This window comes from Variovorax sp. EL159 (genome assembly GCF_900100965.1).
In the GTDB taxonomy this organism is placed as follows: Bacteria; Pseudomonadota; Gammaproteobacteria; order Burkholderiales; family Burkholderiaceae_C; genus Variovorax.
On the sequence record NZ_FMUJ01000007.1, the window covers coordinates 301,300 to 357,965 of the forward strand.

The window sequence follows — 56,666 nt, forward strand, 5'->3', positions numbered from 1 at the left end:
ACGACTCGTTGAACACCGTGTCGCCCGCCACGTAGAGCACCTGATGCGCCAACTCGTGGAACACGATGCGCGCGAGCTCGCCCTCGGGGTAGCCGATGAAGGTGGACAGCAGCGGATCGCCGCCGGCCCAGTTCATCCAGCCCAGCGTGGAGTACGCGGGCACGGGGTACACCGCCACTTCCATGTCGAGCTTTTTCTGCGCCTCGGCTTCGGCCTTGGCCGCGGCCTCGTCGTAGTAGCCGCGATAGCCCACGCAACCTGCAACCGGGAAGCACCAGCTCTTGAGCGTGAGCGAATACGGCGGCGCGGCCACCACGTTCCACACGGCGGCGGCGCGGTGCAGGTCGGCGTACGACTTGTAGCTGGGGTTGTCGGGCAAGCCCAGCTCGGTCACCGCAAAACTGCGGATGCGCTGCGTGAGTTCGAGCTTGGCCTTGAGCTGCGCCGACACGGCCGGGTCGGCCAACCACTCGGGCACGGGCTTGGCGGCCCGCATGATGCCGATGTGGCCGCTGGCCGATTGCCAGTAGTAGCCGAGGTCGGCGCAGCCGGAGAGCGACAGCAGCGCCGCACCGGCCAGCGTCAAGGCGAACAGGGGCCTCATGCTTTTTCGACTTGCACCAGACAGTCGTAGAAGGTGGGTCCGCGGCCGATGTCGGTCAGGCGCTGGCTGGTGAGTTCGTTGACGTTGGTGCCGTCCACGCCGAGCTTGCGCCACCAGATGCCCATGCCATGCACCACGCCCTGCCGCGCACGGCGCGAGACCTCGGCGCGGCAACGGTGCTCGCCGCGCTTGTTGAACACGCGCACCATGGCGCCGTCCTCGATGCCGCGCGCGGCGGCGTCGGCCTCGTGGATTTCGAGCAGCGGCTCGACCTCGATGGCGCGCAGGCTCGTCACGTTGACGAAAGTCGAGTTGAGGAAGTTGCGCGCGGGCGGCGAGATCATCGCGAGCGGGAACTCGGTCGAGCTGCCGGCCGGCTCCCAGTTGGGCACGTGGTCGGGCAGGCCGTCCATGCCCATGGCCTGCAGGCGCCCGCTGAAGAATTCGCAGCGGCCCGAAGGCGTGGGGAACTTGCCTTCGGCAAAGGGCGCTTCGGGCAGCTTGACGCTGGTGAAGCCCTGCGCGAGCAACTGCGAAAAGTCGATGCTGTCTTCGGCAAAGGCGGTGCGGCACAGCGACTCGTCGCTTTCCGAGAAGCAGGGCTCGTCGAAACCCATGCGGCGCGCCAGCTCGCGGAACACCCAGGCGTTGCTGCGGGCCTCGCCGCGCGGCGCCACGGCCGGGCGGTTGAGCAACACGTCGGTATGGCCGTAGCTGCAGTGAATGTCCCAGTGCTCCAGCTGCGTGGTAGCGGGCAGCAGGTAGTCGGCGTAGTCGGCGGTGTCGGTGCGGAACTGCTCCAGCACCACGGTGAAGAGGTCTTCGCGCGCGAAGCCCGCTGCCACCTTGGCCGACTCGGGCGCCACGGCCACGGGGTTGCTGTTGTAGACCACGATGGCCTTCACCGGCTTGGCGGTGTCGAGCAGCGCGTCGCCGATGGTGCTCATGTTGATGGTGCGCGGCCGGCGGCCGGCCATCAGGTCGGGCCGCTGCAGCGCGGCACGATCGACCGGGTAGTGGCCCGAACTGCTCAGCAGCAGGCCGCCCGCGCGGTCGCGCCAGGCACCGACCAGCGCGGGCAGGCAGGCGATGGCGCGGGCTGCGTTGCCGCCGCCGCGCACGCGCTGCATGCCGTAGTTCAGGCGAATGGCCGCGGGCTTGGTGGTGCCGTAGGCCTTTGCCAGCGCCACGATCTGCTCTTCGGGTACGCCGCAGACTTGCGCCGCGCGCGAAGGCGGCCATTGAAGGGCGCGCTCGCGCAGTTGCTCCCAGCCCAGCGTGTGGCTGGCGATGTAGTCGTGGTCGAGCCAGTCGTGCACGATCAGCTCGTGCATCAGCGCCAGCGCGAGCGCGGCGTCGGTGCCGGGCAGCAGCGCGATGTGCTCGTCGCACTTGTCGGCGGTTTCGGTCTTGCGTGGGTCGATGCACACCAGCCGCGCGCCAGCGCGCTTGGCGGCCTGTGCATGGCGCCAGAAATGCAGGTTGCTGGCGATGGAGTTGCTGCCCCAGATGAGGATGAGCTTCGCCTCGGCGAAGAACTCGATCCGCATGCCGACCTTGGCACCCAGCGTGTAGACCATGGCCTCGCCACCGGCCATCGAGCAGATCGTGCGGTCCAGCAGCGTGGCGCCCAGCTTGTGGAAGAAGCGCCGGTCCATCGATTCGCCCTGCACCAGGCCCATGGTGCCCGCATAGCTGTAGGGGACAATTGCTTCAGGATCGCCCTGCAATGACCGAAGATGCGCGGCGATGTCGTCCAGAGCGGCATCCCACGACACCGGCTCGAACTGGCCACTGCCCTTGGGGCCGACGCGCTTGAGGGGCTGCACCAGCCGCTCGGCATGGTCGTTGCGTTCGATGTAGCGCGACACCTTGGTGCACAGCACGCCGCCCGTGTGCGAGTGGGCGGCATTGCCCTGCAACTTCACGGCGACGCCGTCCTTGACGGTGGTCACCAGCGCGCAGGTGTCCGGGCAGTCATGAGGGCAGGCCCCCAGCACGGTGGAGGTGACGGGCTGGGGTGCTTCTTCGAGCAAGGTATCCGGTGCGTGGGCCATCGGCCGAGTCTAATTTGTGCGCAAGCCAGAGCGCGGAGGGAGGTTTTCACGATGTTGAATCGCAGGCGTTTTTCCTTGACCGTCGGGGCAGCCGCCACGCTGGGCGGCTTCGGCATGGCACAGGCGCAGAGCGAGGCACCGCTGGTGCTGGGCCAGTCGGCGCCGTTCACCGGGCCGGCGGCGCAACTGGGCATCCAGTTCCACCAGGGCGCCAAGCTGTTCCTCGACCAGTACAACGCGCAGCCGGGCCAGCGCGATGTGGTCATCAAGAACCTGGACGACGGCTACGAGCCCGACCGCTGCGCCGCCAACACCCGCAAGCTGATCGAGGAAGACGTGTTCGCCCTGTTCGGCTACATCGGCACGCCGACCAGCCTGGCCGCGCTGCCCTTGGCGGTGAAGGACAAGGTGCCGTTCATCGCACCGTTCACCGGCGCGATGTCGCTGCGCGAGCCTTTTCACAAGAACGTGTTTCACCTGCGCGCGTCGTACAACGACGAAACGGCGCTGATGGTGAAGCACCTCACGCACCTGGGCCTGAAGAAGATCGCGGTCTTCTATCAGAACGACGCCTATGGCAAGGCCGGGCTCGACGGCGTGACGCTGGCGTTGTCGCAGCAGGAGCTGAAGCCGGTGGCGCTGGCCACGGTGGAGCGCAACTCGTCCGACGTGGCGCAGGCGGTGAAGACGCTGGTGGCGGCGCGGCCCGACGCAGTGGTCCAGGTTGGCGCCTACAAGGCGTGCGCGGCCTTCATCCGCGAGGCGCGCAAGGCGGGCTACGGCGGCAGCTTCATCAACCTGTCTTTTGTCGGCACGCAGGCGCTGGCCGATGAACTGGGCAAGGAGGCAGCGGGCGTGATGGTGACGCAGGTGGTGCCCTCGCCCTACAACCCGGCCAACGCGATCACGCGCGAATTCGCCGAGGCGGTGCGCAAGGCGGGCGGCGGTGCCAGCGCGAACTTCTCGAGCATGGAAGGCTATCTGGCCGCGAAGGTGCTGACGGAGGGGCTGCGCAAGGCACCGGGCAAGGCCACGCGAGATGGGCTGGTCGCGGGGCTGGAGAGCATCGACCGCCAGCAGTTCGGCGGCTTCGAGGTGTCGTTCTCGCCGAAGAACCATGTGGGCTCGAAGTTTGTCGAGCTGTCGATGCTGACGGGGGATGGGCGGGTCAGGACTTAGCGGTCAGCGTTGTTCGGGGCGTGTGCGCTGCGCTCGTACTGACGCAGGCCGGTCGGTCAGTTGTTCAACCAGCGAGCCCATCCACGGCCTGGAACATCGCCTGCCGCGCCTGGCTGACGATCTGCCCACGCCACGCGTCGGTGTCGGTGTAGAAGGCCTCGACCATCCGCGCACGAATGCCATCGGCCAGATCGGCCGGCGCTTCCGGGTGCTTGTGCAGCCAGTGGTCGGCGCGCAGCGCGCCCGTGACTTCGAGCATCGGCAACGTGCCGTATTCGAGCGCGATGCCGGTGTACTCGGCCTGCGGGCACTCTTCGTACATGGCGTCCCACATCAGCCCGCGCAGCAGCGCCGAGGTCGATGAGCCGTCGTAGATCGACGTGACCGGCGCCGCGGGCGTGCCCCACCAGGCGTTGGCACGCGCATAGGCCACGTTGTCGTCGCGGCAGGCAAAGATGCGTTCGCCCAGGCCGTTGGGGCCGAGCCCCGTGTGCAGGTCGATCCAGGCCACGCGGCGTGCGCGGCCCGCATGGCGACGCAGCACTTCGCGGATGGTCTTGTTGCTCCAGGTCGGCGCCTTGCCGCCGAAGAACAGGCCATCGTCGAACTGGTACTGGCCGCTGGTCACGGCCGCCTGGAAGGCGGTGGCGCCGTGCTTGTCGATCCACTTCGCAATCGCGGCCTGGTTGTCGGGCGTGGGCGGCCAGGTGTCGGGCAACAAGAGCGGGTGCAGCTTGGCGTAGGGCTCGTTCACCGGCACCGGCTTGGAGAAGTCGAGGAAATTGCGATTCAGGTCGACGTTCTCGTGCGTGACGCGCCGGCCGTACGAAAAACCATGCGGATTCAGCGCATGCACATACAGCACCGCCACGCCCTGCGCCTTGGCCTTCTCGCGCCATTCGGCATCGTGCAGCGCGAACACCTGCACGCCGCTGCCGCAATGGCCTTCGACGCCATGGCAGGCGCTGGTGACGATCAGCAGGTGCTCGGCATCTGCATTGCCGTCGAGCGCCACGTCCATCGACAGCTCTTCGCCGTCGCGGCCCTTCAGTGGGTGCGCATGCGGTTCGACCGTGAGGCCGGCGCTCACGCAGCCCTGCAGGAATTTCTGGCGTGCCTGCGCGTAGCGCGGCGAAAAGGCTTCGGCTATTCCGATCATGTGACGCTCGACCTCCGGTTGAATCAGGCGATCAGGCAGCAGCGCCGCCGGGCTTGAGAAACTGCTCGGCGATCTGCACCCAGCAGGTGGCGCCGAGCGGGATCAGGTCGTCGTTGAAGTCGTAGCTCGCGTTGTGCAGCGTGCACGGGCCTTCGCCGTGGTGCACGTCGCGATGCGCGCCGTCGCCGTTGCCGATGAAGGCATAGGCACCGGGCTTGGCCTGCAGCATGAAGGCGAAGTCTTCCGAGGTCATGGCGGCCTCTTGCTTCAACACGTTCTCGGGGCCGACGATGCCGCCCATCACGCGGCGCGCAAAGTCGGCTTCGGCCTCGGTGTTGATGGTCGGCGGGTAGTAGCGCTCGAAGCGGAACTCGCAGGTGGCGTCGTGCGCCGCGCAGATGTGTTCGCTGATCTGTTTCATGCGCGCCTCGATCATGTCGAGCACTTCGATCGAGAAGGTGCGCACGGTGCCCGACAGCTCGCAGTTGTCGGGAATCACGTTGTTGGTTTCGCCCGCGTGGATGGTGGTGACCGAGATCACGGCCGAGTCGGTCGGCTTCATCTTGCGCGTAAGGATGGTCTGGAAGGCCTGCACGATCTCGCAGGCGATCGGCACCGGGTCGACGCCCGTCTGCGGCAGCGCGGCATGGCCGCCCTTGCCGATCACATTGAGATAGAACTTGTTGCCCGACGCCATCACCGGCCCGGGGCTCACGGCGAACTGGCCGGCGGCCATGCCGGGCCAGTTGTGCATGCCGAACACGGCGTCCATGGGGAACTGCTCGAACAGCCCTTCCTTGATCATCTCGCGGGCACCGCCGCCGCCCTCTTCAGCCGGCTGGAAGATCAGGTAGACGGTGCCGTCGAAGTTGCGGTTCTTCGCGAGGTGCTGCGCGGCCGCCAGCAGCATCGCCGTGTGGCCGTCGTGGCCGCAGGCGTGCATCTTGCCGTGGTGCTTGCTGGCATGCGCGAAGGTGTTGAGCTCGGTGACGGGCAGCGCGTCCATGTCGGCGCGCAGGCCGACGGCGCGGTTGCTGGTGCCGTTCTTGACGATGCCGACCACGCCCGTGGTGCCAAGCCCCCGGTGGATGGGAATGCCCCATTCGGTGAGCTTGCCTGCCACCACGTCGGCGGTGCGGACTTCTTCGAAGCAGAGTTCGGGATGAGCGTGGAGGTCACGTCGGACGGCGGCAATGCCGGCCGCCTGCGTGACGAGGGAATCAATGAGTTTCATGGCGTGGTCTCAAAACGCCAGTCTATCCACTCCGGCATTTCAGGACACGGCGGAAAACACGCAGTCGGCGTGTCAGTGGCCCGCGGTCCAGAAGCCGCGATGCGGCGCTGCGGCCTCGTCTTCGAGCAGCGGACCCACCACTTCGACGCGCCGCTGGCCGCGCACGAACACCTCGCGGCACGGCAACGAGAAGGTCGGGTTTTCCGGATGGTCGCCGGTCAGGCCGAGCAGCGCGTGTTCCGAAAGCGCATAGACCACGCGGCCGATGTTGGTCCAGTAGATGGCGCCGGCGCACATGCAGCAGGGCTCGGCGCTGGTGAACAGCGTGCAGCGTGCCAGCTGCTCCGGCGTGAGCCGGCGCGCCGCCTGCGCGGCCGCCACCAGTTCGGCGTGCTGCGTGGGGTCGCCTTCGGGCGGCATCGAGTTGTTGCCGGCCGTCACGACGACTTCGCCGTGCTCGTCGGCCACCAGCGCGGCAAAGGGATGCCGGCCGCGGGCCTTCGATTCTTCGGACAGCGCGATGGTCATGCGCAGCAGTTCGAGGTCGCGCGCGGACAGGTTGGCGGGCGTGGCGTTGTGCGGGCTGTGGTTCATGTCGGTAGAGCTTCGTCAGGAGAAAAAAGTTTGTTTGGATCAACGCGCCACGGCAACGGGCGCTTCTTCGGTCACCGTCGCGGCGCCCCGGTTCAGCAGCAGATTGAGCAGCACCGCCGTGATCGCCCCCAGGAAGATGCCGCTTTCAAGCACCAGCTTGAGCGGCCCGCTGGCATGCGCGAACAGTGCGGGGAACGACATCGGCAGCACGCCCACGCTCACCGACACCGCCACGATGATCGCGTTGCGCGTGCCCTCGAACCTGACGCGCGAAAGCTCCTGGATGCCCGCCACCGTCGTCATGCCGAACATCACGATCGCACAGCCGCCGAGCACCGGCCGCGGCACCGACGCGATCAACGCGCCGAGCTTGGGAAACAGCCCCATCAACACCATGATCGCGCCCGCCGAGGCCACCACGTAGCGGCTCTTGATGCCCGACAGCGCGATGAGCCCGGTGTTCTGCGTGAAGGCGTTGTACGGAAAGCTGTTGAAGACGCCGCCGATCATGGTCGAGAGGCCGTCCGCGCGAAAGGCGTTGCCCAGCGTCGACTGGGTCGACGGGCGGCCGACGATCTGGCCGATGGCCAGGCAGTTGCCGGTGGTCTCGGCCATGATGACCAGCATTGCGAGCGTCATGATCAGGATCGGGGCCAGCCCGAACGCGGGCAGGCCGAATGCGAAAGGCGCGCTCACCTCGAACCACGCCGCATGGCCCACCTGCACGAAGTCGGTGAGCCCGAACGCCGCTGCAATCGCCGTGCCCGCCACCAGCCCCAGCAGCACCGCCAGGTTGCCGACGAAACCGCTGAAGCGGGCATACACGAACAGCGTGATGGCGATGGTGACGAGGCCGAGCAGCAGGTTCGGCACGCTGCCGAAATCGGCCGCATCGGGGTTGCCGCCGCCCAGCCAGATGGCGGCGGCCGGCATCAGCGAGATGCCGATCACGGTGATGAGGCTGCCGATCACCACCGGCGGAAAAAAGCGCAGCAGCCGGCTGATGGCCGGTGCCAGCAACACCGTGATCGCGCCACCGGCGATGACGGCGCCGAACACGTAGGGCAGCCCGTATTCCTTGCCGATCATGATCATCGGTGCCAGCGCGATGAACGAGCAGGCCTGCACCAGCGGCAGCCGCGCGCCGAACTTCCAGAAGCCCAGGGTCTGGATCAGCGTGGCGATGCCCGAGGTCAGCAGGTTGGCGTTGATCAGCGTCACGACCTGCGCCTGCGTGAGCCCGAGCGCGCTGCCCAGGATCAGCGGCACCGCCACCGCGCCCGCATAGAGCACCAGCACGTGCTGCAGGCCATAGGTCGCCATCTGCCGCGAGGGCAGCACTTCGTCCACGGGGTGGACACCGGAAGAAAGCGTCATCGAAAGTCTCCGCGTTGTGGGTTCTCGTCTTTTTGCCGGTCCGGCTTCTGTGGCCAGACGGGCGGATGATCGATGGCCTCCATCGGGAGTCAAAGTTAGTATTCATCGTTTTTTTCGATGGAAGAAGGACGCCGTGCGCTATTCGCTGGAGCAGCTCGAAACCTTTGCCGCCGTGGCGCGGGCCGGTTCTTTTTCAGCGGCGGCGCGCCAGCTGGGCAAGACCCAGTCGACGGTGAGCGCGGCCATCGGCAACCTCGAAGTCGACCTGGGCGTGGCCCTGTTCGACCGCGCGACCAAGATCCCCACGCTCACCGAGGCGGGCCACCGCATGCTGCGCGAGGCGCATGGCGTGCTCGATCGCTGCCTGGCGCTGGAAGGCCATGCGCAGAGCCTGTCGGAGTCGGTCGAGTCGGGCCTCACGTTGGCCATCGAGATTCCCTACAACGTGCTGATGCCGGCGTTCGCGGCCTTTGCCGAGCAGTTCCCGTATGTCGATCTGGAAGTGCGGCACCCGCTGCACGGCGATGTCAGCGCGCTGGTGAAGCAAGGCGAGGCGCAGATCGGCATCGGGTTCGCGCAGCCGGGCTACGCGCACGAACTCGACTTCGTGCAGATGGGCAAGCTGGTGATGGCGCATGTGGCAGCGCGCGGGCATCCGCTGGCGGCCATGCCCACGGTGAACTTCACCGACCTGCACCGGCATCGCCGGCTCGCCTTCAGCGCGCACAGCGAGCGGCTGCCCACCACCGAGTACCTGGGCGCCACGCGATGCTGGCGCGCCGAGAGCTACCTGGCGCTGCTGGAGATGACGCGCGCCGGCCTGGGCTGGGCCACCTTGCCCAGGCGGCTGGTGCAGCGCGAGCTGGCCGACGGCGAGCTGGTCGAGCTACAGCTGGGCGCTTACCCGCACACCGACTGGCTGCTGGGCGTCGACCTGCTCTGGAACAAGGCGCGCCCGCTGGGCAAGGCGGGCACCTGGCTGCGCGCCGAGCTGGCGCGCTTCAAGGTATCGGAGACCGACAGCGCCGGCCATCCGACCACCTTCTGAAAGCCGCCGGACCTTAACGGCCGATGCTCTTCAGGTAGTCCGCACGCGCGGCGAGCGCGGTGTCGGTGAAGTCGGTGAACACGCCATCCACGCCGAGCTTGTAGTACGCCCCGTACTCGTTCTTGCCGTCCTTGTTGTAGTCGGACGCGAGGCGGCGCGACTCGTTGCGGAAGGTGAAGGGGTGCACGAACAGGCCCGCCTTGTGCGCGTCGGCGATCAGCGTGGTCGGGGCCATCGAGGTGGCGTCGGCGTCGTCGATCTTGCCGTCCTTGTTCACGTCGACCGGCTTGCCGTCGGCGCCGATGGTGCCCTTGACGCTGACGATGTAGCGCTTCCACGGGCCGATGCCGTCGGCATAGGTCTTGATCTCGGCCAGGCCCGCGGGCGTGACCATGGCGTCGAAGTTGCGCTTGTCGCCGGCCTTGGTCCAGTCGTAGGGGCGGTCGCTGGGCACGGCAAAGGTCACGGCGCCGGTCTTCAGGTCGACGCTGTCGCCGTCGATCAGCTGGATGATCCTGGTGTTCAGGCCTTTGCTCTTCATGTACTTCAGGCTGCCGGGCTCGAAGGACTGCACGTAGATCGGCGCGGTCTTGTTGTTCCAGCCGGCAGCGACGATGGCGGCGACCATTTTGTCTTCCAGCGGCAGGCCGAGTTCGCGGAAGTAGGTCGGGTTCTTGGACTCGGGGTAGATCGCGATGGTGCGGCCGGTCGCCTTCGTCTTGGCCTTGGCGAAATCGATGATCTCCTGGAAGGTCACGACCTTGTACTTGCCGTTGAATTCCTGCGGCCGCTCGGCGTCGGTGGAAATGGCGCCCAACGTCTTGATCTCGGCCAGCGTGAAGTCGTTGCTGAACCAGCCGGTCTGGGTTTCGCCGTCGACCTTGATGGTCTTCCTGCGCGAGGCGAAGCGGGGGTGCTTGGCCACGTCGGTGCTGATGGCGAGGTTGGGGTCGTGGCGGGCAATGAGCACGCCGTCCTTGGTGGAGACGAGGTCCATCTCGATCACGTCGGCGCCCAGTTCGATGGCGCGCGAATAGGCTTCGAGCGTTTCTTCCGGCAGGTAGCCCGATGCACCCCGGTGGGCAATGACCAGCGGCGGATTGCCGTCGAGCGTCAGCAGCTTGTTGGTGGGGCCGGTGGTGCTGCAGGCCGCGATGCACAGGGCGGCGGTCGCGGTCAGGGCGATCTGAAGGGTACGCATGGTCTTTGCTTCTCCGTCCAAAAAAAGCAGGGTACCCGCTTCGCGTGACGGCTTCGATGACGGCCGGCGCAGGGCGCCGACTTCCGGGAGAATGTGTTGCATGCTCCACACGCTTTCCCCCCAAAGCCTCCTGCTGGCCCAGACCCTGGTGCGCATGAACACCATCAGCGCCAACAGCAACCTCGAACTGATCGACTTTGCGCAGAGCCACCTCGCGGCCCTGGGCGTCAAGAGCCGCATCACCTACAACGCCGAACGCACCAAGGCGAACCTGTTCGCCACGCTGGGCGAAGGCAAGCCGGCCGGCGTGATCGTCTCGGGCCACACCGACACGGTGCCCTGGGACGGGCAGGACTGGAGCGTCGATCCGCTCTCGGCCATCGTGCAGAACGAGCGCCTGTACGGCCGCGGCTCGGCCGACATGAAGAGCTTCATTGCCATCGCGTTGGCCAATGCCCATCGCTTCCTTGAAAGCGACTCGCCCTTTGCGGTGCACTTCGCCTTCAGCTACGAAGAAGAGATCGGCTGCTTCGGCGTGAAGGAACTCATCGCCGACATGCGCGACGCCGGCATCAAGCCACTGGCCTGCATCGTGGGCGAACCCACCAGCATGGTGCCCGCCATCGCGCACAAGGGCGTGTACCGCTACAAGTGCTGCGTGCGCGGCAAGGAAGCGCATTCGTCGCTCACGCCCAAGTCGGTCAACGCCATCGAGATGGCGGCCCGCGTGATCGGCAAGGTGCGCGACATGGCGGAAGACTTCGAGCGCAACGAGCCGCGCTACGAGGGCTTCGACGTGCCCTTCAGCACCGCGAGCGTGGGCCAGTTCCACGGTGGCATCGCCGACAACGTGGTGCCGCGCGACGCCGAGTTCCGCTATGAATTCCGCGACCTGCCCACGGCCGACGCCCGACGCATGCAGGCCGACGTGGTGGCCTACGCGGGCAGCATCGAGCCGGCGATGAAGAAGGTGGCGCCCGATGCGGGCTTCAAGTTCGAGACCATCTGCGAGATCCCGAGCTTTCTGGGCGCAGCCAACGACCCGATCACGCTGCTCGCGCAACGCCTGGCGGGCGAAGACCGCACCACGCTGGTGGCCTTCGGCACCGAAGCGGGCCTGTTCAAGAACGCCGGCATCCCCACGGTGGTGTGCGGCCCCGGCAGCATCGAGCAGGCGCACCAGCCCGACGAGTTCGTGAGCCTGGAACAACTCGCGCGCTGCGAGCTGTTCATGGAGCGCCTCGCGACCTCCCCTGCCATTGGCTGAAGCCGAGGGCAGCGACGCGCTGCGTCGCATGAAGCGCGTCGCGCTCGGCCTGCTGTGCGCGGCGGCGTTGTTGTATGCGGCGGCGAGCGCGCTGCATGCGCAACATCCGGCCTGGGGCTATGTGGCGGCCTTCGCGGAGGCCGCCATGGTCGGCGCCATTGCCGACTGGTTCGCGGTGGTGGCGCTGTTCCGCCGGCCGCTGGGCCTGCCGATTCCGCACACCGCGATCATTCCGAGCAACAAGGACCGCATCGGCGCCAAGCTCGCAGGCTTCATCTGCAACAACTTCCTGAGCACCGCACAGGTGCTCGCCAAGCTGCGCCAGTTCGATGCGGCCGGCCGCATTGCCGACTGGCTGGCACGCCCCGCGAGCGGCCAGAAGCTCGGCGAATGGGGCGTGGCCGCCACGCGCTACGGGCTCTCGGCCTTCGACGACGAACGCGTGCGCGACTTCATGGGCCGCGCCGCCGCGGCAGGCCTCGCAAAAATCGACCTGTCGCGGCTGACCGGCCAAGCACTCGACGCGCTCACGGCGGGCGGGCGTCACCAGGCGCTGCTCGACGACGTGCTGCAGCAGGTGGCCGGGCTGCTCGACGGCGAGGAGGTGCAGGCGCACATCACCGAGGCGATTGCGCGCGAGATCAAGACGCTGCGCTACGTGGGCCTCGACCAGGTGGCGGCCAAGCTGGCCACGCGCAAGATCGTGGCGGCGGTGGCGCGCACCATCGGCGAACTCGCGGCCGAGCCCGACCATCCGATGCGCAGGCGTTTCGACCACTTCGTCGACGACTTCGTGGTGCGCCTGAAGCTCGACCCCGAATTCCAGCAGCGCGGCGAGCAGATCCGCGCCGAGCTGATCGCGCACCCGGCCCTGGGCGACTACCTGCACGGGCTCTGGGGCGAGCTGCTGGCGTGGCTGCACGACGACCTGGGCCGTGGCGATTCGACGATCCGCCAGCGCATCGCGTCGATGGCCGGCGCGCTCGGCACGCGGCTGCAGGCCGACGAGCCGATCCGCCGCTGGATCAACGAGCAGATCGAGGCCGCCGCGCCGCTGGCCATCGAGCGCTACCGCGAGGACATCCGCCACTACATCGAGGAGCGCGTGGGCGAGTGGAACGCCGAGGAGATGACGCTCGAACTCGAACGCAACATCGGGCGCGACCTGCAGTTCATCCGTATCAACGGCACGCTGGTGGGCGGGCTGGTGGGGCTGCTGATCCACACCGTGACGCAACTGCTGCGCGGCTGAGCCAATAAGAGAAAGCTCAAGAGCATCTGAAGGCTGCGGGTAATCCACAGCGAACGAAAGTGCGCATCCTGTCCCGGGAGCGACCCCGCGGACACATCCGCCTCCTAGACTGCTCCGCGCAATCAAAAGAGGAGAAGAACGCATGCCCCGTCCAAGCCTTCGCGGCGCTTCGCTGGCCGCCATCGCCGCCCTGCTGGGCGCCTGCAGCACGGTGACGCCACCAGTGTCCGCGCCGCCGTCATCGGTGCCGGCGGCCGTGTCGCCGGCACCTGCATCGCCGACGACGCCACCCACGCGGCCCGCATCGTGGGCGGCGCCCGAGGCGCTGGTCGCGCCCTCCTCGTTCGCCGGCGTGCACGGGCTGGCCATCGACGCCAAGGGCCGCCTGCTCGCGGGCTCGGTGCTGGGCAACACCCTGTGGGAGGTCGACCGTACCACCGGCGCGGCGCGCGTGCTCATCGACGCGCCCGAGGGCCAGGCCGACGACATCGCGGTCGGCCCCAAGGGCGAGCTGGCATGGACCAACTACCTCATGGGCATGCTGCGCTACCGCGAGAGCGACAGCGCGCCGCTGCGCGTGCTGGCCAAGGACCTGCCCGGCCTGAACTCGCTCGACTTCGACCGCCGCAACGGCAAGCTCTACGCCTCGCAGGTGTTCCTGGGCGACGCGCTCTGGGAAATCGACCGCGACGGCAAGAAGCCGCCCCGGCTCATCAAGAAGGACATGGGCGGCTTCAACGGCTTCGAGGTCGGGCCCGACGGCATGCTCTACGGGCCGCTGTGGTTCAAGGGCCAGGTCGTGAAGATCGACCCGGCGAACGGCGCCATGGCCGTGATCGCCGATGGCTTCAAGATCCCGGCCGCGGCCAACCTCGACGGCAAGGGCAACCTCTGGGTGGTCGATGCGCGCAGCGGGGAGCTGGTGCGCGTGGACCTCGCCACGGGCCACAAGACGATGGCGAAGCAGCTGCGCCCGTCGCTCGACAACCTCGCGATCGCACCGGACGGAATGATCTATGTGTCGAACATGGCGAACAACGAGGTGCAGTCCTTCAACCCGGCCACGGGCGAGCTGCGCACGCTCACCAGCGGCAAGGTGGCGGTGCCGGCGGGCATGAAGATCGACGGCAACGACCTCTGGGTGGCCGATGTCTTCGGCTTTCGCCAGGTCGATGTCCGCACCGGCGAAGTGCGCGACGTGTTCCGCATGCAGCGCGATCCGGACCTGGACTACCCCTTCGCGGTCGGCCTGTCGGCGAGGCTCTTCGCGCTCAGTTCGTGGTTCGGCGGCACGGTGCAGCTGGTCGACCGCCAGACGCTCAAGACCGTCGACACCATCCACGGCCTGAAGGCGCCGTTCGACGCGATCCCCATGGCCGACGGCAGCGTGATCTACGCCGAACTGGCCGCTGGCAGCATCACCCGCGCGAGCGGGCCGAAGTTTACTGACAAGTTGGTGCTTGCTAGCGGTCTGAGCGGCCCGGTGCAAATGATCGTCGGCCACGACGGCGCGCTCTACGTGACCGAGGCGGCCGGCAAGCTGCTGCGCATTCCGCTGGACGCCAGCGCGCCGCTGCGCACCGTGGCCGACGGGCTGGCGCTGCCTGAAGGCGTGGCGCAGGCGCCGTGGGGCAGTTTCATCGTGGCCGAGAGCGCGGCCCGCCGTCTGGTGGAGATCGACCCGGCCAACGGCAGCCGCCGCACCGTGGCCGAAAACCTGCCGATCGGCCTGGCGCCGAGCCCCGGAATGCCGCCGCCGTACGTGGTCACGGGCGTTGCCGTGGGGAGCGACGGCACGATCTACATGGCCGCCGATCGCAACAATGCGATCTATCGAATCCGCGCTGTAAGGTAGCGTAACAATAAGTGTAAATTATCATTTACTTTTAAAAACAAATATTACAAACTGATCGGAACGTCTCGTGGCGCCCTGATCGCATCCGGCTGTCGGGGGTGTTGCCCAGGCGTTCTTTCCTGAAGGGACAAACGCATGACTCCGCTCGTCGTAGGCCAATTGCTATCGCCCGAATACTCACTGGGCCTGGTAGCGCTCTCCTTCCTGATTTCATTCGCCGGTTCGCTGGTGGCGCTGATCTGCGCGGGGCGCATGGTGGGCGCGGACGGCAAACCCAACCTCGCCGTCGTGGCCTGCGCCGCGGTGGCGCTGGGCGGCATCGGCATCTGGTCGATGCACTTCATCGGCATGCTGGCGTACCGCCTGCCGGTCGGCATCTCCTACAACATGCCGCTCACGGTGGTGTCGCTGGTGGCGGCCATCCTGATCTCGGGCATTGCCCTGTACATGGCCGGCGGCCGGCGCAAGTTCAGCAGGTCGGGCTGGGCGGCCGGCAGCCTGCTGGCCGGGCTCGGCGTGTGCGTGATGCACTACATGGGCATGTACGCGATGAACATGCGCGCCACGATGGACTTCAACATCGCCACGGTCGGCCTGTCGGTGCTGATCGCCATCACCGCTGCGGCCGCTGCCCTGTGGCTGGCGTTCAACCTGAACAAGTTCACGCACAAGGTCGCGGCCGCCGCCGTGATGGGCGTGGCGGTCTGCACCATGCACTACGTGGGCATGAGCGCGGCCAGCATGGTCTGCATCGCCGCGGCGCCCGCCGACGCGCTGGCCATCGGTGGCAGCTCCATGGGCCTCACGGTGTTCGGCACGGCCGGCGCGGTGCTGATCTTCATCTACTGGGTGGTCACCGGCAGCAGCCTCGACGCAGCGCCCACGCAGCGCCGCGCACGCACCAGCTGACCAGCTAGTTGGCACAAGCGGGCCCGGCGCCCGCGGCCTACAGTCTGTGCAGACCTTCAACAAGCGATCTGCACAGACTCTTCATGCCCGTCATCGAATCCCGGCTGCACGCGGCCAGCGACACCTTCCAGGCCAACCGCGCCGGCATGCTCGCCCTGCTCGAACAGGTGCGTGCACACGAGGCCCGCGCCGTGGCGGCCTCCGGCGCATCGGCCGAGCGCTTTGCCAAGCGCGGGCAGCTCCTGCCGCGCGAGCGCATCGCGCTGCTGCTGGACACCGGCGCGCCCTTCCTGCCGCTCGCCTCGCTCGCGGGGCTGGGCCATGACAACCCCGACCTGTCGAAGAGCGTGCCCGGCGGCGGGCTGATCTCGGGCATCGGCCAGGTGGCGGGCGTGCGCTGCATGGTCAACGCCTCCGATTCCGGCATCGACGCCGGCGCGCTGCAGCCCATGGGCCTGGACAAGCAATTGCGCGTGCAGGAGATCGCACTCGAGAACAAGCTGCCCTACGTGCAGCTGGTGGAAAGCGCCGGCGCCAACCTCATGCACTACCGCGTGCAGGACTTCGTGCGCGGCGGCAACATCTTTCGCAACCTCTCGCGGCTCTCGGCCGCGGGGCTGCCGGTGGTGACGGTGACGCACGGCTCGTCGACCGCGGGCGGCGCCTACCAGACGGGCCTGTCCGACTACATCGTGATGGTGCGCGACCGCACGCGGGCCTTTCTCGCGGGGCCGCCCTTGCTGAAGGCCGCCACCGGCGAGATCGCGACTGAAGAAGAACTGGGCGGCGCCGTGATGCACACCCACATCTCGGGCCTGGGCGACTACCTGGCCGAAGACGACCGCGACGCCATCCGCATCGCGCGCTCGATCCTTGGCGGCATCGACTGGGCACGCGACGAAGCGCCGCGCAAGTTCGCACCGCCGCGCTACGACGCCGAAGACCTGCTCGGCATCATGCCGAGCGACGGGCGCCGTCCGGTGGACATGCGCGAGGTCATCGCGCGCATCGCCGATGGCTCGGAGTTCCTGGAGTTCAGCGAGCACTACGGCAGCGCCACTGTCTGCGGCCACATCCGGCTCGAAGGCCATGCGGTCGGCATCATCACCAACAACGGCCCCATCGATTCCAATGGCGCGACCAAGGCCACGCACTTCATCCAGGCCTGCTGCCAGTCGCGCACGCCCATCGTCTACCTGCAGAACATCACCGGCTACATGGTGGGCCGCGCGCACGAAGAGGCCGGCATCATCAAGCACGGCGCCAAGATGATCCAGGCCGTGACCAGCGCCACCGTGCCGCAGATCACGCTGTACTGCGGCGCCTCTTACGGCGCGGGCAACTACGGCATGTGCGGGCGCGGTTTTGCGCCGCGCTTCTGCTTCTCATGGCCCAACGCGCGCACCGCCGTGATGGGCGGCGAGCAGGCCGCCAAGACCATGGCCATCGTCATGGAGGCCGGCATGGCGCGCAAGGGCGCGGTCGACACCGCGAAGATCGACGCGATGCAGCAGCAGATCATCGAGCGCTTCGACCGGCAGATGAGCGTGTTCACCACCAGCGCGCTGCTGCTCGACGACGGCGTGATCGACCCGCGCGACACCCGCGCGGTGCTGGCCGAAGTGCTCTCCGTGTGCCGCGATGACGATGCGCGCACGCCGCAGGCCATGCAGTTTTCGGTGGCACGGCCATGAAGAAATTCCACAAGATCCTGATTGCCAACCGCGGCGAAATCGCGGTGCGCGTGATGCGCACCGCGCGCACCATGGGCTACCGCACCGTCGCGGTGTATTCGAGTGCCGACGCCGATGCCGAACATGTGCGGCAAGCCGACCAGGCCGTGTGGATCGGCGAATCGCTCCCCGCGCAAAGCTACCTGAACATCGCCGCCCTCATCGAGGCCGCACGCACCAGCGGTGCCGATGCGGTGCACCCCGGCTACGGCTTTCTCGCCGAGAACGCAGAGTTCGCGCAGGCTTGCCGCGACGCGGGGCTGGTCTTCATCGGTCCCTCGCCAGAGGCCATTCGCGCGATGGGCGACAAGGCCGGCGCCAAGCGGCTGATGCAGGCGGCCGGTGTGCCCTGCATTCCCGGCTACCAGGGCAAGGACCAGAGTGCCGCCACGCTCGCCGCCGAAGCCGCGCGCATCGGCTGGCCCGTGATGATCAAGGCCACCGCCGGCGGCGGCGGGCGCGGCATGCGGCTCGTGACCTCGGCCGCATCGTTTGGGGAGTTGCTGCAGAGCGCGCAGTCCGAAGCGCTCAATGCCTTCGGCGACGCCACGGTGATCCTGGAGCGCGCCATCGTCGCGCCGCGCCACATCGAGATCCAGGTGTTCGCCGACCGGCACGGCAACGCCATCCACCTCGGCGAGCGCGACTGTTCTGTGCAGCGCAGGCATCAGAAGGTGGTCGAAGAAGCGCCTTCGCCGGCCGTGTCCGAAGCGCTGCGCGAACGCATGGGCGCCACCGCCGTCGCCGCCGCGAAGGCCATCGCGTACGAAGGCGCGGGCACGCTCGAATTCCTGCTCGATGCCGAAGGCCAGTACTGGTTCATGGAAATGAACACGCGCCTGCAGGTGGAGCACCCGGTGACCGAGGCGGTGACCGGGCTCGATCTGGTCGAGCTGCAACTGCGCGTCGCGGCCGGCGAGCCCCTGCCGCTGGCCCAGCAAGACGTGCGCATCACCGGCCATGCGATCGAGGTGCGGCTGTGCGCCGAAGACCCGCAACAGGGCTTCATGCCGCAGAGCGGCACGCTCGCCGCATGGCGACCGGCGGCGGCCCTGCGCACCGAGCACGCACTGCGCGACGGTGCGGTCGTGCCGCCCTTCTACGACTCGATGATCGCCAAGCTCATCGCCCATGGCCGCACGCGCGATGAAGCCAGGCACCGGCTGGTCACGGGCCTGCAGGACACGGTGGCACTGGGCCTTGCAACCAATCAGCAGTTGCTGGAGCGCGTGCTCTCGCACGATGTGTTTGCAAGCGGCGGCGCGACCACGGCGTTCATCGCCGATCACCTCGATGCGCTGCTTGCGCCCGATGCGGCCACCGACATGCATGCTGCATTGCTCGCCGCGCTGCTGCTCCAGTTGGGTGAACGCGGCTGGCCTTCACCACTCGCGCACACGCTCCCCAACGCCCTGCGATTCGCGCTCGACGGCAAGGTGCATGCAGCCCGCGTGACGCCGCGCGGTGCCGGCCGCTTCGATGTGGCGCTGGACAAAGAAGCACCCACGCGGGTCGACCTGCTGGCCTTGCCGGGCGATGGCACCGTGCGCTTCTCGTGCCAAGGCATCGCGGATCAGGCACTTGCCGTGCGCGAAGTTGCTGACCATTTGTGGATTCACTTCCACGGCCGGTCTTTCGAGTTGCGCGACCTCACGCATGTCACCGAAGCGCGTGCCGACGCCGCCGGTGGCGACGGCCTGCTGCGCGCCTCGATGAACGGCCGCGTCATCGCCTTGCTGGTGGCCGAAGGCGACGCGGTCGCAGCCGGACAACCGCTCGTCACGCTGGAAGCCATGAAGATGGAGCACGTGCATTGCGCACCACGCGCCGGCCGTGTCGCCGCACTGCATGTGGCCGTGGGCGCCCAGGTGGCCGCGCGCCATGTGGTCGCCGAGATCGCCGACGCATGACGACGCCCGCCTCTCGCTTCTTTCTTTCAATGCCCCGGAAGTCTTTCGCATGAACGCCCCCTCTTCCCGCTACCGCTCCGTCTTCGCGCCCGGTCTTTTCGGCGGGCAGGTCATCGTCGTCACGGGCGGCGGCTCGGGCATCGGCCGCTGCACCGCGCATGAACTGGCGGCGCTCGGCGCGCAAGTCGTGCTGGTCGGCCGCAATGCCGAGAAGCTCGCAACCGTGCAGACCGAGATCGTCGATGCCGGCGGCAAGGCCAGCACCCAGGCCTTCGACATCCGCCAGGAAGAAGCCGTGCGCACGGCGGTCGCGGCCATCGTCGCTGCGCATGGCCGCATCGACGGCCTCGTCAACAACGCCGGCGGCCAATACATCACGCCGCTGGCCGACATCTCGGCCAAGGGCTGGGAAGCGGTGATCCACACCAACCTCACCGGCGGCTTTCTCGTGGCGCGCGAATGCTTCGTGCAGAGCATGCGCGCGAACGGCGGCGCCATCGTCAACATCGTGGCCGACATGTGGGGCTCGATGCCGAACATGGGCCACAGCGGCGCCGCGCGCGCCGGCATGGTGAGCTTCACCGAAACGGCAGCGCTCGAATGGGCCGCCAGCGGCGTGCGCGTGAACGCGGTGGCGCCGGGCTACATCGCATCGAGCGGCATGGACCACTACCCGCCCGAGGCCGGCGACATGCTGCGCGCCATGCGCAAGACCGTGCCCGCGGGCCGCTTCGGCAACGAAGCCGAGACCTCCGCCGCCATCGCCTTCCTGCTGAGCCCGGCCGCCAGCTTCATCAGCGGCAGCGTACTGCGCGTGGACGGCGCGCGGCCGCAGGTGCGCATGGGCTGGCCCATGGCGCTGCCCGATGCGCAGGCGCAGCAGCGCGCGGCGGTGCGGCCCTTCGATGGCTTTCATCTGGCGCAGACGCCGCGCGTGTTCCGCAACGACATTCCACCCGCGGAGGGCAAGGCGTGACGCTGGGCTGCGGTCATGAAGGCATTGCCGCGGGAGAAACCTGCGAGCACCTGCCGACACAACCGGCAGGCGGATACATCCGCTGTTTCACGGGCAAGGGATGGCACCACCGGCTGTGCTGCATGACATGCAGAACGGCTGAAGCGCCCTCGTGGCGCGATGCCTGCGCGGCCTGCTTGCAAAAGGTTGAAAACGAGGACTGCTGGGAAGGCATCGAAGGCCAGCCCGAAGTCATGGAGCGTGCCAGCGGACTTACTTTCGCGCACGCGGCGGTTGCTCTGCCGGGTTTGCGCGCCGACGAAATGATCGACATCCGAGCGCTCGCAACAGCAGGCTGCTGGATGGCGCTGGACACCCGAGGGCAGCTCTGGCACGCGGACTTTCACCAGCAGAAGGCGACCTTGCTGCGCGCGCGCTGGCCCGAGGACATCGGTCCGGTGGAAGCACTTGAGCTTCATGTGTCGGCGGACGGCCGCTTCGCTGCGATCGTGCAGTGCGTCGGCAGTCACGGTGTCGTGTTCGATCTGGCCAACGATGAAGTTTCGTCGGCCACGATGCGTCTGGCGCGCGGCGACTACCACTGCGACGTCTCTCCGTTCAGCATCGCCTTCTTCATCCACGAAGGCCGCACATTGCTCGTGCACCCCACCGACTGGAACCGACTCGACATCAGCGACCCGGCCACCGGCGAACTGCTGACGCCGCGCATCTCGCCCAACAACGGCGACGCTCACTTCCTCGACTACTTTCATGGTCGCCTGCTCGCATCGCCCGACGGCCACTGGGTGGCAGAAGACGGCTGGGTCTGGTCGCCCACAGGCTATCCCCGGGCCTGGAGTCTGCGCGAATGGGTTACCCGCAACCCATGGGAATCCGAGGACGGCCAATCGCTGCAATCCATGCCGTGGCGAGCCTACCGATGGAGCGATCCCATGTGCTGGACAGGCGCCCACGTGCTCGCCGTATGGGGGTATGGCGAGGACGACCAATGGATGATTCCAGCCGTGACGCTCTACGACGTGCGCAGCGGCGAGGCATTGCGCCGGTTTGCCGGACCTGAAACTGCCGCGGCGGAAGGCACCGACTGGCGCGCCGCCATCGCGCGCCCCGGCGGCGCGCTGGTCTTCGACCAGCACCTCTTCGCGTGTTCCGAGCGCTTCGGCATCTCTGTCTGGGACATCGCCGACGGCGTCTGCCTGCACCGCGACGCCACGCTGAAGCCGTTGCGCCATCACGCGATCGATCACGTCTTTCTCTCGGCGCAACCGGACGGCTTCTTTCGCCTCTCACGCCTCGAAGGCGCCGCCCCCTGACACATCGACAACAGATCAAGGAGACAAGCAACATGCAGTACACCCACGAACACCTCGAGATCCAGAAGACCCTGCGCCGCTTCATCGATGAAGAGATCAACCCGCATGTGGACGAATGGGAAGCGGCCGAGATCTTTCCCGCGCACGAGGTTTTCAAGAAGCTCGGCAACCTCGGCCTGCTGGGCCTGAACAAGCCCGAGGCCTTCGGCGGCGCCGGGCTCGACTATTCGTATGCGATGGCCATGGCCGAGGCGCTGGGCCACATCAGTTGCGGCGGCGTGCCGATGGCCATTGGCGTGCAGACCGACATGTGCACGCCGGCACTCGCGCGCTTCGGCAGCGATGAATTGCGCCGCGAGTTCCTGGCACCGGCCATCGCGGGCGACATGGTCGGCTGCATCGGCGTGAGCGAGCCCGGCGCGGGCAGCGACGTGGCGGGCCTGAAGAGCCATGCGCGCAAGGACGGCGACGACTACCTCATCAGCGGCCAGAAGATGTGGATCACCAACAGCCTGCAGGCCGACTGGATGTGCATGCTGGTCAACACCAGCGATGGCCCCGTGCACCGCAACAAGTCGCTGGTGATGGTGCCGATGAACCTTCCGGGCATCGAGAAGGCCAAGAAGATCCGCAAGATCGGCATGAATTCGAGCGACACGGGCCTGATCTATTTCGACAACGTGCGCGTGCCGCAGCGCTACCGCATCGGTGAAGAAGGCCAGGGCTTCATCTACCAGATGCAGCAGTTCCAGGAAGAGCGGCTGTGGGCCGCCGCGAGCTCGCTCGAGTCGATGGAAGACTGCATCGCACAGACCATCGAATGGGCGCAGCAGCGCCAGATGTTCGGCGGCACGCTGGCCGACCAGCAGTGGGTGCAGTTCAAGCTGGCCGAACTCAAGACCGAGGTGGAGGCGCTGCGCGCCCTCACCTACCGCGCCTGCGATCTGCATGTGCAGGGCGAGGACGTGCTCGAACTGGCGTCGATGGCCAAGCTCAAGACCGGGCGCCTCACGCGGCAAGTGGCCGACACCTGCCTGCAGTTCTGGGGTGGCATGGGCTTCACGCTCGAGAACCGCGTCTCGCGCCTGTACCGCGACGGCCGGCTGGGCTCGATCGGCGGCGGCGCCGACGAAGTGATGCTCGGCATCCTCGCGAAGACCATGGGCATCGCCAAGCGGCCGCCGCAGCGCGGCTGATGCACAGCAACATGGACGCCGAACTGCAGGCCGACCGCGCGGCACTTGCCGACACGGTGCGGCGCTTTGCCGAGAGCGAAATCGCGCCGCATGTGCAGGCATGGGACGACGCGGGCGAGTTTCCGCGTGCGCTGTACATGCGCGCCGCGGAACTGGGGCTGCTCGGCCTGAGCTATCCCGAGGCGCTGGGCGGCACGCCCGCTTCTTACGCGCTCAAGCTGCCCGCATGGATTGCGCTCGCGCGCCACGGCAAGAGCGGCGGTGTGCTGGCCAGCCTGTTCTCTCACAACATCGGCCTGCCGCCCGTGGTGCTGCATGGCAGCGATGCAGTGCGCCAGGAGGTGGTGCCGCCGGTGTTGCGCGGCGAGAAGATCGCGGCGCTCGCGATCACCGAACCCGGTGGCGGCTCGGACGTGGCGGCGCTGCGCACGACGGCCAGGCGCGACGGCGATCACTACATGGTGAACGGCGAGAAGACCTTCATTACCTCCGGCATGCGCGCCGACTGGATCACGGTGGCCGTGCGCACCGGCGAAGGGCGTGGCGCGGGTGGCATCTCGATGCTGCTGGTGCCGGGCGATTCGGTCGGCTTGAATCGCACGCGCCTGTCGAAGATGGGCTGGCTGTGCTCCGACACGGCCACGCTGCACTTCGACAACGTGCGCGTGCCCGCGCGCTATCTGCTCGGCGATGAAGGCGCGGGCTTTCGCATGATCATGGGCAACTTCAACGGCGAGCGCATCGGGCTGGCGGCCGGGGCGTTGGGCTTTTCGCAAGCCTGCCTCGACGAGGCACTGGCCTGGGCACGCGAGCGCAAGGCCTTCGGCGCTTCGCTCATCGAACATCAGGCGGTGCGCCACAAGCTGGTGGACATGCAGATGCGGATTGCCTCCACCGAGGCCTGGCTCGAAGCCGTATCGGCCGAGGGCGATGCGCAGGAAGCCGCCGGTCGCTTCAACGCGCCCGAGTGGGTGGCGCAGATCTGCATGCTCAAGAACCACGCGACGCAAACCATGCAGTTCTGCGCCGACCAGGCGGTGCAGATCCTGGGCGGCATGGGCTTCATGCGCGGCACGGTGAGCGAGCGCATCTACCGCGAGGTCAAGGTGATGATGATCGGCGGCGGTGCAGAAGAAATCATGAAGGAACTGGCGGCGCGGCAGCTGGGCTGGTAGGCGCGCGCCTACACCGGGCGGGCCCTTCTTCGCGCCCATCCTGGAACGCCTGCGCGATGCGCGTGTCCAACGATCCAGCGGCTCCTGTCGGGGCCGCGGGAGATCACCATGTTCTCTTTGACTTACGGCATCGGCTCCGTCATCTTCATCCTGCTGGTGGTGCTGGTCTTTTCGGCGATATGGATTTTCCGGGAGTACGAGCGCGGCATCGTGTTCACCCTCGGACGGTTCTCGAAGGTCACGGGGCCCGGCCTGGTGGTCGTGATCCCGGGCATCCAGCAGGTGGTGCGCGTCGACCTGCGCACCGTGGTGCTCGAAGTGCCGACGCAGGACGTGATCTCGCGCGATAACGTGTCGGTGAAGGTCAGCGCGGTCGTCTACTTCCGCATCGTCAACGCAGAGAAAGCCATCATCGAGGTCAAGGACTTCTTCAACGCCACCAGCCAGCTGGCGCAGACCACGCTGCGCTCGGTGCTGGGCAAGCACCAGCTGGACGACATGCTGGCCGAGCGCGAGAAGCTCAACCTGGATGTGCGCGAGTCGCTGGACGTGCAGACGGCGTCATGGGGCATCAAGGTATCGAACGTCGAGATCAAGCAGATCGACCTCACTGAATCGATGGTTCGCGCCATTGCGCGGCAGGCCGAGGCGGAACGCGAACGCCGCGCCAAGGTGATCCACGCCGAGGGCGAACTGCAGGCGTCCGAGAAGCTGTTCCAGGCGGCCCATGTGCTGGCGCAGGAACCGCAGGCGATCCAGCTGCGCTACCTCGAAACGCTGACGGTGATCGGTGCGGACAAGAACACGACCATCGTGTTTCCCTTGCCGGTGGACCTGATCACGAGTTTCCTTGGCAAGCATGCGTAGCGAGCGGCGATTGGCGAGGTGAAAAGGCGCGGGCCGCGCCGCCGCACCATTGCTCGCGCGGAAGTTCAGGTCGCTGCGCGGCGAATTGACAATCCGGCTACGTGCCTATGGCAACCTCCGTGCTGCCCTCACACAGGGAAACACAGGGAAACACAGGGAACCACACCATGAGCAATACACAGCCGCCAACCCACCCGGTCATCGATGGCCTGGCCGATTTCTTCGCGCACTCGATGCGCACGCCGATCCTCCGGCGGCCCGACGAATACGGCATGGCCTATGAGGATGTCTTCTTTCCATCGCTCGACGGCGTGGCCCTCGAAGGCTGGTTCATTCCCGCCGACTCCGACCGCCTCGTGATCTGCAATCACTTCATGCCGGGCAACCGCTACGGCTATCCCGGGCACCTCGAACCGTGGACCGGTTTCGGCGGCTTCGAGGTCAACTTCTTGCCGCAGTACAAGGCGCTGCACGACGCAGGCTACAACGTGCTGGCCTACGACCTGCGCAATCACGGCCGCAGCGACGCGGGCAATGGCGGCCTGGTCGGCATCGGGCTGCTGGAGTACCGCGACGTGATCGGTTCGCTGCGCTATGCGAAGACGCGCGGCCACATGAAGACAGCGCTGTTGAGCGTGTGCCTCGGATGCAATTCGACGATGGTGGCGATGAACAGGCACCCCGAGGAGTTCACGCACATCCAGGCGCTGCTGGCACACCAGCCGGTGTCGGCGCGGCCTTTCGTGGAGCGCGCTTCGGAGAATGCGGGCATTGCGAACGGGCCCGAACTCTTCGATGCGGCGAGCCGCCGGCGCACCGGTTTCGGCATCGACGAGCTGTCGCCGATCGAACACGCCAAGGCGGTCACCGTGCCCACGCTCGTGGTGCAGGTGCACGACGACGTGCTCACCAAACCCTCGGACGTGCAAACCATCTACGACAACATTGCCGCGAAAGACAAGAAGCTGTTCTGGATCGAAGGCACGAGCCGGCGCTTCGATGGCTACAACTACTTCTCGGAAAAGCCCGAGCTGATGCTGGACTGGTTCGCCACCCACATCGGCTGAACGCCGGCACGCACCTCAGTCGTCGTTCTCGGCAGGCTTGGCTTGTTGTTGTTGCTGCTGTGCGGCGGCCTGCGCCGCGCGCAGCTTGTCTTTCTTGCTGGGCCGTTTGCCCTTGATGCCACCGGTGCCGGTGGCATCGACCATCGGCACAGCCACTTCGGTCGGCTCGAAACCTTCGATGCGCTCGCGTGGCAGGCTCAGGCCCTGGCGCTTTTCGATGAGGCGGAAATGCGCTTCGGTGGATGCGCTGACGAAGCTGATCGCCAGGCCGCTTTCTCCTGCGCGGCCGGTGCGGCCGATGCGATGGATGTAGTCGGTAGGCGAGCGCGGCAGGTCGTAGTTGATGACCACCGGAAGCTGCGCGATGTCGATGCCGCGCGCCGCAAGGTCGGTGGCGATCACCACGTCCCAGCGGCTCTGCTTGAACTGCGCAAGGATGTCGGTGCGCGTGCCCTGCGCGATGTCGCCGTGGAAAGGCACGGCGTACACGCCGTTCTTGTAGAGCTTCTCGGCCACGATCTGCGCCGAATGCTGCGTGGCGACGAAGACCAGCACGCGCTCCCACTCGTTCTCTTTCAGCAGGTGGCGCAGCAGCTGCGTGCGGCGGTCGGGGTCGACCTCGATCACGCGCTGCACGATGTTCGGTTCGGTGCCCGGCTCGCCCTGCACGTCGACGACGGCGGGCTCGCGCAGCATGCCGTCGGCCAGCGCCTGGATGGCGGGCGGGAAGGTGGCGGAAAACAGCAGGTTCTGGCGCTGTGCGGGCAGCAGCGCGAGGATGCGGTTGAGTTCGTCGGCAAAGCCCAGGTCGAACAGGCGATCGGCCTCGTCGAGCACGAGCATCGACACGGTGTTGAGCTTGAGCGCGTTGTGGTCCACGAGGTCGAGCAAACGGCCGGGCGTGGCGACGACGATGTCGGCGCCGCCGCGCAGGCCCATCATCTGCGGATTGATCGACACGCCGCCGAAGGCGATGGCGATCTTCAGGCGCTGGGGCAGGTGCTGCGCCAGGCTGCGCATGGTCTCGCCGACCTGGGCCGCGAGTTCGCGCGTAGGCACGAGCACCAGCGCGCGCACGCGGCGCGGCGACTGCGCGGCTTCGGCGACCAGGCGCTGCAGCAGCGGCAGGGAAAATGCGGCGGTCTTGCCGGAGCCGGTCTGTGCCGAGCCCCGCACGTCGCGACCTTGCAGAATCGCGGGGATGGCCGCGGCCTGGATGGCGGTCGGCGCGGCATAGCCGCTTTCGGCGGCAGCCTGCACGAGCGCGGGGGCCAGGCCCAGTGAGTCGAATGGCATGTGAGCAGACAGAGAGAAAACCCGAGATAGATAGAGAAGAGACGTACCGAATGTCGACGATGAAACAGCGCAGTCAGCAGACCGGCAGCGCCCTGGTGTATTCCACCGAGGCCGGTGGACGCATGTGCCCCGACTGCGGCGAGCCCGTGGCCCAGTGCCGTTGCAAGGAACTCAAGGCGCGCGTGCCGGCCACTGACGGCATTGTGCGTGTATCGCACGAGACCAAGGGGCGCAAAGGCAAGGGCGTGACGGTCATCAAGGGTGTCGCGCTGAATGCGGAGGCGCTCACGGCACTCGGCAAGCAGCTCAAGACGGCTTGCGGCTCGGGGGGCACGGTGAAGGACGGCGTCATCGAAATCCAGGGCGACCACCGCGAAACCGTGATCGCCGCGCTGGTCAAGCAGGGCCACACGGTCAAGCGGGCCGGAGGCTGAGCGCGCGATGAACCCCGAAGACCTTCAGCGCCTGGTGACGCTCCAAATGCCTTTTGGCAAACACAAGGGCACGCTGATTGCCGATTTGCCCGGAAATTACCTGACGTGGTTTGCACGCGAGGGTTTTCCCTCGGGAGAAATAGGGCGGCTGCTCCATTTGATGCATGAAATAGACCACAACGGGCTCTCGGACCTGCTCAAACCGTTGCGAAACCGCCCGTCGGGTCGAGATGTTTCTCAATAACACATGATTTCCCCACTCTTTTCCGAAATGGGGCTGGATAATCCCGCCTACGTGTCTGCGAGCTTTGTCTCCCGTGCACGTAATTCGGTGATCGGTCAGTTTCGCGCCACAGCGCATTTTGTTTGTTGTGATTCTGGGACTCCATCGCTTTGTTTTGTTGGTTTGAATTAGGAGTCCCTCCATGGGCAAGAAACTCTACGTAGGCAACCTCGCCTACTCTGTGCGTGACAACGACCTGGAACAGGCTTTCGGCGAGTTCGGCTCGATCGTCAGCGCCAAGGTCATGATGGAACGCGACACCGGCCGTTCGAAGGGCTTCGGCTTCGTCGAAATGGGTTCGGACGCTGAAGCACTCGCAGCCATCGAAGCCATGAACGGCCATTCGCTCCAGGGCCGCGCCCTGACGGTGAACGAAGCCCGTCCGATGGAAGCTCGTCCTCCCCGCACCGGCGGTGGTGGCGGCTACGGCGGCGGTGGTGGCGGCGGCTACGGTGGTGGCGGCGGCGGCGGTTACGGCGGCGGCGGTGGCCGTAGCGGTGGTGGTGGCGGCGGCGGTTACGGCGGCGGCGGCGGTGGTCGCGGCGGCTACTAAGCCCTCACCCACACTCATGAGGGCCTCGGCCCTCTGAATGAATAAAAAGCTCCTTCGGGAGCTTTTTTCGTTTCTGCGCCGTCCTTTTCAAGCGCGACAGAAAGCGGGCTGCGACGGCCCGCGATGCCCACCGGCAAGAAGCGAAGCGCTGCGCGCCGGGCCCTGCGGGAGAACCCTGTCCCGGCGGTACGCATTTGTCCGTACCGGGGCGGTCAGCCAACGGTCAGCCGCCGACAACGACCCTCATCCCTCCAAAACAAGAGGGTCGAGACAATGAAAATAAAGAGTCAGGCTGACTTCTTTTCAGGAGTCATGTTCACCACCGTGGGGGGCGCTTTCGCGATTGGCGCGACCACCTACACGGTCGGCAACGGAGCCCGCATGGGGCCCGGCTACTTCCCGCTGATGCTGGGCATCCTGCTGGCCATCCTCGGGGTCATCATCATGTTCCAGGCGCTGGTGGTGGAAACCACCGACGGCGATCCGATCGGCAAGTGGGCCTGGAAGCCGCTGGCCTTCGTGCTCGGCGCCAACCTCGCCTTCGGCGTGCTGCTGGGCGGACTGCCCAGCATCGGGCTGCCGGCGATGGGCATGATCATCGCGATCTACGCGCTCACGATCATCTCGAGCATGGCGGGCGAGCACTTCAAGCTGCGCGACGTGCTGGTTCTCTCGACCATCCTGGCGGCAGGCAGCTACGTGGCGTTCATCTGGGCGCTCAAGTTGCAGATCCAGGTCTGGCCCACATTCATTTCGGGCTGAGGGAGAACAACACCATGGACCTGATCCACAACCTGGCGACCGGCTTCGGCGTCGCGTTCACCTTCACCAACCTGCTGTACTGCCTGATCGGCTGCATCCTGGGCACGCTGATCGGCGTGCTGCCGGGCATCGGCCCGGTCGCGACCATCGCGATGCTGCTGCCCGCCACGTATGCGCTGCCGCCCGTGTCGGCGCTGATCATGCTGGCCGGCATCTACTACGGCGCGCAGTACGGCGGCTCGACCACGGCCATTCTGGTGAACCTGCCCGGGGAGTCGTCCTCGGTGGTCACCTGCATCGATGGCTACCAGATGGCAAGGCAGGGCCGCGCGGGCCCTGCGCTGGCGGCGGCGGGCCTGGGCTCGTTCTTCGCCGGCTGCGTGGGCACGCTGATCCTGGCCGCCTTCGCGCCGCCGCTGACCGAGCTGGCCTTCAAGTTCGGCCCGGCCGAATACTTCTCGCTGATGGTGCTGGGCCTGATCGGCGCGGTGGTGCTGGCCTCGGGCTCGCTGATCAAGGCGGTGGCCATGATCGTGCTCGGCCTGCTGCTGGGCATCGTGGGCACCGACGTCAACTCGGGCGTGGCACGCTACAGCTTCGACATTCCCGAACTCACCGACGGCATCGGCTTCGTGGTGATCGCCATGGGCGTGTTCGGCTACGGCGAAATCATCGGCAACCTCTCGCAGCCCGACGACGAGCGCGAAGTGTTCACGCACAAGGTCAAGGGCCTGTGGCCCACCAAGGACGACTTCAAACGCATGATGCCGGCCGTGCTGCGCGGCACGGCGCTCGGTTCTGCACTGGGCATCCTGCCCGGTGGCGGTGCGCTGCTGGCCTCGTTCGCGTCGTATGCGCTCGAAAAGAAGATCCGCATGAAGCCCGGCGAAGTGCCGTTCGGCAAGGGCAACATCCGCGGCGTGGCCTCGCCCGAATCGGCCAACAACGCCGGCGCGCAGACCTCCTTCATTCCGCTGCTGACGCTGGGCATTCCGCCCAACGCGGTGATGGCGCTGATGGTGGGCGCGATGACCATCCACAACATCCAGCCGGGCCCACAGGTGATGACCAGCAACCCCGAGCTGTTCTGGGGCCTGATCGCCTCGATGTGGATCGGCAACGCGATGCTCATCATCCTGAACCTGCCGCTGATCGGCATGTGGATCAAGCTGCTGACGGTGCCCTACAAGTTCCTGTTCCCCGCCATCGTGCTGTTCTGCGCGATCGGCGTGTACTCGACCAACAACAACACCTTCGACGTGTGGATGGTGGCGGCCTTCGGCTTCATCGGCTACCTGTTCATCAAGCTGCGCACGGAGCCTGCGCCGCTGCTGCTGGGCTTCATCCTCGGACCGATGATGGAAGAGAACCTGCGGCGCGCCCTGCTGCTGTCGCGCGGCGCGTGGAGCGTGTTCGTCACGCGGCCGCTGTCGGCGGGGCTGCTGGTGGCCGCGGCGATGCTGCTGGGCATCGTGCTGCTGCCGGCCATCAAGGCCAAGCGCGAGGAAGCTTTCGTCGAGGAATAGGCTCGCCCCCAGGCTGCGCGCACTTCGTGTCGCTGCGCCAACCCCCTACCGGGGGCAACACCTGCGGCCCGGCAAAGCCGGTTCCGCGGTGTTTCTGGAAGAAAGCCCGGGCCCGGAACCCCGAGCTTTTTTTATTTGAGGAACGCGTCGTAGGCCGTCTTCAGGATCAGCGCGCTCACGACGACGATGAACACGACCCGCACGAAGCCCGCGCCGTGCTTGAGCGCCACGCGCGTGCCCAGCAGGCTGCCCGCCACGTTCGCCACCGCCATCACCAGCCCGTAGTGCCACCAGACGTGGCCCTTGGCGGCCAGCAAGATCAGCGCGGCGGCGTTGGTCAGGGTGTTGATGAGCTTGGCCGAGGCCGAGGCGTTGAGAAAGTCGTAGCCCATCCAGCGCACGAACAGGAACACCAGGAAGCTGCCCGCGCCCGGCCCGAAGAAGCCGTCGTACAGCCCGATCGACAGGCCGATGGTGCAGGCGGCCAGGGTTTCGGCCCGGCCGCTGAAGCGCGGCGCGTGCAGCCGGCCCATGTCCTTGCGCGCCAGCGTGTAGAGCAGCACGCCGAGCAGGATCACCGGTAGCGCCCGGCGCAGGAAGTCGCCCGGGAACACCGTGACGCCCCATGCGCCCAGCATCGAACCCACGAAACCGAGCAGCGCGGCCGGCCACAAGGCGCCCCAGCGCATCTGCACCCGCTGGCTGAATTGGGCGGCTGCGGCCGCCGTGCCCCAAATGGACGCGCTCTTGTTGGTGCCCAGCAACGTGGCCGGCGGTGCCCCCGGGAACACGGCGAACAGCGCCGGCACCAGGATCAACCCGCCTCCGCCCACGATCGAATCGACAAAACCCGCGAGCATCGAGGCGCCCGTCACCACCAGCATTTCCATGCCGGGATTGTCTCACCGGTTTGCTACCGAAACGATAGCTGCATACGCACACGCTGCGCGCGAACCGGGGTTGTTTGGCTTCCAGGAAAAACGTGCCTCTCGACAGTCTGGCGGGCATAAAAAAGGCGCCGACCAGCGGCGCCTTTCAAAGTCAGACATGGCATCTCGTACGGAGCCTTCGGAAGCATTTTTCTTGTTCGGGGGATTGTCTCCTCGGACCCTCGGCAGCACGAGCAGGGCCCGTTCGCGAGTGCGCAGACTTTAGGGGGTGCACCGCGCCAGTGCATTAGGAATTACCCGCTTTGCCTTACCTGCGAAGACCTGTTCGCAAACCAAAGTGTTTCTGGTAGTTAACGATGTGGCATGACTTGTGCACTGCACACCACAGTTCACCACCCGGAGAAGAGCACCGTCATGCCCCTGGTCCCGCAAGCCTCCATCAACGCGGCCGACACCGCCTGGATGATGACCTCGACCGCGCTGGTGCTGCTGATGACGCTGCCCGGCATCGCCCTCTTCTATGCGGGCATGGTGCGCCGCAAGAACGTGCTGGCGACCATGGCCGCGGTCGTGGCGATTGCCGCGGCGGTTTCGCTGACCTGGTTCGCGCTGGGCTATTCGCTGGCGTTCACCGAGGGCTGGCCCTGGCTGGGCGGCACCGGGCGCTTCTGGTTCTCGGGTTTCGAGTACCTGAAGGAGGCCGGCCAGGTGGCGGTGAGCCACGTCGCGCCCAACGTGCCCGAATCGGTCTACGCGATGTTCCAGCTGACCTTCGCGATCATCACCACCGCGCTGGTGCTGGGCGCTTTTGTCGAGCGCATGCGCTTTTCGGCGGTGCTCTGGTTCGCGCTGCTGTGGAGCGTGCTGGTCTATGCACCGATCGCGCATTGGGTGTGGGAGCCGGGCGGCTGGCTCGCGCAGATGGGCGCGCTCGACTTCGCGGGCGGCTCGGTGGTGCACGTCAACGCGGGCATCGCGGGGCTGGTCTGCGCCTATGCGCTCGGGCCGCGCAAGGGCTACGGGCGCGAGGCCTTCGAGCCGTACAGCCTGGCCTTCACGATGGTGGGCGCGGGCCTGCTGTGGGTGGGGTGGTTCGGCTTCAATGCGGGCTCGGCGGTGGCGGCGGACGGGCGCGCGGGCCTGGCGATGCTGGTCACGCACATCGCGGCGGCGGCCGGGGCGATGAGCTGGATGGTCGGCGAATGGACCGTGCGACGCAGCCCGTCGCTGCTGGGGCTGTGCTCGGGGCTGGTGGCGGGGCTGGTCGCGATCACGCCGGCGGCGGGCTTCGTGACGCCGCCGGCGGCGCTGGCCATCGGCGCCATCGCGGGACTGGCCTGTTATTGGGGCGCGACGGGCCTGAAGCACCTGCTGGGCGCGGACGATTCGCTCGACGTGTTCGGCGTGCACGGCATCGGCGGCATCGTGGGGGCACTGCTCACGGGTGTGTTCGCCGATGTGCGCGTCTCGGGTGCGACCGGCAATGTGCTGACGCAGGCCATCGCCGTCGGCAGCGTGGCGATCTACAGTGCGGCGGGAACGGCGATCGTGCTGTTCCTGGTGCATGTGCTGGTCGGATTGCGCGTCGATCCGGAAAGCGAGCAACTGGGCCTCGATCTTGCACAGCATCGTGAACACCTGGGGAGCTGATCCACCGACGGAGGAACCATGCCATCCATGTCCGAAAGCGAACGCATCGCCCTCGCCGCCCGCCTGCACGTGGCCTTGCGGCGAAAGCATGGGCGCGTGACCGACACCGAGTGGATGGCAACCAATGCCGAGTACGCCGCCGAGATCGTGCGCATGACGCGTGCGCACGCGGCGGACACGCAGGACGCAGAACTGGAGCAGCTCGCGACGCGCCTCGAACAGGCGATGGAGCCGCTGGCGCGGGCTGCGCGGCTGGCGGCTCGGCAGCCGGATGGGAATCCGCCTACGCCGCCGCCTCGCTATGTGGGCGGTTTGCGTTGAGAGATCGCGGAAGCCTTCGGGGCGAGTGCACAGGACACCGGGTACTCCCCTCCGCGAATGTCCCCCGGGGCTTCGCCCCTCCTCCTTTATTTCGCTGCGGGGAGTACCCGGTGCCCTGCGCACAGTGGGCGCTGCCGTTGTGCTGGCCGATCAACCACGGCACTGAACGATCACGCCCTCCGTCGCCAATTCAACTCGCAGCCAGTGCCGCCTTGCGGATTGATTGCAGGGTGCTGACCGGCGTGATGGCTTCCGGGTCCAGCAGGCAATGCAGGATCGCGGGCTTGCCGCTGGCACGGGCGCGCGCCAGTGCGGGGCCGAACTCTTCGGTATTCGTCACGCGCTCGCCGTGGCCACCGAACACTTCGGCATAGCCGCGGAAGTCCGGGTTCTTCAACTGGGTCGCGCTGATGCGGCCGGGGTAATGCTTTTCCTGGTGCATGCGGATCGTGCCGTACATGGCGTTGTCCAGCAGCACCACGATGATCGGCAGGCCGTATTGCACGGCGGTCGCGAACTCCTGGCCGTGCATCATGAAATCGCCATCGCCCGCGAAGACAACCACCTCGCGCTGCGGCCACAGCCGCTTGGCGCCGACGCCGGCCGGCAGGCCGTAGCCCATCGAGCCGCTGGTGGGCGCAAGCTGGCTGGCGAACGCGCGGAACGGCCAGAAGCGATGCACCCAGGTGGCGAAGTTGCCCGCGCCGTTGCAGAAGATGGTGTCGGCCGGCAGCACCGCGCGCAGGTGCTGCATGACCTCGCCCATCTGCAGCGGGCCAGGAATACGGATGGGGGCCGGGTCGCTCCAGCGCAGGAAGTCTTCGCGCGCGGTCTTCGTCTCGGCCTGCCAGGTCGGTGTTGAAGCCGGGCGCAGTGCGCTCACCGCTTCGGCGAATGCCTGCGGCGTGGCGTGGATGCCCAGTGCAGGGCGGTAGAGCTTGCCGAGTTCGTCGGCATCGGCGTGCACATGCACCAGCGCCTGTTTAGGCTGCGGAATGGCCAGCAGCTCGTAGCCTTGCGATGGCACTTCCGACAGCCGACCGCCGACCAGCAGCACGAGGTCTGAATTGCGGATGCGTTCGAGCATGCGCGGGTTCGCGCCAAGGCCCAGGTCACCGGCATAGCAAGGGTGCTCGGCCGACATCAGCATCTGGCGACGGAACGAGCAGTACACGGGCAGCGAGAAGGCTTCGGCGAAACCTGCGAACTGCTGCGCGGCTTGTTCCGACCAGCGGCTGCCGCCGAGGATGACGACCGGCCGTTGCGCCTGCGACAAGCGCTGCTGCAGGTCGGCCAGTTGCGCCGCACCGGGGTAGGTTTCCGTCACTGCATAGGGCAGCGCGTCGGCCACCGTCGCGGCTTCGGTCAGCATGTCTTCGGGCAACGCGATCACCACGGGGCCGGGGCGGCCCGAAGTGGCGACGTGGAAGGCGCGAGAGACCAGCTCGGGCACGCGCGCCGGATCGTCGATCTGCACGACCCACTTGGCCATGGTGCCGAAGACCGCGCCGTAGTCCAGCTCCTGGAAGGCCTCGCGGCCCAGCGCATCGCGCGCGACCTGGCCCACGAACAGCAGCAGCGGCGTCGAGTCCTGGTGCGCGATGTGCACGCCGGCCGCCGCGTTGGTGGCGCCCGGTCCGCGCGTGACGAAGCAGACCCCGGGCTTGCCGGTGAGCTTGCCCTGCGCCTCGGCCATCATGGTGGCGCCGCCTTCCTGGCGGCACACGGTCACGTCGATGGAAGCGTCGTGCAGCGCATCGAGCACGGCGAGAAAACTTTCGCCGGGCACGCAGAAAAGCTGCTGCACGCCATGGGTGATGAGCTGGTCGACCAGGATCTGGCCGCCGGTGCGGGAGGAAGTCATGCGGTGTCCAAGGAGATGATGAAGGTATGAGGTGCGGGTCTTGCCCCTTCCCCCTCTGGGGGAAGGTTGGGATGGGGGCAAGCGGCGGTCGATGGGCCGACAGCAATTGCAAGGCCGCCTGCCCCCACCCCTGCCCTCCCCCAAAGGGGGAGGGAGAAATTCAAAGTCATTCGAGCGCTTCGCATGCAGCCGCGATGCGCGTGCATGCCTCTTCCAACTGCGCCATCGACGTCGCATATGAAATGCGGAAATACGGCGCCAGTCCGAACACGCTGCCCGGCACCACCGCCACCTCGAAGTCCTGCAGCAGATAGCGGCAGAAGTCGCTGTCGGTCTGCAGCAGCGCGCCGCCACGGGTGCGCTTGCCGAGCACGCCGGCGCAGCTCGCAAAGGTATAGAACGCGCCCTCGGGCACGCGGCAATGCAGGCCAGGCATGCGGTTCAGCGCGGCCACCACGAAGTCGCGCCGCGCCTGGAAATCGGCGCACCGTTCGGCCACGATCTCCTGCGGCCCGGTCAGCGCCTCGATGGCCGCCGCCTGGGTGATCGACGACGGGCACGAGGTCGACTGGCTCTGCACCACCGCCATGGCCGCGATCAGCGCACGCGGCCCCGCGCCGTAGCCCAGGCGCCAGCCGGTCATGGCGTAGGCCTTCGACACGCCGTTCACCGTCAGCGTGCGTTCGCGAAGGCGCGGTTCGATCGCCACGGGCGTGGCAAAGGCCAGCCCGTCGTAGAGGATGTGTTCGTAGATGTCGTCCGCCAGCACCCACACCTGTGGATGGCGCAGCAGCACGTCGCACAGCGGCTGCAACTGCGCCGCGCTGTAAGCCGCACCGCTCGGGTTCGACGGCGAGTTCAAGAAGAGCCAGCGCGTGCGCGGCGTGATCGCCGCTTCGAGCTGCGCTGCCGTCAGGCGAAAGCCGTTCTCTTCGCTGCAGGCCACCGGCACCGGCACGCCGCCGCAGATCTGCACGATGTCCGCGTAAGAGGTCCAGTACGGCGCGGGCAGGATCACTTCGTCGCCGGGGTCGAGGCTCGCCATCAGCGCATTGAAGATCACCTGCTTGGCGCCCGCGCTCACGCTGATCTCGTCGAGCGCGAAGTCAAGCGCGTTGTCGCGCCTGAACTTGAGCTGCACCGCCGCCTTCATCGCCGGGCTGCCGTCGAGCACCGTGTAGCGCGTGTCGCCCTTTTCGATGGCGCGCATCGCCGCTTCGCGGATGTTGTGCGGCGTGTCGAAGTCGGGCTCGCCCGCGCCCAGCACGATCACCGGCCGGCCCGCGCGCTTGAGCGCGTTCGCCTGGTCGGTGATGCGCAGGATCTCCGAGACATGGATGGCGCGCACGCGCTGCGCCGGCGAGAACACGGCGGTGTCGGGGGTCACTTGGTGTAGGTCTCCAGTGGCTTGTCGTTGGGTTCGAGCATCAGCTGCTTGAGCGCCGGGCTCATCGGCAGGTTCAGGCTGGTGTTCTTCGGCGGAATGGCTGCCACGAACCACTTGGTGTAGATCTTTTCCAGCTCGCCGCTCTTCATGAGCTTGCGCAGCGAATCGTCCACCGCGGTCTTGAAGGCCGGGTCGTCCTTGCGGAACAGCAGCGCGATGGGCTCGGAGCCCAGCGCCTCGCCCACGATGCGGTAGGAGGCCGGGCTCTTCGAGTTCGCGATGATGCCGGCGAGCAGGTTGTCGTCGAGCACGAAGGCATCGGCGCGGCCCGACTCCATCAGCAGGAAGCTTTCGAGGTGGTCCTTGCCGAGCATCGTGTTGTACGAGACGTTCTGCGCGCGCTCGCGCTTGCGCAGCAGCTGCACGGCGGTGGTGCCGGTCGATGCCGACACGTTGCGGCCCGCGAGCTGGTCGAGCGTGGTGATGCCCGAGTCGACCTTGGTCGCCATGCGCACTTCGCTCACGTACGTGGTGAGCGCAAAGGCCACCTGCTGCTGGCGCGCGGTGTTGTTGGTGGTGGGGCCGCAGCCGATGTCGAGCGTGCCGTTCTGCACCAGCGGGATGGTGTTCTGCGCGGTCACGGCCATGTATTCGAGTTTGGCGTTGGGTGCGATGTCTTTCAGCACGCGCTCGCACAGCTCGACGTGGTAGCCCACGTACTTCTCGCCCGCGCCGAGCATGTAGGCCATCGGCGGCGAGGCTTCGCGCACGCCGAGCACGACCTTGCCGTTGGCCTTGATCTTGTCGAGCGTGCCGGTGGTGGCGGTCTGCGCGCTGGCGCCGCCGAATGCGACCGCGAGCAACGCTGCGGTGGCAAGGGTCTTCAATTGCATCTTCATCTTCTCTGTCTCCTGGTAGTTTTTCTTTGAAAGGCACGGCCGCTTCCTTGCCGCTGCAGCCGAGTGCTGCGCGGCGGGAACAACGGGCCGGGGGGCGATCAGTCGCCGATGTCGAAGGTCACGCCCTGGGCCAGGGGCAGTGCCGTCGAGTAGTTGATCGTGTTGGTGGCGCGGCGCATGTACGCCTTCCAGCTGTCGGAGCCGGCTTCGCGGCCGCCGCCGGTTTCCTTCTCGCCACCGAAGGCGCCACCGATCTCGGCGCCGCTCGGGCCGATGTTGACGTTGGCAATGCCGCAGTCCGAGCCCGCGCTGGACATGAAGCGCTCGGCCTCGCGCACGTTGAGCGTGAAGATCGACGACGACAGGCCCGCGCCCACCGCGTTGTGCCATTCGATGGCTTCGTCGAGTTCGCTGTAGCGCACCACATACAGGATGGGCGCGAAGGTTTCGCGCAGCACCGGGCCGGCGTGCGCCTTCAGCTCCACGAGCGCGGGGCGCACGTAGTAGGCGTCTTGCGTGCCAATGCCGTCGACCCGCTGGCCGCCGTGCACCGTGGCGCCGGCTTCGCGGCTTTCGCCGAGCGCCTTCTGCATGCCGTCGAAGGCGGCGCGGTCGATCAGCGGACCGACCAGCGTGCCCGCCTCGCGCGGATCGCCCACCTGCACGTTGCCATAAACCTTCGCGAGCTTGGGCACCAGCGCGTCGTACACGCTGTCGTGCACGAACAGGCGGCGCAGCGTGGTGCAGCGCTGGCCGGCCGTGCCCATGGCTGCGAAGGCGATGCCGCGCAGCGTGAGGTCGAGGTCGGCCGAGGGCGTGACGATGGCGGCGTTGTTGCCACCCAGTTCAAGAATCGCGCGGGCAAAACGCGCAGCCAGCTTGGGCCCGACCTGCCGCCCCATCGCGGTGGAGCCGGTGGCCGAAAGAATCGGCACGCGGTGGTCGTCGACCAGCACTTCGCCGATGTCGCGCTGGCCCAGCAGCAGGCCGAGCAGGCCTTCGGGCGCATCGCCGAAACGTTCGATGGCGCGCTGCGCGATGGCGTGCGTGGCCAGCGCGGTCAACGGTGTTTTCTCGGACGGCTTCCACACCACCGAGTCGCCGCACACCAGCGCCAGCGCCGCGTTCCACGACCACACGGCCACCGGAAAGTTGAAGGCCGAGATCACGCCGCACACGCCCAGCGGATGCCAGGTTTCCATCATCCGGTGCTCGGCGCGCTCGGTGGCCAGCGTGAGGCCATAGAGCTGGCGAGAGAGGCCGACCGCGAAGTCGCAGATGTCGATCATTTCCTGCACCTCGCCCGCGCCTTCGGACGGGATCTTGCCGGCCTCCAGCGTGACGAGGCGGCCCAGGTCGCGCTTGGCGGCGCGCAGCTCTTCGCCCAGGAGGCGCACCAGCTCGCCGCGGCGCGGCGCCGGCACGTTGCGCCAGGCCTTGAAGGCCTCGTGCGCGCGGCCGATGGCGCCGGTGGCCTCGACCGGCGTGGTCTGCGGCACCTGCGCGATCACCTCGCCGGTGACCGGGGAGCGCACCGTCAGATCGCCGCCGGTGTAGGCGGTGTGCGGCACGCCCAGGCGCTGCAGCAGTTGTTCGACTTCGGTGGCGACGGGAAGGGGGGTGTGGGCTTCTGACATCCGGGCAATATCAGCGAATCCCGCACCCTTGCATAGCGAAAATATGGAAGGACCTGATGCGTTTCAGGAATGAACTCGCGACATTCGCGTGCGGCTAGCGCACCAACCGGGTCGCTGCCGATACCCAGAGCATCACCAGCACCCCGTTGCTCACGGCGAACAACACCAGCCGCTGGACGACGTGGTTGTAGGTCAGGTGCACCACGCTGTGCAGCACGCGCAGGGCCACGTACGCCCAGGCCAGCCAGATCACCGTGGGCGACGGCATGGCCGCCACGTAGAACAGCAGGCACACCACATAGAACAGGACCGGCAGCTCCAGCAGGTTCATGTAGTTGCGGTTCGGCACGCGCACCGCATCGGGCACGGCCGGCGATTCGCCCAGGCGGAAATCGGCGGCCCGCACCTCGCGCCGATTCACCGCGCGGATGCGGACGATGGGAATCAGCAGCAGGACGAAGCCCGTCCATGCGGCCAGGGCGAACACGGGGTAGAGGATCGAAGGGTCGTGCATGAAGAAGGCTCCACGTTGTCGTTCGATGAATGGATGGATGGACGGAAGACGGAACGGCCGATGCGCCCGCCGCGAGCCTACGCCGGCCCGGGCGCCTCGGGCAGCGTGATGCGCTGCCCCGCCGGCGACCCCGCCAGACTCTGCGCCGGCCGCCTCAGCGTCGCGTCGAAGGGGTTGATCTTCGGCCCGATGGCCGCCGCCTCGCGCTTCAGCAGCTCGACCACCGTGGGCATGCGGTCGGGGTTGAGCCGGTCGGCGATGGTGCCCACGCTCAGCGCGGCCACGGCGCGCCCTTCACGGTCGAGGATCGGCACCGCCACGCCGGCCATGCCTTCGAGCAGGCCGGTGTTGCGCCCCGCATAGCCCTGCTGCCGCACGCGTTCGATCTCGGTGCGCAAATAGACCTCGTCGTACACGCCGTACTCGCGCACGCGCGACAGGTTGAAGCGGATCACCTCCTCGCGCTCGGCTTCGGGCAGAAAGGCCAGGATCGCCAGCGCGCCCTGCCCCACGCCCAGCGCGATGCGCCCGCCGATGTCGCCCGTGAAGGAGCGGATCGGGAACGGCCCTTCGCTGCGGTCCAGGCACACCGCGTCGAAACCGCTGCGCGCCAACAGGAAGATGCTGTCGCCCAGGCTCGCGCACAGCCGCAGCAGCACCGGCCGGCAGATCGAGCGCAGGTCGCCGGGGTTGCCCGCGCTGGCGGCGAGCGCGAAGAAGTCGATGCTGAGCCGGTAGAGCTTGCTGCGTTCGTCCTGCTCGACCATGCCTTCGGCCATGAGCGATTGCAGCAAACGGTGCGTGGTGGCCTGCGTGAGGCCCACGGACCGTGCGATCTGGGTCACGCGGCCGCCTTCGGCCTGCACCGCGCCGAGCGCGCGGATCACCGAGAAGACGCGGGGCACGCCGCCGCTGGCCGCCGTTGGGGTTTCCATACCTTCCTCCTGTGGAATTTCTTGGACTGCGTTTGGCCATCATATTTCATTGAACGGAATAAATCGGATAAAGATTCTGTTTAATGGAATACCCGAGGCGATCTGGCGCAATCGTTGCAATAGAGTGAATTGAAAGCAGCAAGTCGTCCATGGCATGCACCAAGGTGTCGCACGCCATCTATTCGCACCGCAGAAAGGCTCTTCCATGTCATTCCTCCGGCTCACCGACGTGACCAAGTTCTATGGCGCCACTCGCGCGGTGTCGGCCATGAACCTCACGGTGGAAAAGGGCGAGTTCGTCTCGCTGCTCGGCCCTTCGGGCTGCGGCAAGACCACGACGCTGCAGATGATTGCGGGCTTCGAGGCGGTGAGCAGCGGGCGCATCGAACTGGCGGGCAAGGACATCACGCACGCCAAGGCCAATACGCGCGGGCTGGGCATCGTGTTCCAGACCTACGCCCTGTTCCCGCACATGACGGTGGCCGACAACGTGAGCTTCGGCCTGGAGATGCGCAAGATGCCCAAGGCCGAGCGCGCCGACCGCGTGAAGCAGGCGCTGGCGCTGGTGCACCTGGAAGCGCACGCCACGCGCTACCCACGCGAGCTCTCGGGCGGCCAGCGGCAACGCGTGGCGCTGGCCCGCGCGCTGGTGATCGAGCCGCCGGTGCTGCTGCTGGACGAGCCGCTGTCCAACCTCGACGCCAAGCTGCGCGAAGAGATGCAGTTCGAGCTGCGCCAGATCCAGCGCAAGGTCGGCACCACCACGGTGATGGTCACGCACGACCAGAGCGAGGCCATGTCCATCAGCGACCGCGTGGTGGTGATGGAAGGCGGATGCGCCACGCAGATCGACCATCCGCAGCGGGTGTACGAGCACCCGAGCACGCGCTTCATCTCGACCTTCGTGGGCAAGGCCAACCTGCTGAACTGCCGCGTGTCGAACAGCGGCGCCACGCGCACCTGCGTCGAGGTCGGCGCGCTCTCGCTCGACGTGGACGACACGGGCTTCCGCGTCGACGCATCGGCGCTGCTGAGCGTGCGCCCCGAGAAGCTGCAGCTCGTGGCGCCGGGCCGGGGCCGCATCGACGGCGAGGTGCAGGAGCGCTTCTTTCTCGGCAGCCAGTGGCTCTACCGCATCGCCACGCCGGTTGGAGACCTCACGGTGCTGAGCCCCAACGACGGCCGCGACGCGCTCGACGAAGGCGCCCGCACCGGCATCGACTGGCCCGCCCACTGCATGCGGCTGCTGCCCGCCGACGAGGCCGTGGCGGCATGAGCAGCGTGCAGAACAAGGCCACGCCGTGGTGGTTGTCGGGGCCGGCGCTGCTGCTGTTCACTGCGCTGCTGCTGGTGCCGCTGGCGCTCACGGCCGTGCTGTCGTTCAACGTGTACGACCCGGCCACCGGGCCGAAGGCCGGCGAGTTCACGCTCGCGCACTACGCGCTGGTGTTCTCGGACTCTTATTACCTCGGCATCTTCTGGCGCACCTTCTGGGTCTCCGGCCTTGTCACGCTGATCTGCGTCGTGATCGGCGCGCCCGAGGCCTATGTGCTCAGCCGCATGCGCAACCCGTGGCGCTCGGTGCTGCTGCTGGTGGTGTTGGCGCCGCTGCTGGTGTCGGTGGTGGTGCGCGCCTTCGGCTGGAGCATGCTGCTTGGCCCCGAAGGCGCGGTGAACGGGCTGCTGGGCCTGCTCGGCATCGGGCCGGTGAAGATCCTCTACACCAACGCGGCCGTGGTCATCGCGCTGGTGCATGTGATGCTGCCCTTCATGGTGATCCCGGTGTGGACCTCGCTGCAGAAGCTGGACCCCGGTGTCGAGAACGCGGCGCTCTCGCTCAACGCCACGCCCTTCACCACGCTGCGGCGCATCGTGTTGCCGCAGGTGATGCCGGGCATTCTCTCGGGCAGCCTGATCGTGTTCGGCCTGGCGGCGAGTTCGTTCGCCATTCCAGGCCTGCTGGGTGGGCGCCGCCTGAAGATGGTCGCGACCATCGTCTACGACGAATACCTGAGCGAGCTGAACTGGCCACTCGGTGCCGCTGTTGCACTCGTCTTGCTGGTGGCCAACCTCGTGGTGATGCTCAGCTACAACCGCCTCGTCGAAGGCCGCTACAAGAAAGCGCTGGGCTGACATGACCCCCACGCTCAATCACTGCGTGTATTCGCTGCCCCCCAAGGGGGCGCAGGCCTCCCTTGGGGCGGCCCGGCGGGAGGCCCGATGAACAAGAACGGCCCCATCGCCCTCACCTTCAACGCGCTGGTCATCGTCTTCATGCTGGCACCGCTGGTGGTGGTGTGCATCGTCGCGTTCACGCCCGAGAACACGCTGACCATTCCGACCACGCACTTCTCGCTGCGCTGGTTCAAGGCGGTGTTCGCGCACCCCGACTTCATGCAGTCGTTCTGGAACAGCCTGTGGCTCGCGCTCAGTTCGGCCACCATCGCGACGCTGCTCGCGGTGCCGGCCGGCATGGCGATCACGCGCTACGAATTTCCGGGGCGCGACTTTCTCAATGGCCTCTTCCTGTCGCCGCTGATCGTGCCGCACCTGGTGCTGGGCGTGGCGCTGCTGCGGCTGTTCGCGCTGGTCGGCGGCACGGGCAGCTTCGGCTGGCTGGTGATGGCGCATGCGCTCATCGTCACGCCCTACACGCTGCGGCTGGTGGTGGCCGCGCTGGTGGGCTTCGACCGCAGCGCCGAACAGGCCGCGCTGTCGCTGGGCGCGAGCCAGGCCACGGTTTTCCGCCGCATCACCCTGCCGATGATCCTGCCGGGCGTGACAGGCGGCTGGATGCTGGCCTTCATCAACAGTTTTGACGAAGTGACGATGTCGATCTTCGTCACCGCGCCGAGCACGGTGACGCTACCGGTGCGCATGTACATGTACGCGACCGAGTCGATCGATCCGCTGATGGCGGCGGTGTCGGCGCTGATGGTGGCGGTCACGGCTTTCGCGATGGTGCTGCTCGACCGCATCTACGGGCTGGACCGCGTGCTGGTGGGACGCAGATGAGCACGAACACATCATCGACAACCGGCGCACGCGCGTTGCTGCACCGCGTGGCCGAGCAGAACGGCCGCGAGGCCGTGGCCTTCACGCTCGACGGCGCACCCGCGCGCGCACTGGCCGGCGACACGGTGCTGACCGCCGTGCTCACGCAATCCGATCAACTGCGCCGCAATGAATTCAGCGGGCTGCCACGTGCCGGCTTCTGCATGATGGGCGCCTGCCAGGACTGCTGGATCTCGACCGACGAGGGCGAGCGGCTGCGCGCCTGCTCGACCTTCATCGCACCAGGCATGGCGCTGGTCACGGGAAAGAACGGCGCATGACGGCGACCGCAACAACGGCCAACGCATTGCAGCCCGTGATCGTCGGCGCCGGGCCGGCCGGCGTGCGCGCCGCACAGACGCTGGTGGCACATGGCCTGCGGCCCGTGGTGATCGACGAAGCCCCGCGCGCCGGCGGGCAGATCTACCGGCGTCCGCCCACGGGCTTGACGCAACGCAGCGCGCAAACGCTCTACGGCTTCGAGTCGAAGCGTGCCGATGCGCTGCACGAAGCCTTCGACGCGCTGCAGGGCCGCATCGACCATCGCCCCGACAGCCTGGTGTGGAATGCGCAAGCGCAACAACTCGACGTGCTGCACAACCCGACGCGCAGCACCCGCCGTGTGCCCTACAGCCATCTCATCGTGGCGACAGGCGCCACCGACCGCGTGCTGCCGGTGCCGGGCTGGACGCTGCCCGGCGTCTACACGCTCGGCGGTGCGCAGGTGGCACTCAAGTTCCAGGGCTGCGCCATCGGACAGCGCGTGGTGTTCATGGGCACGGGGCCCTTGCTGTACCTGGTGGCGTACCAGTACGCGAAGGCCGGCGTGAAGGTGGCGGCGGTGCTCGACACCGCGCGCCTTGCCGACCAGCTTGCCGCGACGCCCGCGATGCTGACGCAGCCCGCCGTGTTCGCCAAAGGCGTGTACTACGTGGGCTGGCTGCGCGCGCAGGGCGTGGCCTTGCACAGCGGCGTACGTCCGCTGCGCGTGCTCGGCGACGAACAGCAGAGCCGCGTCACCGGCGTGGCATGGCACGACGGCCGCGAAGAACGCACGCTGGCCTGTGACGCCGTCGGCTTCGGCTACGCGCTGCGCTCGGAGACGCAACTGGCCGACCTGCTCGGCTGCCGCTTCGACTACGCGCCGATGCACCGCGCCCATCTGCCAGTGCGCGATGCAGCGGGACGCGCCAGCGTCGAAGGCGTGTACCTCGCGGGCGATGGCGCCGGCATCATGGGCGCGGACGCGGCCGAGTGGGCCGGCGAGCGGGCCGCGCTGGCGCTGCTGGCCGACAACGGCGTGGCCATCCACACCGCGCGCGCCACCGCGCTCGAACACAAGCTCGACCGATTGACCACGTTCCGCCGCGGCCTGGAGCGCGCCTTCCCGTTGCCGCAAGACTGGGCCGCGCACGCACCCGACGATCTGGTGGTGTGCCGCTGCGAGAACGTCACGGCCGGCACGCTGCGCCAGACCGTCGCCGTCAACGGCGCGGACGAGATGAACCGGCTCAAGGCCTTGTCGCGCGTGGGCATGGGACGCTGCCAGGGCCGCATGTGCGGCGTGGCGGCGGCGGAGATCCTTGCGCATGCCGCCGACCAGCCGGTACAGCAGGTGGGTCGCTTGCGCGGACAGGCGCCGATCAAGCCGGTCCCGATCCGGCTCGTGCCCTGCACGGAGGGCGACGCATGACGACGATCCGCACCTTGCGCACCGACGTCGCCGTCATCGGCGGCGGCATCGTCGGCGCCTCTGCCGCACTGGCGCTGCGGCAGATGGGCCTCGGCGTGGCGCTGCTGGAGCGCGACCTTTGCGGTTCGCGCTCCAGTGGCGTGAACTACGGCGGCGTGCGGCGGCAGGGCCGTCCGCTGAGCCAGTTGCCGCTGGCGCAGCGCGCGCACCGCATCTGGGGCCGGCTGCCCGAGCTGCTCGGCATCGATGGCGAATACATCCGCTCGGGCCATTTCAAGATCGCGCGCAGCGAATCGGACATGGCCTCGCTGGAGCGCTACCGCGCCATGAGCAGCGACTTCGACCTGGGCCTGGAACTGATCTCCGCCGCGCGCCTGCGCGAGCAATGCCCCTGGCTCGGCACGCGCGCCGTGGGCGGCTCGCTGTGCGTGGAAGACGGGCAGGCCAACCCGCGCCTCGTGTCGCCGGCCTTCGCGCTTGCGGCGCAGCGCGCGGGCGCACAGGTCTTCGAGCGCCACAAGGTCGACGAGGTCGCGCACGACGGCGCGCTGTTCATGGTGCGCTCCGGCAATGCGCTCGAAGTGCATGCGCCCGTGCTGCTCAACTGCGCGGGCGCATGGGCCGGCGCCATCGCCGAACGGTTCGGCGAGACGCTGCCGCTGCGTTCGGGCCACCCGGTGATGGCGGTGACGGAGCCGGTGCCGCACTTCATGGACTGGAGCCTCGGCGTCGAAGGCGGCGGCATCTACTGTCGGCAGGTGGCGCGCGGCAACCTCGTGCTGGGCGGCGGCGCGGGCATTGCGCTCGATGCCGACCGCGCGCGCGTCGACCGCGACGCCATCGCCACGCTCGCGGTGCAGGCCGTCGAGCTGCTGCCCACGCTGCGCCATGCGCATTTCATCCGCACCTGGAGCGGCACCGAAGGCTACCTGCCCGACCGCGAACCGGTGCTGGGCCCGAGCCGCACCACGCCGGGCCTGTTCCACGGCTTCGGCTTCGCGGGCGCGGGCTTCCAGATCGGCCCGGCCGCCGGCGAGGTGCTTGCCGAACTGGCACGCGACGGGCGCAGCAGCACGCCCATCGACGCCTTTGCCATCGAGCGCTTCGACCCCGTTCCCGAACCTGAACCCCAACCTGCATCCACGACCGCTTCCGACGCCCGTCCCCATTGAAAGGAAAAACCATGCCTCGCCTCACCCGCTCCTGCTCCTTCTTCGCACGCCGCCCCCTGATCGCAGCCGCCGCCGCGCTCGCATGCAGCGGGGCCGCGCTCGCGCAGACAGTCCCGACGCTCTACATCGGCATGAACGGCGGCACCATGGAGAAGGCGTACACGCAGTACGTGTTCCCGGCCTTCGAGAAGGCCTACGGCGCCAAGGTGGTGGTGGTGCCCGGCACATCGTCCGACATTCTTGCGAAGGCGCAGGCCAACAAGGACAAGCCGCAGATGCACGTGATGTTCCTGGACGACGGCATCATGGTGCGCGCCATCGGCATGGGCCTGTGCCAGAAGCAGAAGCCCAGCCAGTCGCTCAGCGAGATCTATCCGGCCGCGCGCTTCAAGGACGACATGGCCAGCGGCGTGAGCCTGGGCATGACGGGCCTGGCCTACAACGCGAAGATGTTCAAGGAAAAGGGCTGGGCCGCACCCACCTCGTGGATGGACCTGGCCGATCCGAAGTTCAAGGGCAAGGTGGTGTTCCAGTCGATGTCGTCCTCGTCCTTCGGGCTGCACGGCTTCCTGATGTTCAACCGCCTGCAGGGCGGCAACGACAAGAACGTGGAGCCGGGCTTCAAGGCCTGGCCCACCACCATCGGACCGAACGTGCTGGAGTACATCCCGAGTTCGGCCAAGCTGTCGGAGATGGTGCAGACCGGCGAGGCGGCGATCTTTCCGCTGACGCCGACCATCGTGGATTCGCTCAAGTCCAAGGGCATTCCGGTCGAGTACGCGCCGCCCAAGGAAGGTGCGGTGGTGCTGGTCACGGCGCAGTGCGTGATCGCCAACAACAGCGAGCCCGAGCTGTCGCAGAAGCTCGCCGAGTTCCTGCTCAGCCCGGTGGCTCAGGCCAACGTGCTGCAGTACGGCGCGCAGATCCCGACCAACGCCAAGGCCCCGGTGACGGGTGAAAGCGCGACCCAGGTGGCGAACATCAACAAGTGGATGAAGACCGCCGTCACCATCGACTGGGAGAGCATCAACGCGAACCGGCCGGCCTGGAACGCGCGCTGGAACAAGACCATCGAGCGCTGAGCCGCTGCATCATTCCTGGCGCAAGGGCCGCAAGTTTTTCTTGCGGCCTTTTCTTTTTTTGTGATCCGATGTCGAAACCGCGCCGCGCCACGCGACATTGTCCAGGCGAGGCATGGTGCCGCGCCGTCACCAGAAGGAAGATCGTCATGGAATACATGCTGCTGCTCTTTTCGGACCCCACCGGGTTCGCGGCCCTGACCCCTGCGCAGACAAGCGAAGCCCTGGCCGCCTACGGCGCCTACGGCGAAGCCCTGCGCAAGGCCGGCGTGTTGCGCCACAGCAGCCGGCTGAGGCCGGCGAGCACGGCCACCACCGTGCGGCTGCAATCCGGCAAGACCGAAGTGCTCAACGGCCCCTTCGCCGACACGCGCGAACAGCTCGGAGGCTATTACCTGATCGACGTGTCGGACCTCGACGCGGCCCTGTCCTGGGCCGCGCGCTGCCCTGGCGCGAGCCACGGCGCGGTCGAGGTGCGGCCGCTCTGGCCCGCCACCGACTACTGAGACCCGATGACGGCCGACGACGCCCGTGCAGCGGCACGCGCGGCCGAATCGGCCGCGCGGCACAGCTACGGCAAGCTGGTCGCCTTTCTCTCGGCCCGCACGCACGACGTGGCGGGCGCCGAGGACGCACTGTCCGAAGCCTTCGCCGCCGCGCTGGCCGACTGGCCGGTGCAGGGCGTGCCTCGGGCGCCCGAGGCCTGGCTGCTGACCGTGGCGCGGCGGCGCCGGGTCGACGCGGTGCGCCAGCGGGTGCTCGACGAAGACGCGGCCGCCCACCTGCAATGGCTGGCGGAGCTGACGGCCGATGAACACGAGGGCCGGGACGATCCGTCCGGCATGCCCGATCGCCGGCTGGGCCTGCTCTTCGCCTGCGCGCATCCGGGCATCGACCGCGGCGTGCGCGCGCCGCTGATGCTGCAGGTGGTGCTCGGTTTCGATGCCGCGGCGATTGCCTCGGCCTTCCTGATCGCGCCCGCCGCCATGGGCCAGCGGCTGAGCCGTGCCAAGGCGAAGATCCGTCAGGCCGGCATCGGCTTCGAAGTGCCGCCGCGCCATCTGCTGGCCGAGCGGCTCGACGCGGTGCTCGAAGCCATCTACGCGGCCTTCGCCGAGGGCTGGTCGGACCCCGAGGGCGCCGATGCGCGCCGCCGCAATCTCGCGGAAGAGGCCATCTGGCTGGGCCGGCTGGTCGCGTCGCTGCTGCCCGACGAAGGCGAGGCGCTGGGCCTGCTGTCGCTGATGCTGCATGCGCACGCGCGCCGCGAGGCACGGCGCGATGCCTCGGGCGCCTATGTGCCGCTGGGCGAGCAGGACACGCGGCGCTGGGACACCGCGATGATCGACGAAGCCGAAGCGCTGCTGTCGCGCGCCAGCCGCTGCCAGGACGACGGCGGCCGCTATCAGCTGGAGGCAGCGGTGCAGTCCGCGCACGCGGTGCGCCGCCACACCGGTCGTGCCGACTGGGTGGCTGTCGGCCAGTTGTACGACGCGCTGTGCGCGCTCACCGGTTCGCCGGTGGCGGCGCTCAATCGGGCGGTGGCCCTGGCGCAGACCATGGGGCCCGCGGCCGGTCTGTCGGCGCTCGACGCCCTCGCCGGCGACACGCGGCTAGCGGACTACCAACCCTACTGGGCCGCGCGCGCCGACCTGCTGGCCCGCTGCGGCGACGTGCCGGGGGCGGCACAGGCCTACCAGCTGGCGATCGGCCTCGAACGCGATCCGGCCGTGCGGCAGTTTCTTCAGCGACGCGCAGCAGCAGCGGCGGCGGCCGGCGCCTGAGGCGCGGTCCTGCGCAGCAGCACCGGCAGGCACAGCAGATAAAGCGCGGCGCCGACCAGCCACACGATGCCGGGGAAGCGCGCACGGTACGCGAAGTACAGCGCGCTGATCAGCAAGGGCCCGACCACCGAGGCCAGGCTGGAGATGCTCGCGAGCACGCCTTGCAGCCGCCCCTGGTCGGCTTCGCCCACGCGCCGCGAAAGCATCGCCTGCAACGCGGGCTGACCGACGCCGCCCATGCACAGCAACGGCAGCAGCGCGAGCGCCATCCAGCCCTGTGAGGCGAACGCGATCAACGCGTAGGCCGTGCAATCAGACAGGGTGCCGACTGCGATCGCCACACGCTCGCCCCAGCGCTCGACCAGCGGGCCCGCCAGGAAGCCTTGCACCACCGCGTGGATCAGGCCGAAGCCCGCGAGCGAAAGGCCGACCGTGGTGCCGTTCCAGGCGTAGCGGTCTTCGCCGTGGATCACCCAGGTCGTGCCGGCGACCTCGCCCACCAGCACGAGCACCAGGAACACGCCGAGGATCGGCAGCAACGCGGGAAAGCCCGCTGCCCAACGCAGCGGCGCAAGCGGATGCAGCACGCTGCGGTCGAAAGGCCGTGTCGCGAGGTCGGGTGGGCGCGACTCGCGCAGCACCAGCAGGCCCACGAGGAAGGTCACGCCGTTGAGCACCGCGGCCGCGATGAAGGGCAGCCGCACGCCATGGTCGCCGAGCACACCGCCGATGGCCGGCCCGGCGATGAAGCCCAGGCCGAAGCAGGCGCCCATGCGGCCGAACCAGCGCGCGCGCTGGTCCTCGGGCGTGAGGTCGGCGATGGCGGCAGAGGCCACCGCCATGTTCGCGCCCGTCATGCCCGCGATCGCGCGGCCCACGAACAGCATCCACAGCGAGGGCGCGAAGGCCATGAAGAGCGCATCGATTGCCGCGCCCGCCACCGACACCAGCAGCACCGGCCGGCGGCCGAAGCGGTCGCTGAGCGCGCCGAGCACGGGCGCGCAGAGGAACTGCATCAGCGCATACAGCGACAGGAAGGCGCCGAAGCGCCAGCCGAGATCGCCGGTGTGGCCGACCTCGCGCAACAGGCCCGGCACGATCGGCATGACGAGGCTGATGCCGACGGCATCGAGCGTGACGATCGCCAGGATCACCGCATGCGCGTGGCGGCTGCCCGCGACTGAGGGGTTGGAAGAAATGTTGGAATTTATCATTGATAAGGAATTATCAGCGATAAATTCCAGGTTGTGAAGCACCCCACCCATCGGCCCGGAAACGGGCACGGACATCGGCATGAAACTGGACAGTGAAGTGATCCTCGAAGCAGCGCTTGCGTTGCTCGACGAGGTCGGCATGGACAAACTCAGCACCCGGCTGCTGGCCGAGCGGCTCGGCGTGCAGCAGCCCGCGCTGTACTGGCATTTCAAGAACAAGCGCGCGCTGCTCGATGCGATGAACCGCGAGCTCTTGCGGCGTGCGCACGATCGCCGGCTGCCGCTGCCCGAGGAAACGTGGGAGACCTTCCTGCGCGAGAACGCGCGCAGCTTCCGCCGCGCGCTGCTGGCACGGCGCGACGGCGCGCGCCTGCATGCCGGCTCCGAGCCCGACCCGGACGATCTCGACATGGTGGAAGCCCAGCTCGCGGCCGTGGTCCGCCTGGGTATGCCGGCAACGCAGGCCATGACGCTGCTGATCGCACTGGGCCGCTACACCGTGGGCTGCGTGCTCGAGGAACAGGCGGCGCCGCCCGATGCGGAAGTGCGGCAGCAGACGCTCGATGCCGCCGCGGCGTCGCGCCCCTTGCTGGCCGAGGCCTTCGCCAACTACCGCAAGGCCGGCCCCGATGCGATGTTCGATGTCGGCGTGGATCTCATGCTCGAAGGCGCGAAGGCGCGGCTGGTGGCCGACAAAAAGCCCAAGCCCAAATCCGGACTGGGCAAGCCGACGCCGCGCCGCTGACGCCGGCTCAGCGGCCCGCGCTGTCTTCGAGAATCCAGCCCGCCGCCTTCTCGGCCATCATCAATGTCGGGCTGTTGGTGTTGCCGCTGGTGATGGTGGGCATCGCGCCCGCATCGACCACGCGCAGGCCCTGCACGCCGCGCACGCGCAGCCTGGCGTCGAGCACCGCCATCGGGTCGTTGTCGGCGCCCATCTTCGTGGTGCCGACCGGATGGAAGATGGTGGTGGCGATGTCGCCCGCGAGCCGCGCGAGGTCTTCGTCGGTCTGGTACTGCGCGCCGGGCTTCCATTCTTCGGGCTTGTACCTGGCCAGCGCGGGCTGCGACGCGATGCGGCGCGTCACGCGCAATGAATCGGCCGCCACCTTGCGGTCTTCGTCGGTGCTCAGGTAGTTGGGCGCGATGGCGGGCGCGTCTTCGAAGCGCCTGCTCTTGATGCGCACCGTGCCCCGGCTCGTGGGGTTCAGGTTGCACACGCTCGCGGTGAAGGCCGGGAAGCTGTGCAGCGGCTCGCCGAAGGCATCGAGCGACAGCGGCTGCACGTGGTACTGCAGGTTCGGCCATTCGTGGTCGGGCGAGCTGCGCGTGAAGGCGCCGAGCTGCGAGGGCGCCATGCTCATCGGCCCGCTGCGCTTGAGCAGGTATTCGAGGCCGATCTTCGCCTTGCCGACCATCGACGACGCCAGCACGTTGAGCGTGGGCGCCCCGCTGATCTTGTAGACCGCGCGGATCTGCAGGTGGTCTTGCAGGTTGGCGCCGACGCCGGGCGCATCGAGCACCACGTCGATGCCGTGCTGGCGCAGCAGCTCGGCCGGGCCGACGCCGGAGAGCTGCAGGATCTGCGGCGAGCCGATGGCACCCGCGCTCAGGATCACTTCGCGCGTGGCGTGCGCGGTGACCATCTCGCTGCCGTTCCACACCTCGGCGCCGGTGCAGCGGCGCGTGCCGCCGGGCAGCGTCTCGAACAGCAGGCGCGACACCTGCGCGCCGGTCCACAGCTCGAAGTTGGGCCTGCCATAGCAGGTCGGCCGCAGGAAGGCCTTGGCGGTGTTCCAGCGCCAGCCGCTCTTCTGGTTGACCTGGAAGTAGCCCACGCCTTCGTTGCTGCCACGGTTGAAGTCGGTGGTGTGCGGCACGTCGGCCTGCGCGGCGGCATCGGCGAAGGCGTCGAGGATGTCCCAGCGCAGTCGCTGCTTTTCCACGCGCCACTCACCGCCCGCGCCATGCATCTCGTCGGCACCGAGATAGAAGTCTTCATGCTTCTTGAAGGCCGGCAGCACGTTCTGCCAGCGCCACGACTCGTCGCCCGTGAGCCGCGCCCACTGCTCGTAGTCGCGCGACTGGCCACGCATGTAGATCATGCCGTTGATGCTCGACGAACCGCCCAGCGTCTTGCCGCGCGGATAGCGCAGCACGCGGCCGTTCAGACCCGCATCGGGCTCGGTGGTGTAGAGCCAGTCGGTGCGCGGGTTGCCGATGCAATACAGGTAGCCCACCGGAATATGGATCCAGTGGTAGTCGTCCTTGCGGCCGGCCTCGATCAGCAGCACGCGCTTTGTCTTGTCCGCGCTGAGCCGGTTGGCCATGAGCGAACCCGCGGTGCCGGCGCCAATGATGATGAAGTCGAAGCGATCGCTGCTGCTGTTTGTTGTCATGTTTGAAAGTGGCTCGGGGCCAAAGGTTCTCACGCCGGACGAAGGTGGCCTTTTGATGATCTTGCCGCCTCGAAAAAATACTCGTACACCTCCCACCCCCGCACGCGCCGATCCATGCGCGGCGTGGACATTCCGTTCCCGCCAAACCCCTCGATCAACGAAAGGAAATTGAAAGATTCTTTTGCCGAAGGTAGCTCAAATCGTTTGAACAACCCTGGGTGCAGGAGCACGCCATTCACGAGGAAGAAAAAGAGATGAAAACAGATCTTCAATGGATTGACAGGACTTCTCTGCGAATCGTCCGACGGTCGATGCGCGTCGCCATCGTGGCGTCGGCACTGACCTGCGGATTCGGTGCCGCGATTCTTCAGGCATCGGCGCAGGCATTGCCGCCCGATCAGGCCTATGTGGACAACACGCCGTATGCATTCGGCCCCGCCGATGGATTGGCGGCGTCCGTGGTGCAGGAGAAAGCGGCCGTCGCGCATCACGTGCTGAACTACACCGCGAGCGGCAGGCGCGTCGAATACACGACGACGGCCGGGCACCTGACCGCGTCGAAGGCCCCCGGCAAGCCCGAGGCCACGATGTTCTACGTGGCCTACACGGCCAAGCCCAACGGCCCGTTCCCCCGGCCCGTCACCTTTTTCTACAACGGCGGACCCGGCTCCTCGTCGATCTGGCTGCGGCTGGGTTCGTTCGCGCCGAGCCGCGTGGCAACGCCCGACCCGCTGACCACCGGCTGGCCGAACTTCCCGCTGGTCGACAACCAGGAAAGCCTGATCGACACCACCGACATGGTGTTCATCGACCCGCCGGGCACCGGCCTGTCCGAAGCGATCCTGCCCAACACCAATCAGAGCTTCTGGGGCGTGGACCAGGACGCGGGCGTCATGCGCGACTTCATCATGCGTTACCTCGCGGTCAACCAGCGCGCCCAGAGCCCGATCTACCTCTACGGCGAGTCGTACGGCACGCCGCGCACCAACGTGCTGGCGGTCATGCTCGAACAGGCGGGCGTGCGGCTGAGCGGCATCGTCCTGCAGTCGTCCATCCTCGACTACAACGACCAGTACCCGGCGCAGACCGACCTGCAGCGCGCGACCGACTACATGGTGTCGCTGCTGCCCGGCTATGCGGAGGTCGTGACGTACTTCGGGCAGGTCACGCCGCCACCGCGCAGCGAACGAAGCTTTGCGCGCCGCATGCGCGAGTTCTCGACCCAGCGCTATGACGAGTTCACGCCCTACGGCCCCACCTTCCTCGGGTTGGCGAACCCGCCGGTGTTTCCCACCGATGCGGTGTACGCCAAGTTGTCCAGCCAGAGCCATCTCAGCGTGAATGCGCTGCAGGCCTACATGGGATCGAACCCCTACAACACCTCGTTGATTCCGAACACCACCATCGGCGGTTATGACGGACGCGTTTCGGCACCGAACAACAGCCCGATGCTGGTCGGCGATTCCGATCCTTCGGACGCACTCATCGCCAAGCCGTTCCCGGTGGTGCTGGCCCAGCAGATGCCGAACTACCTGAAGTACACGGCCGTCAATGCGACCTACGTGCCATTGAGCGACGTCGCGAACATCAACTGGGACTTCAGCCACGGCGGACTCGCATTGCCGGACACCATTCCGGATCTGCTGGCGCTGCTCACGCTGAATCCCCGCATCAAGGTGCTGTCGGCCAATGGATATCACGATCTGGTCACACCGTTCTTCATGACTGAAAAGGACTTGGGACGGCTCAAGAGCGTCCGCGGCATCCGGCCGGACATCCAGGTGACGCACTACGCGGGTGGTCACATGATTTACCTGGACGACACCTCGCGGCCCGTGATGAAACGCGACCTGGTGAACTACTACCGCGGCTGGCCCATCGAAGATGCCATGCGCTTCTCGCAGTTGCCGGCCCCGTGGTCCGACATGGCCCCGCCCGGCACGCCGTAGTGTCCTGATGGCTCCAACACATGCGATTCGACGATGAAGTCAAAGAGATGGGAACACTCATGAAAAACACACTTCTCTCCTGGATGCTGCTGGCCCTTTGCGCAGGCACGGCCCCCATGACCCTGGCCGCCGAGGCCACCACCACGCCCGCCCGGCCGGGCGGCGTGGTGGGCCACGGCGTGGAAGGCCCCTTCTTCCCCGCCACGCGGCCCGCGGTCCGGCCGGTGGCATCGACCGGCGATGCGCTGCAGGCCCAGGCCGAGAGCCGCCTGAAGGCGACCTTCGATGCGGCCGATACCGGCAAGACGGGCGCCGTGACCAAGGCGCAGGCCCAACAGAGCGGCCTGGGCTACGTTGCCAACAACTTCGAGAAGATCGACGCCCACAAGACCGGCAAGGTGACCTTCGACGACGTGAAGCAGTACCTGCAGTCACAGCCACAGCCACAGCCACAGCCACAGCCACCACAGTAGCGCCCGTTGCAAGGAGCGGCGGCGTGCGTTACTTGGCCGTCGGCATCACGAACTCCGCCCCCTTGCCGATGCTCTCGGGCCAGCGCTGCATGACCGACTTCTGCTTGGTGTAGAAGCGCACGCCCTCTTCGCCGTAGGCGTGCATGTCGCCGAACAGGCTCTTCTTCCAGCCGCCGAAGCCGTGCCAGGCCATCGGCACCGGGATCGGCACGTTGATTCCGACCATGCCGACCTGGATGCGGCGGCTGAATTCGCGCGCCACGTTGCCGTCGCGGGTGAAGCAGCTCACGCCGTTGCCGAACTCGTGCGCGTTGACGAGGTCAATCGCGTCCTTGAAGTTGGCCACGCGCACGCAGCCGAGCACCGGGCCGAAGATTTCTTCCTTGTAGATGCGCATCTCGGGCGTGACGTGGTCGAACAGCGTGCCGCCCATCCAGAAGCCGTCGCCGCAACCGTCGCCCGCCACCTTGCCGTCGAACTGGCGGCCGTCGACCAGCAGCTTCGCGCCTTCCTTCTCGCCCTGCGCGATGTAGCCGGTGATGCGCTCGTGCGCGGCGCGCGTGACGATCGGGCCCATCTCGGCCGCGAGGTTGGTGCCGTTGAGCACCTTGAGCGTCTTGGCGCGCTCGACGAGCTTGGGCACGATCTTGTCGGCCACGTCGCCCACCAGCACCGCGACGCTGATCGCCATGCAGCGCTCGCCGGCCGAGCCGTAGCCGGCGCCGATGAGCGCATCGACGGTCTGGTCGATGTCGGCGTCGGGCATGACCACCATGTGGTTCTTGGCGCCGCCCAGCGCCTGCACGCGCTTGCCGTGGCGTGCGCCGGTTTCGTAGATGTAGTTGGCGATGGGCGTGGAGCCGACGAAGCTGATGGCCTTGACGTCGGGGTGCTCCAGCAGCGCATCGACCGCGACCTTGTCGCC

51 protein-coding genes (2 of these 51 only partly in view) are annotated in these 56,666 nt (G+C 67.5%); 33 read left to right on the top strand and 18 right to left on the bottom strand.

What is annotated here, in order from left to right; all coding sequences use genetic code 11:
• On the bottom strand, window positions 1–604 hold the 5' portion of the coding sequence (locus BLQ28_RS27175; RefSeq protein ID WP_093246428.1) for an aminopeptidase. 527 nt of this gene lie to the left of the window's left edge; 604 of the gene's 1,131 nt are visible here — the first part of the coding sequence; the start codon lies at window positions 602–604; its stop codon lies beyond the left edge, outside the window.
• Window positions 601–2,661: a molybdopterin-containing oxidoreductase family protein gene (locus BLQ28_RS27180; protein WP_093246429.1), complete on the bottom strand. Its 2,061-nt coding sequence runs from the start codon at window positions 2,659–2,661 to the stop codon at window positions 601–603. Before BLQ28_RS27180 ends, BLQ28_RS27175 begins: the two co-directional genes overlap by 4 nt.
• A gap of 51 nt (window positions 2,662–2,712) precedes the next feature.
• Between BLQ28_RS27180 and BLQ28_RS27185 the strand changes: the two genes are divergently transcribed.
• Entirely contained in the window at window positions 2,713–3,840 is a 1,128-nt protein-coding gene (locus tag BLQ28_RS27185) for an ABC transporter substrate-binding protein (RefSeq protein ID WP_093246430.1), read from the top strand.
• A gap of 64 nt (window positions 3,841–3,904) precedes the next feature.
• Here the strand turns inward: BLQ28_RS27185 and BLQ28_RS27190 are convergent, their stop codons facing one another.
• The 4 genes from BLQ28_RS27190 to BLQ28_RS27205 all read right to left on the bottom strand — a co-directional run bounded on the left by BLQ28_RS27190 (window position 3,905) and on the right by BLQ28_RS27205 (window position 8,204).
• Window positions 3,905–4,999, bottom strand: coding sequence for a M14 family metallopeptidase (locus BLQ28_RS27190; protein WP_093246431.1), 1,095 nt, complete (start codon window positions 4,997–4,999; stop codon window positions 3,905–3,907).
• Between the two features lie 31 nt (window positions 5,000–5,030).
• Window positions 5,031–6,233, bottom strand: coding sequence for a M20 aminoacylase family protein (locus BLQ28_RS27195; protein WP_093246432.1), 1,203 nt, complete (start codon window positions 6,231–6,233; stop codon window positions 5,031–5,033).
• Between the two features lie 72 nt (window positions 6,234–6,305).
• Window positions 6,306–6,827 (bottom strand): nucleoside deaminase, encoded by a 522-nt coding sequence (locus BLQ28_RS27200; RefSeq protein WP_093246433.1) that lies wholly within the window; start codon window positions 6,825–6,827, stop codon window positions 6,306–6,308.
• 39 nt (window positions 6,828–6,866) lie between these two features.
• Window positions 6,867–8,204, bottom strand: a complete 1,338-nt coding sequence (locus BLQ28_RS27205; RefSeq protein ID WP_093246434.1) for a nucleobase:cation symporter-2 family protein — start codon at window positions 8,202–8,204, stop codon at window positions 6,867–6,869.
• 133 nt (window positions 8,205–8,337) lie between these two features.
• On the opposite strand from BLQ28_RS27205, the gene BLQ28_RS27210 reads away from it, so the two are divergent.
• The gene (locus BLQ28_RS27210) at window positions 8,338–9,252 is read left to right on the top strand and encodes a LysR family transcriptional regulator (RefSeq protein ID WP_093246435.1); all 915 of its coding nucleotides are present in this window, start codon (window positions 8,338–8,340) and stop codon (window positions 9,250–9,252) included.
• A 13-nt stretch (window positions 9,253–9,265) separates the two neighbouring features.
• On the opposite strand, the gene BLQ28_RS27215 is transcribed toward BLQ28_RS27210, so the two are convergent.
• On the bottom strand, window positions 9,266–10,453 hold the full coding sequence (locus tag BLQ28_RS27215; RefSeq protein ID WP_093246436.1) for a glycerophosphodiester phosphodiesterase: 1,188 nt from the start codon (window positions 10,451–10,453) through the stop codon (window positions 9,266–9,268).
• Window positions 10,454–10,553: 100 nt separating this feature from the next.
• Between BLQ28_RS27215 and argE the strand changes: the two genes are divergently transcribed.
• From argE to BLQ28_RS27275, 12 genes are all read left to right on the top strand, one after another.
• Window positions 10,554–11,720, top strand: coding sequence for an acetylornithine deacetylase (argE, locus tag BLQ28_RS27220; protein ID WP_093246437.1), 1,167 nt, complete (start codon window positions 10,554–10,556; stop codon window positions 11,718–11,720).
• On the top strand, window positions 11,713–12,972 hold the full coding sequence (locus BLQ28_RS27225) for a DUF445 domain-containing protein (RefSeq protein ID WP_256327478.1): 1,260 nt from the start codon (window positions 11,713–11,715) through the stop codon (window positions 12,970–12,972). Before argE ends, BLQ28_RS27225 begins: the two co-directional genes overlap by 8 nt.
• 142 nt (window positions 12,973–13,114) lie before the next feature.
• A complete protein-coding gene (locus tag BLQ28_RS27230) occupies window positions 13,115–14,827 on the top strand; it encodes an NHL repeat-containing protein (RefSeq protein WP_093246438.1) in 1,713 nt (570 codons plus the stop codon).
• Window positions 14,828–14,962: 135 nt separating this feature from the next.
• Entirely contained in the window at window positions 14,963–15,736 is a 774-nt protein-coding gene (locus BLQ28_RS27235; protein ID WP_093246439.1) for an MHYT domain-containing protein, read from the top strand.
• Window positions 15,737–15,819: 83 nt separating this feature from the next.
• Window positions 15,820–17,430 (top strand): acyl-CoA carboxylase subunit beta, encoded by a 1,611-nt coding sequence (locus tag BLQ28_RS27240; RefSeq protein ID WP_093246440.1) that lies wholly within the window; start codon window positions 15,820–15,822, stop codon window positions 17,428–17,430.
• Window positions 17,427–19,379 (top strand): acetyl/propionyl/methylcrotonyl-CoA carboxylase subunit alpha, encoded by a 1,953-nt coding sequence (locus tag BLQ28_RS27245; protein WP_093246441.1) that lies wholly within the window; start codon window positions 17,427–17,429, stop codon window positions 19,377–19,379. The genes BLQ28_RS27240 and BLQ28_RS27245 overlap by 4 nt, the downstream gene beginning before the upstream one ends.
• A gap of 49 nt (window positions 19,380–19,428) precedes the next feature.
• Window positions 19,429–20,355 (top strand): SDR family oxidoreductase, encoded by a 927-nt coding sequence (locus tag BLQ28_RS27250; protein ID WP_093246442.1) that lies wholly within the window; start codon window positions 19,429–19,431, stop codon window positions 20,353–20,355.
• Window positions 20,352–21,668 carry a hypothetical protein gene (locus BLQ28_RS27255; RefSeq protein WP_143012582.1) on the top strand — a complete coding sequence of 439 codons (1,317 nt, stop codon included), beginning with the start codon at window positions 20,352–20,354 and terminating at the stop codon, window positions 21,666–21,668. The genes BLQ28_RS27250 and BLQ28_RS27255 overlap by 4 nt, the downstream gene beginning before the upstream one ends.
• 32 nt (window positions 21,669–21,700) lie before the next feature.
• On the top strand, window positions 21,701–22,864 hold the full coding sequence (locus BLQ28_RS27260; RefSeq protein WP_093246444.1) for an acyl-CoA dehydrogenase family protein: 1,164 nt from the start codon (window positions 21,701–21,703) through the stop codon (window positions 22,862–22,864).
• Between the two features lie 11 nt (window positions 22,865–22,875).
• Entirely contained in the window at window positions 22,876–24,039 is a 1,164-nt protein-coding gene (locus tag BLQ28_RS27265; protein WP_093246507.1) for an acyl-CoA dehydrogenase family protein, read from the top strand.
• 108 nt (window positions 24,040–24,147) lie between these two features.
• Entirely contained in the window at window positions 24,148–24,906 is a 759-nt protein-coding gene (locus tag BLQ28_RS27270) for a slipin family protein (protein WP_093246445.1), read from the top strand.
• A 167-nt stretch (window positions 24,907–25,073) separates the two neighbouring features.
• Complete coding sequence (locus tag BLQ28_RS27275) at window positions 25,074–25,973, top strand: alpha/beta hydrolase family protein (protein ID WP_093246446.1); 900 nt, start codon at window positions 25,074–25,076, stop codon at window positions 25,971–25,973.
• A gap of 15 nt (window positions 25,974–25,988) precedes the next feature.
• Here BLQ28_RS27275 and BLQ28_RS27280 read toward each other — a convergent pair whose 3' ends face one another.
• Window positions 25,989–27,269: a DEAD/DEAH box helicase gene (locus tag BLQ28_RS27280; protein WP_093246447.1), complete on the bottom strand. Its 1,281-nt coding sequence runs from the start codon at window positions 27,267–27,269 to the stop codon at window positions 25,989–25,991.
• A 50-nt stretch (window positions 27,270–27,319) separates the two neighbouring features.
• Between BLQ28_RS27280 and BLQ28_RS27285 the strand changes: the two genes are divergently transcribed.
• The 5 genes from BLQ28_RS27285 (at window position 27,320) to BLQ28_RS27305 (ending at window position 30,827) form a co-directional block, all read left to right on the top strand.
• Window positions 27,320–27,703, top strand: coding sequence for a translation initiation factor Sui1 (locus BLQ28_RS27285; RefSeq protein WP_176801238.1), 384 nt, complete (start codon window positions 27,320–27,322; stop codon window positions 27,701–27,703).
• A gap of 7 nt (window positions 27,704–27,710) precedes the next feature.
• A complete protein-coding gene (locus BLQ28_RS27290) occupies window positions 27,711–27,947 on the top strand; it encodes a DUF3820 family protein (RefSeq protein ID WP_093246448.1) in 237 nt (78 codons plus the stop codon).
• A 181-nt stretch (window positions 27,948–28,128) separates the two neighbouring features.
• The gene (locus BLQ28_RS27295; RefSeq protein WP_093246449.1) at window positions 28,129–28,539 is read left to right on the top strand and encodes an RNA recognition motif domain-containing protein; all 411 of its coding nucleotides are present in this window, start codon (window positions 28,129–28,131) and stop codon (window positions 28,537–28,539) included.
• A 273-nt stretch (window positions 28,540–28,812) separates the two neighbouring features.
• On the top strand, window positions 28,813–29,301 hold the full coding sequence (locus tag BLQ28_RS27300; protein ID WP_093246450.1) for a tripartite tricarboxylate transporter TctB family protein: 489 nt from the start codon (window positions 28,813–28,815) through the stop codon (window positions 29,299–29,301).
• Between the two features lie 14 nt (window positions 29,302–29,315).
• Window positions 29,316–30,827 (top strand): tripartite tricarboxylate transporter permease, encoded by a 1,512-nt coding sequence (locus BLQ28_RS27305; protein ID WP_093246451.1) that lies wholly within the window; start codon window positions 29,316–29,318, stop codon window positions 30,825–30,827.
• Window positions 30,828–30,958: 131 nt separating this feature from the next.
• On the opposite strand, the gene BLQ28_RS27310 is transcribed toward BLQ28_RS27305, so the two are convergent.
• Complete coding sequence (locus tag BLQ28_RS27310) at window positions 30,959–31,717, bottom strand: TSUP family transporter (protein ID WP_093246452.1); 759 nt, start codon at window positions 31,715–31,717, stop codon at window positions 30,959–30,961.
• A 414-nt stretch (window positions 31,718–32,131) separates the two neighbouring features.
• On the opposite strand from BLQ28_RS27310, the gene BLQ28_RS27315 reads away from it, so the two are divergent.
• Window positions 32,132–33,367, top strand: a complete 1,236-nt coding sequence (locus tag BLQ28_RS27315) for an ammonium transporter (RefSeq protein ID WP_093246453.1) — start codon at window positions 32,132–32,134, stop codon at window positions 33,365–33,367.
• 18 nt (window positions 33,368–33,385) lie between these two features.
• Complete coding sequence (locus BLQ28_RS27320) at window positions 33,386–33,688, top strand: hypothetical protein (RefSeq protein ID WP_093246454.1); 303 nt, start codon at window positions 33,386–33,388, stop codon at window positions 33,686–33,688.
• 190 nt (window positions 33,689–33,878) lie between these two features.
• Here the strand turns inward: BLQ28_RS27320 and BLQ28_RS27325 are convergent, their stop codons facing one another.
• The 6 genes from BLQ28_RS27325 to BLQ28_RS27350 form a co-directional block, all read right to left on the bottom strand.
• Complete coding sequence (locus tag BLQ28_RS27325) at window positions 33,879–35,552, bottom strand: thiamine pyrophosphate-binding protein (RefSeq protein ID WP_093246455.1); 1,674 nt, start codon at window positions 35,550–35,552, stop codon at window positions 33,879–33,881.
• A 166-nt stretch (window positions 35,553–35,718) separates the two neighbouring features.
• Complete coding sequence (locus BLQ28_RS27330; protein WP_093246456.1) at window positions 35,719–36,939, bottom strand: pyridoxal phosphate-dependent aminotransferase; 1,221 nt, start codon at window positions 36,937–36,939, stop codon at window positions 35,719–35,721.
• Entirely contained in the window at window positions 36,936–37,838 is a 903-nt protein-coding gene (locus BLQ28_RS27335) for an amino acid ABC transporter substrate-binding protein (RefSeq protein ID WP_093246457.1), read from the bottom strand. The genes BLQ28_RS27330 and BLQ28_RS27335 overlap by 4 nt, the downstream gene beginning before the upstream one ends.
• A gap of 98 nt (window positions 37,839–37,936) precedes the next feature.
• Window positions 37,937–39,475, bottom strand: coding sequence for an L-piperidine-6-carboxylate dehydrogenase (locus BLQ28_RS27340; protein ID WP_093246458.1), 1,539 nt, complete (start codon window positions 39,473–39,475; stop codon window positions 37,937–37,939).
• A 94-nt stretch (window positions 39,476–39,569) separates the two neighbouring features.
• The gene (locus BLQ28_RS27345; protein ID WP_093246459.1) at window positions 39,570–39,989 is read right to left on the bottom strand and encodes an MAPEG family protein; all 420 of its coding nucleotides are present in this window, start codon (window positions 39,987–39,989) and stop codon (window positions 39,570–39,572) included.
• Between the two features lie 77 nt (window positions 39,990–40,066).
• Complete coding sequence (locus BLQ28_RS27350; RefSeq protein ID WP_093246460.1) at window positions 40,067–40,924, bottom strand: IclR family transcriptional regulator; 858 nt, start codon at window positions 40,922–40,924, stop codon at window positions 40,067–40,069.
• 205 nt (window positions 40,925–41,129) lie between these two features.
• Here BLQ28_RS27350 and BLQ28_RS27355 point away from each other — a divergent pair, with 205 nt between their 5' ends.
• The 9 genes from BLQ28_RS27355 (at window position 41,130) to BLQ28_RS27395 (ending at window position 49,706) form a co-directional block, all read left to right on the top strand.
• Window positions 41,130–42,200 (top strand): ABC transporter ATP-binding protein, encoded by a 1,071-nt coding sequence (locus tag BLQ28_RS27355; protein ID WP_093246461.1) that lies wholly within the window; start codon window positions 41,130–41,132, stop codon window positions 42,198–42,200.
• Entirely contained in the window at window positions 42,197–43,057 is an 861-nt protein-coding gene (locus BLQ28_RS27360; RefSeq protein ID WP_093246462.1) for an ABC transporter permease, read from the top strand. Before BLQ28_RS27355 ends, BLQ28_RS27360 begins: the two co-directional genes overlap by 4 nt.
• Before the next feature lie 87 nt (window positions 43,058–43,144).
• A complete protein-coding gene (locus BLQ28_RS27365) occupies window positions 43,145–43,939 on the top strand; it encodes an ABC transporter permease (RefSeq protein ID WP_093246463.1) in 795 nt (264 codons plus the stop codon).
• A complete protein-coding gene (locus BLQ28_RS27370) occupies window positions 43,936–44,259 on the top strand; it encodes a (2Fe-2S)-binding protein (protein WP_093246464.1) in 324 nt (107 codons plus the stop codon). Before BLQ28_RS27365 ends, BLQ28_RS27370 begins: the two co-directional genes overlap by 4 nt.
• Complete coding sequence (locus tag BLQ28_RS27375) at window positions 44,256–45,671, top strand: FAD/NAD(P)-dependent oxidoreductase (protein WP_093246465.1); 1,416 nt, start codon at window positions 44,256–44,258, stop codon at window positions 45,669–45,671. Before BLQ28_RS27370 ends, BLQ28_RS27375 begins: the two co-directional genes overlap by 4 nt.
• Window positions 45,668–46,843, top strand: a complete 1,176-nt coding sequence (locus tag BLQ28_RS27380; protein ID WP_093246466.1) for an NAD(P)/FAD-dependent oxidoreductase — start codon at window positions 45,668–45,670, stop codon at window positions 46,841–46,843. The genes BLQ28_RS27375 and BLQ28_RS27380 overlap by 4 nt, the downstream gene beginning before the upstream one ends.
• An 11-nt stretch (window positions 46,844–46,854) precedes the next feature.
• Window positions 46,855–47,925, top strand: a complete 1,071-nt coding sequence (locus BLQ28_RS27385; protein ID WP_093246467.1) for an ABC transporter substrate-binding protein — start codon at window positions 46,855–46,857, stop codon at window positions 47,923–47,925.
• 146 nt (window positions 47,926–48,071) lie between these two features.
• Window positions 48,072–48,428 (top strand): YciI family protein, encoded by a 357-nt coding sequence (locus BLQ28_RS27390; protein ID WP_093246468.1) that lies wholly within the window; start codon window positions 48,072–48,074, stop codon window positions 48,426–48,428.
• Window positions 48,429–48,434: 6 nt separating this feature from the next.
• Complete coding sequence (locus BLQ28_RS27395) at window positions 48,435–49,706, top strand: RNA polymerase sigma factor (RefSeq protein WP_093246469.1); 1,272 nt, start codon at window positions 48,435–48,437, stop codon at window positions 49,704–49,706.
• Here BLQ28_RS27395 and tet read toward each other — a convergent pair.
• Window positions 49,667–50,920 (bottom strand): Tet(A)/Tet(B)/Tet(C) family tetracycline efflux MFS transporter, encoded by a 1,254-nt coding sequence (tet, locus tag BLQ28_RS27400; RefSeq protein WP_093246470.1) that lies wholly within the window; start codon window positions 50,918–50,920, stop codon window positions 49,667–49,669. The genes BLQ28_RS27395 and tet overlap by 40 nt on opposite strands.
• Before the next feature lie 79 nt (window positions 50,921–50,999).
• Between tet and tetR the strand changes: the two genes are divergently transcribed.
• A complete protein-coding gene (gene tetR / locus BLQ28_RS27405) occupies window positions 51,000–51,665 on the top strand; it encodes a tetracycline resistance transcriptional repressor TetR (protein WP_093246471.1) in 666 nt (221 codons plus the stop codon).
• 7 nt (window positions 51,666–51,672) lie between these two features.
• Here the strand turns inward: tetR and BLQ28_RS27410 are convergent, their stop codons facing one another.
• Window positions 51,673–53,319 carry a GMC family oxidoreductase gene (locus BLQ28_RS27410; RefSeq protein ID WP_093246472.1) on the bottom strand — a complete coding sequence of 549 codons (1,647 nt, stop codon included), beginning with the start codon at window positions 53,317–53,319 and terminating at the stop codon, window positions 51,673–51,675.
• Window positions 53,320–53,630: 311 nt separating this feature from the next.
• On the opposite strand from BLQ28_RS27410, the gene BLQ28_RS27415 reads away from it, so the two are divergent.
• A complete protein-coding gene (locus BLQ28_RS27415; RefSeq protein WP_256327479.1) occupies window positions 53,631–55,268 on the top strand; it encodes a S10 family serine carboxypeptidase-like protein in 1,638 nt (545 codons plus the stop codon).
• Between the two features lie 59 nt (window positions 55,269–55,327).
• On the top strand, window positions 55,328–55,741 hold the full coding sequence (locus BLQ28_RS27420) for an EF-hand domain-containing protein (RefSeq protein ID WP_143012583.1): 414 nt from the start codon (window positions 55,328–55,330) through the stop codon (window positions 55,739–55,741).
• A gap of 28 nt (window positions 55,742–55,769) precedes the next feature.
• On the opposite strand, the gene BLQ28_RS27425 is transcribed toward BLQ28_RS27420, so the two are convergent.
• Window positions 55,770–56,666 carry the 3' portion of a CoA-acylating methylmalonate-semialdehyde dehydrogenase gene (locus BLQ28_RS27425; protein ID WP_093246475.1) on the bottom strand. 615 nt of this gene lie beyond the right edge of the window, so 897 of the gene's 1,512 nt are visible here — the last part of the coding sequence; the start codon falls outside the window, past its right edge; it ends in the stop codon at window positions 55,770–55,772.

Bases quoted from the DNA above. Each gene is read 5' to 3' on its own strand.
- BLQ28_RS27180 (WP_093246429.1), bottom strand. From the start codon at position 2,661: ATGGCCCACGCACCGGATACCTTGCTCGAAGAAGCACCCCAGCCCGTC.
- tetR (WP_093246471.1), top strand. From the start codon at position 51,000: ATGAAACTGGACAGTGAAGTGATCCTCGAAGCAGCGCTTGCGTTGCTC.
- BLQ28_RS27350 (WP_093246460.1), bottom strand. From the start codon at position 40,924: ATGGAAACCCCAACGGCGGCCAGCGGCGGCGTGCCCCGCGTCTTCTCG.
- BLQ28_RS27305 (WP_093246451.1), top strand. From the start codon at position 29,316: ATGGACCTGATCCACAACCTGGCGACCGGCTTCGGCGTCGCGTTCACC.
- BLQ28_RS27275 (WP_093246446.1), top strand. From the start codon at position 25,074: ATGAGCAATACACAGCCGCCAACCCACCCGGTCATCGATGGCCTGGCC.
- BLQ28_RS27415 (WP_256327479.1), top strand. From the start codon at position 53,631: ATGCGCGTCGCCATCGTGGCGTCGGCACTGACCTGCGGATTCGGTGCC.
- BLQ28_RS27265 (WP_093246507.1), top strand. From the start codon at position 22,876: ATGGACGCCGAACTGCAGGCCGACCGCGCGGCACTTGCCGACACGGTG.
- BLQ28_RS27420 (WP_143012583.1), top strand. From the start codon at position 55,328: ATGAAAAACACACTTCTCTCCTGGATGCTGCTGGCCCTTTGCGCAGGC.
- BLQ28_RS27370 (WP_093246464.1), top strand. From the start codon at position 43,936: ATGAGCACGAACACATCATCGACAACCGGCGCACGCGCGTTGCTGCAC.
- BLQ28_RS27250 (WP_093246442.1), top strand. From the start codon at position 19,429: ATGAACGCCCCCTCTTCCCGCTACCGCTCCGTCTTCGCGCCCGGTCTT.
- BLQ28_RS27365 (WP_093246463.1), top strand. From the start codon at position 43,145: ATGAACAAGAACGGCCCCATCGCCCTCACCTTCAACGCGCTGGTCATC.
- BLQ28_RS27295 (WP_093246449.1), top strand. From the start codon at position 28,129: ATGGGCAAGAAACTCTACGTAGGCAACCTCGCCTACTCTGTGCGTGAC.
- BLQ28_RS27410 (WP_093246472.1), bottom strand. From the start codon at position 53,319: ATGACAACAAACAGCAGCAGCGATCGCTTCGACTTCATCATCATTGGC.
- tet (WP_093246470.1), bottom strand. From the start codon at position 50,920: ATGATAAATTCCAACATTTCTTCCAACCCCTCAGTCGCGGGCAGCCGC.
- BLQ28_RS27270 (WP_093246445.1), top strand. From the start codon at position 24,148: ATGTTCTCTTTGACTTACGGCATCGGCTCCGTCATCTTCATCCTGCTG.
- BLQ28_RS27240 (WP_093246440.1), top strand. From the start codon at position 15,820: ATGCCCGTCATCGAATCCCGGCTGCACGCGGCCAGCGACACCTTCCAG.
- BLQ28_RS27235 (WP_093246439.1), top strand. From the start codon at position 14,963: ATGACTCCGCTCGTCGTAGGCCAATTGCTATCGCCCGAATACTCACTG.
- BLQ28_RS27300 (WP_093246450.1), top strand. From the start codon at position 28,813: ATGAAAATAAAGAGTCAGGCTGACTTCTTTTCAGGAGTCATGTTCACC.
- BLQ28_RS27230 (WP_093246438.1), top strand. From the start codon at position 13,115: ATGCCCCGTCCAAGCCTTCGCGGCGCTTCGCTGGCCGCCATCGCCGCC.
- BLQ28_RS27290 (WP_093246448.1), top strand. From the start codon at position 27,711: ATGAACCCCGAAGACCTTCAGCGCCTGGTGACGCTCCAAATGCCTTTT.
- BLQ28_RS27380 (WP_093246466.1), top strand. From the start codon at position 45,668: ATGACGACGATCCGCACCTTGCGCACCGACGTCGCCGTCATCGGCGGC.
- BLQ28_RS27320 (WP_093246454.1), top strand. From the start codon at position 33,386: ATGCCATCCATGTCCGAAAGCGAACGCATCGCCCTCGCCGCCCGCCTG.
- BLQ28_RS27280 (WP_093246447.1), bottom strand. From the start codon at position 27,269: ATGCCATTCGACTCACTGGGCCTGGCCCCCGCGCTCGTGCAGGCTGCC.
- BLQ28_RS27205 (WP_093246434.1), bottom strand. From the start codon at position 8,204: ATGACGCTTTCTTCCGGTGTCCACCCCGTGGACGAAGTGCTGCCCTCG.
- BLQ28_RS27310 (WP_093246452.1), bottom strand. From the start codon at position 31,717: ATGGAAATGCTGGTGGTGACGGGCGCCTCGATGCTCGCGGGTTTTGTC.
- BLQ28_RS27385 (WP_093246467.1), top strand. From the start codon at position 46,855: ATGCCTCGCCTCACCCGCTCCTGCTCCTTCTTCGCACGCCGCCCCCTG.
- BLQ28_RS27335 (WP_093246457.1), bottom strand. From the start codon at position 37,838: ATGAAGATGCAATTGAAGACCCTTGCCACCGCAGCGTTGCTCGCGGTC.
- argE (WP_093246437.1), top strand. From the start codon at position 10,554: ATGCTCCACACGCTTTCCCCCCAAAGCCTCCTGCTGGCCCAGACCCTG.
- BLQ28_RS27375 (WP_093246465.1), top strand. From the start codon at position 44,256: ATGACGGCGACCGCAACAACGGCCAACGCATTGCAGCCCGTGATCGTC.
- BLQ28_RS27355 (WP_093246461.1), top strand. From the start codon at position 41,130: ATGTCATTCCTCCGGCTCACCGACGTGACCAAGTTCTATGGCGCCACT.
- BLQ28_RS27390 (WP_093246468.1), top strand. From the start codon at position 48,072: ATGGAATACATGCTGCTGCTCTTTTCGGACCCCACCGGGTTCGCGGCC.
- BLQ28_RS27340 (WP_093246458.1), bottom strand. From the start codon at position 39,475: ATGTCAGAAGCCCACACCCCCCTTCCCGTCGCCACCGAAGTCGAACAA.
- BLQ28_RS27260 (WP_093246444.1), top strand. From the start codon at position 21,701: ATGCAGTACACCCACGAACACCTCGAGATCCAGAAGACCCTGCGCCGC.
- BLQ28_RS27215 (WP_093246436.1), bottom strand. From the start codon at position 10,453: ATGCGTACCCTTCAGATCGCCCTGACCGCGACCGCCGCCCTGTGCATC.
- BLQ28_RS27345 (WP_093246459.1), bottom strand. From the start codon at position 39,989: ATGCACGACCCTTCGATCCTCTACCCCGTGTTCGCCCTGGCCGCATGG.
- BLQ28_RS27200 (WP_093246433.1), bottom strand. From the start codon at position 6,827: ATGAACCACAGCCCGCACAACGCCACGCCCGCCAACCTGTCCGCGCGC.
- BLQ28_RS27315 (WP_093246453.1), top strand. From the start codon at position 32,132: ATGCCCCTGGTCCCGCAAGCCTCCATCAACGCGGCCGACACCGCCTGG.
- BLQ28_RS27285 (WP_176801238.1), top strand. From the start codon at position 27,320: ATGTCGACGATGAAACAGCGCAGTCAGCAGACCGGCAGCGCCCTGGTG.
- BLQ28_RS27325 (WP_093246455.1), bottom strand. From the start codon at position 35,552: ATGACTTCCTCCCGCACCGGCGGCCAGATCCTGGTCGACCAGCTCATC.
- BLQ28_RS27360 (WP_093246462.1), top strand. From the start codon at position 42,197: ATGAGCAGCGTGCAGAACAAGGCCACGCCGTGGTGGTTGTCGGGGCCG.
- BLQ28_RS27185 (WP_093246430.1), top strand. From the start codon at position 2,713: ATGTTGAATCGCAGGCGTTTTTCCTTGACCGTCGGGGCAGCCGCCACG.
- BLQ28_RS27245 (WP_093246441.1), top strand. From the start codon at position 17,427: ATGAAGAAATTCCACAAGATCCTGATTGCCAACCGCGGCGAAATCGCG.
- BLQ28_RS27395 (WP_093246469.1), top strand. From the start codon at position 48,435: ATGACGGCCGACGACGCCCGTGCAGCGGCACGCGCGGCCGAATCGGCC.
- BLQ28_RS27190 (WP_093246431.1), bottom strand. From the start codon at position 4,999: ATGATCGGAATAGCCGAAGCCTTTTCGCCGCGCTACGCGCAGGCACGC.
- BLQ28_RS27195 (WP_093246432.1), bottom strand. From the start codon at position 6,233: ATGAAACTCATTGATTCCCTCGTCACGCAGGCGGCCGGCATTGCCGCC.